General features: G+C 70.5%; 34 protein-coding genes. 10 read left to right on the forward strand and 24 right to left on the reverse strand.

Features of this window, described 5'->3' with window-relative positions:
• Nucleotides 1-410 precede the first annotated feature (410 nt).
• The 3 genes from SM450_RS23670 to SM450_RS23680 form a co-directional block, all read right to left on the reverse strand.
• Nucleotides 411-2,024: a tyrosine-type recombinase/integrase gene (locus SM450_RS23670; protein ID WP_474621962.1), complete on the reverse strand. Its 1,614-nt coding sequence runs from the start codon at nucleotides 2,022-2,024 to the stop codon at nucleotides 411-413.
• 196 nt (nucleotides 2,025-2,220) lie between these two features.
• A complete protein-coding gene (locus SM450_RS23675) occupies nucleotides 2,221-3,009 on the reverse strand; it encodes an ABC transporter permease subunit (protein ID WP_474621963.1) in 789 nt (262 codons plus the stop codon).
• Entirely contained in the window at nucleotides 3,002-3,916 is a 915-nt protein-coding gene (locus tag SM450_RS23680; RefSeq protein WP_474621964.1) for an ABC transporter ATP-binding protein, read from the reverse strand. The genes SM450_RS23675 and SM450_RS23680 overlap by 8 nt, the downstream gene beginning before the upstream one ends.
• Before the next feature lie 84 nt (nucleotides 3,917-4,000).
• Between SM450_RS23680 and SM450_RS23685 the strand changes: the two genes are divergently transcribed.
• The 3 genes from SM450_RS23685 (at nucleotide 4,001) to SM450_RS23695 (ending at nucleotide 7,108) form a co-directional block, all read left to right on the forward strand.
• On the forward strand, nucleotides 4,001-4,453 hold the full coding sequence (locus SM450_RS23685) for a GbsR/MarR family transcriptional regulator (RefSeq protein ID WP_474621965.1): 453 nt from the start codon (nucleotides 4,001-4,003) through the stop codon (nucleotides 4,451-4,453).
• Nucleotides 4,454-4,607: 154 nt separating this feature from the next.
• The gene (locus SM450_RS23690; protein ID WP_474621966.1) at nucleotides 4,608-6,680 is read left to right on the forward strand and encodes a GNAT family N-acetyltransferase; all 2,073 of its coding nucleotides are present in this window, start codon (nucleotides 4,608-4,610) and stop codon (nucleotides 6,678-6,680) included.
• Nucleotides 6,677-7,108: an ASCH domain-containing protein gene (locus SM450_RS23695; RefSeq protein WP_474621967.1), complete on the forward strand. Its 432-nt coding sequence runs from the start codon at nucleotides 6,677-6,679 to the stop codon at nucleotides 7,106-7,108. Before SM450_RS23690 ends, SM450_RS23695 begins: the two co-directional genes overlap by 4 nt.
• A 96-nt stretch (nucleotides 7,109-7,204) precedes the next feature.
• Here SM450_RS23695 and SM450_RS23700 read toward each other — a convergent pair whose 3' ends face one another.
• From SM450_RS23700 to SM450_RS23715, 4 genes are all read right to left on the reverse strand, one after another.
• Entirely contained in the window at nucleotides 7,205-7,636 is a 432-nt protein-coding gene (locus tag SM450_RS23700; RefSeq protein WP_474621968.1) for a hypothetical protein, read from the reverse strand.
• Nucleotides 7,637-8,156: 520 nt separating this feature from the next.
• Complete coding sequence (locus SM450_RS23705; RefSeq protein ID WP_474621969.1) at nucleotides 8,157-9,347, reverse strand: MFS transporter; 1,191 nt, start codon at nucleotides 9,345-9,347, stop codon at nucleotides 8,157-8,159.
• A 168-nt stretch (nucleotides 9,348-9,515) separates the two neighbouring features.
• Entirely contained in the window at nucleotides 9,516-11,021 is a 1,506-nt protein-coding gene (locus SM450_RS23710) for a DHA2 family efflux MFS transporter permease subunit (protein ID WP_474621970.1), read from the reverse strand.
• Between the two features lie 5 nt (nucleotides 11,022-11,026).
• Entirely contained in the window at nucleotides 11,027-11,659 is a 633-nt protein-coding gene (locus tag SM450_RS23715; RefSeq protein WP_474621971.1) for an NADPH-dependent FMN reductase, read from the reverse strand.
• Nucleotides 11,660-11,772: 113 nt separating this feature from the next.
• Between SM450_RS23715 and SM450_RS23720 the strand changes: the two genes are divergently transcribed.
• Complete coding sequence (locus SM450_RS23720; RefSeq protein ID WP_474621972.1) at nucleotides 11,773-12,453, forward strand: TetR/AcrR family transcriptional regulator C-terminal domain-containing protein; 681 nt, start codon at nucleotides 11,773-11,775, stop codon at nucleotides 12,451-12,453.
• Nucleotides 12,454-12,559: 106 nt separating this feature from the next.
• Entirely contained in the window at nucleotides 12,560-13,045 is a 486-nt protein-coding gene (locus tag SM450_RS23725; protein WP_474621973.1) for a MarR family winged helix-turn-helix transcriptional regulator, read from the forward strand.
• A 462-nt stretch (nucleotides 13,046-13,507) separates the two neighbouring features.
• On the opposite strand, the gene SM450_RS23730 is transcribed toward SM450_RS23725, so the two are convergent.
• Nucleotides 13,508-14,509, reverse strand: a complete 1,002-nt coding sequence (locus SM450_RS23730) for a hypothetical protein (RefSeq protein ID WP_474621974.1) — start codon at nucleotides 14,507-14,509, stop codon at nucleotides 13,508-13,510.
• A gap of 278 nt (nucleotides 14,510-14,787) precedes the next feature.
• Here SM450_RS23730 and SM450_RS23735 point away from each other — a divergent pair, with 278 nt between their 5' ends.
• Nucleotides 14,788-15,840: a polysaccharide deacetylase family protein gene (locus tag SM450_RS23735; RefSeq protein ID WP_474621975.1), complete on the forward strand. Its 1,053-nt coding sequence runs from the start codon at nucleotides 14,788-14,790 to the stop codon at nucleotides 15,838-15,840.
• 139 nt (nucleotides 15,841-15,979) lie between these two features.
• Here the strand turns inward: SM450_RS23735 and SM450_RS23740 are convergent, their stop codons facing one another.
• From SM450_RS23740 to SM450_RS23790, 11 genes are all read right to left on the reverse strand, one after another.
• The gene (locus SM450_RS23740; protein WP_474621976.1) at nucleotides 15,980-17,284 is read right to left on the reverse strand and encodes a sulfate adenylyltransferase subunit 1; all 1,305 of its coding nucleotides are present in this window, start codon (nucleotides 17,282-17,284) and stop codon (nucleotides 15,980-15,982) included.
• Nucleotides 17,284-18,198, reverse strand: coding sequence for a sulfate adenylyltransferase subunit CysD (gene cysD / locus SM450_RS23745; protein WP_474621977.1), 915 nt, complete (start codon nucleotides 18,196-18,198; stop codon nucleotides 17,284-17,286). The genes SM450_RS23740 and cysD overlap by 1 nt, the downstream gene beginning before the upstream one ends.
• 83 nt (nucleotides 18,199-18,281) lie before the next feature.
• A complete protein-coding gene (locus tag SM450_RS23750; protein ID WP_474621978.1) occupies nucleotides 18,282-19,115 on the reverse strand; it encodes an ABC transporter permease in 834 nt (277 codons plus the stop codon).
• Complete coding sequence (locus tag SM450_RS23755; RefSeq protein ID WP_474621979.1) at nucleotides 19,112-20,332, reverse strand: ABC transporter ATP-binding protein; 1,221 nt, start codon at nucleotides 20,330-20,332, stop codon at nucleotides 19,112-19,114. The genes SM450_RS23750 and SM450_RS23755 overlap by 4 nt, the downstream gene beginning before the upstream one ends.
• 58 nt (nucleotides 20,333-20,390) lie before the next feature.
• The gene (locus tag SM450_RS23760; RefSeq protein ID WP_474621980.1) at nucleotides 20,391-21,482 is read right to left on the reverse strand and encodes an extracellular catalytic domain type 1 short-chain-length polyhydroxyalkanoate depolymerase; all 1,092 of its coding nucleotides are present in this window, start codon (nucleotides 21,480-21,482) and stop codon (nucleotides 20,391-20,393) included.
• 115 nt (nucleotides 21,483-21,597) lie between these two features.
• Complete coding sequence (locus SM450_RS23765) at nucleotides 21,598-23,409, reverse strand: hypothetical protein (protein WP_474621981.1); 1,812 nt, start codon at nucleotides 23,407-23,409, stop codon at nucleotides 21,598-21,600.
• Between the two features lie 66 nt (nucleotides 23,410-23,475).
• On the reverse strand, nucleotides 23,476-24,438 hold the full coding sequence (locus tag SM450_RS23770) for a sulfotransferase domain-containing protein (RefSeq protein WP_474621982.1): 963 nt from the start codon (nucleotides 24,436-24,438) through the stop codon (nucleotides 23,476-23,478).
• 26 nt (nucleotides 24,439-24,464) lie between these two features.
• Nucleotides 24,465-25,286: an alpha/beta fold hydrolase gene (locus SM450_RS23775; protein WP_474622069.1), complete on the reverse strand. Its 822-nt coding sequence runs from the start codon at nucleotides 25,284-25,286 to the stop codon at nucleotides 24,465-24,467.
• 2 nt (nucleotides 25,287-25,288) lie between these two features.
• The gene (locus tag SM450_RS23780; protein WP_474621983.1) at nucleotides 25,289-25,597 is read right to left on the reverse strand and encodes an acyl carrier protein; all 309 of its coding nucleotides are present in this window, start codon (nucleotides 25,595-25,597) and stop codon (nucleotides 25,289-25,291) included.
• 57 nt (nucleotides 25,598-25,654) lie between these two features.
• On the reverse strand, nucleotides 25,655-30,493 hold the full coding sequence (locus SM450_RS23785) for a beta-ketoacyl synthase N-terminal-like domain-containing protein (protein ID WP_474621984.1): 4,839 nt from the start codon (nucleotides 30,491-30,493) through the stop codon (nucleotides 25,655-25,657).
• A complete protein-coding gene (locus tag SM450_RS23790; protein ID WP_474621985.1) occupies nucleotides 30,490-38,022 on the reverse strand; it encodes an SDR family NAD(P)-dependent oxidoreductase in 7,533 nt (2,510 codons plus the stop codon). The genes SM450_RS23785 and SM450_RS23790 overlap by 4 nt, the downstream gene beginning before the upstream one ends.
• Before the next feature lie 838 nt (nucleotides 38,023-38,860).
• Here SM450_RS23790 and SM450_RS23795 point away from each other — a divergent pair.
• On the forward strand, nucleotides 38,861-39,793 hold the full coding sequence (locus SM450_RS23795) for a sulfite exporter TauE/SafE family protein (protein WP_474621986.1): 933 nt from the start codon (nucleotides 38,861-38,863) through the stop codon (nucleotides 39,791-39,793).
• 46 nt (nucleotides 39,794-39,839) lie between these two features.
• On the opposite strand, the gene SM450_RS23800 is transcribed toward SM450_RS23795, so the two are convergent.
• On the reverse strand, nucleotides 39,840-40,127 hold the full coding sequence (locus SM450_RS23800; protein ID WP_474621987.1) for a winged helix-turn-helix transcriptional regulator: 288 nt from the start codon (nucleotides 40,125-40,127) through the stop codon (nucleotides 39,840-39,842).
• Between the two features lie 157 nt (nucleotides 40,128-40,284).
• Here SM450_RS23800 and SM450_RS23805 point away from each other — a divergent pair, with 157 nt between their 5' ends.
• Both SM450_RS23805 and SM450_RS23810 read left to right on the forward strand, forming a co-directional pair.
• On the forward strand, nucleotides 40,285-40,611 hold the full coding sequence (locus SM450_RS23805) for an EthD family reductase (RefSeq protein WP_474621988.1): 327 nt from the start codon (nucleotides 40,285-40,287) through the stop codon (nucleotides 40,609-40,611).
• 5 nt (nucleotides 40,612-40,616) lie between these two features.
• Nucleotides 40,617-41,672 carry an NAD(P)H-dependent flavin oxidoreductase gene (locus tag SM450_RS23810; protein ID WP_474621989.1) on the forward strand — a complete coding sequence of 352 codons (1,056 nt, stop codon included), beginning with the start codon at nucleotides 40,617-40,619 and terminating at the stop codon, nucleotides 41,670-41,672.
• Here SM450_RS23810 and SM450_RS23815 read toward each other — a convergent pair.
• From SM450_RS23815 to SM450_RS23830, 4 genes are all read right to left on the reverse strand, one after another.
• A complete protein-coding gene (locus SM450_RS23815) occupies nucleotides 41,669-43,420 on the reverse strand; it encodes a cellulose binding domain-containing protein (RefSeq protein ID WP_474621990.1) in 1,752 nt (583 codons plus the stop codon). The two genes, SM450_RS23810 and SM450_RS23815, sit on opposite strands and share 4 nt — an antisense overlap.
• Before the next feature lie 610 nt (nucleotides 43,421-44,030).
• The gene (locus tag SM450_RS23820) at nucleotides 44,031-44,846 is read right to left on the reverse strand and encodes a Rossmann-fold NAD(P)-binding domain-containing protein (protein ID WP_474621991.1); all 816 of its coding nucleotides are present in this window, start codon (nucleotides 44,844-44,846) and stop codon (nucleotides 44,031-44,033) included.
• Nucleotides 44,843-45,040: a nuclear transport factor 2 family protein gene (locus SM450_RS23825; protein ID WP_474621992.1), complete on the reverse strand. Its 198-nt coding sequence runs from the start codon at nucleotides 45,038-45,040 to the stop codon at nucleotides 44,843-44,845. The genes SM450_RS23820 and SM450_RS23825 overlap by 4 nt, the downstream gene beginning before the upstream one ends.
• Nucleotides 45,041-45,046: 6 nt before the next feature.
• Complete coding sequence (locus SM450_RS23830) at nucleotides 45,047-45,259, reverse strand: nuclear transport factor 2 family protein (protein WP_474621993.1); 213 nt, start codon at nucleotides 45,257-45,259, stop codon at nucleotides 45,047-45,049.
• Nucleotides 45,260-45,459: 200 nt separating this feature from the next.
• Here SM450_RS23830 and SM450_RS23835 point away from each other — a divergent pair.
• On the forward strand, nucleotides 45,460-45,663 hold a 204-nt coding region (locus tag SM450_RS23835), incomplete at its 3' end, for a TetR/AcrR family transcriptional regulator (RefSeq protein WP_474622070.1).

Consider the following 45,663-nt stretch of genomic DNA (forward strand, 5'->3'; position numbering starts at 1 on the left):
GTGAACGGTAAGATCCACTCCTGGCGGGCCGCCGAGATCACCTGCACCCCGACATGATCCACCATGGACCGGCTACCGAGTTACGAGACGTCCTTTAGGGCGGACCGTCTTGTCGTACCGCTTGCGGGTGGCGGGCAGAGCGCCGCGGTCCGCCATCAGCGCCCTCCCGCGTCGGAGGAGCGTGGCCCTAACGCCCGACCCGGATCGGCCCTGGTCGGATGGATCGGGGTGCTCCGTGGGTGCTCGGACGTCGGGGAACTAGGGGTCGCCAGGCTGGACTGCGCCGGATTTTTGACTCTATCTACCAGTGCTTATTCGATTGATGTTCATCGCGCTAATCCCGCACCAGCAAGAACGTGTTCGGATTGAGCTGGACGTGGCCGGACTGGGCTGGACTAATCACCTACGGATCAGAAGGTTAGGGGTTCGAGTCCCTTCGGGCGCACAAGATCAAGAGGGGCCTGACCTGCGGAAACGCGGATCAGGCCCTTTGTGCTGTCTGGCCTACCTGGACAGTGGGTGTCACGTGGGTGCGATGAGGGTGCAGCCCCGGAGACGGCCTTCTCGCGGGTTTGTCGGGACGTGACCTGCGGCTTTGTAGCCTGCTTGCGCTTCGGCCGGGCCGGAGCACCTGTTTTAGGTTTCGTCGGCACCGGGGTGGCGGCTTTGGGGCCGCGATCGGGCCGGTTCTTGCGGGCGCTGGCTTTGATCTTCTTCCGGGTGCGGCGGGCGGCGTTGAGCACGAGTTGGGCGGTGGCGTCGGCGCAGCGGCGTTGGATCTGCGGTAGGACGCTGGTATAGGTGTCGGCGGTGACCACGATGCTGGAGTGCCCGAGGAGATCCTGCAGGGTCTTCAGGTCGGCGCCGGCTTCGTGGGCCAGCGACGCGGCGCCGTGGCGCAGGTCGTGCAGCCGCACCGGGGGCAGCCCGGCTCGGCGGACGAGGATGCGGAACCGGGTCGTGGCGTAGTTCGGGTTGATCGGCTTGCCGTCTGAGCGGGTGAAGACGTATCCGCTGTCGGTCCAGGGCGTGCCGTTCTCTGCTGCCTCCGCCTTTCGGTCCTGCTCGTAGCGGCGATGCACGCGCAGGATCTGCATGCTGCGCTTGTCGAGGGCGACAGATCGCCGCCCGGCCGGGGTCTTGGGTGCGCCTTCGACGATCTGGTAGCCGGCGGTGGTGCGGTTGCGTTCGATGGTCAGCGTGCGGCGGTCGAGATCGATGTCGGACCACCGCAGCCCGCACAGCTCACCGCGGCGCAGTCCGCGCAGGCCGGCGAGCCACCAGAGGGCGAACAGGGGATCGTCGTTGACGGCGCTGAGGAACTCTGCGAGCTGGTCGGCGGTCCAGACCGCCACCGGCGGGCGGGCGCCGGTCTGTTCCCAGGACGCGACGCGGGCGTCGGTCCACACGGTGGCGTGGGGTTGCTGGTAGCCGGTGATCTCGATGTGTCGGGCCGGGTTGCGGTCCAGGATTCCTTCCTTGACGGCGAGGTTGAGGGCGGCCCGCAGAGTCGTGCGTAGGTGGTGCATCGCCGAGGCGGATTGGGGGCGGCCCTTGCTGTTCCTCGTCGCCGCGATCTCCGCGAACACGGTGCGTAAAAGGGGGGCGTCGAGGTCAGCCAGGCGGTAGCGGCCGAGGTGAGGGATCAGGGCGATGTCGACGTCGCGGGTGTAGTGGAAGCGGGTGGTCGGGCGGATCTTCGTGCGGTTGTCGAGCCAGTGCCGCAGCCACCGCTCGACTGTCCAGCCCTGCGCCGTCCGGTCCGCCTCGGTCGTGGTCAGCCATCCGTCGCGGGCACGGCGGGCGGCGGCCTGCGAGGGGTAGCCGCCGCGACGGACCCGTTCTTTGCGGCCGATGAGGTTGGTCGCCGAGCAGTGGAAGTACCAGGTGCCGTGGCCACGTTCGCCCAGTCGGGGGCAGGACTGCTCCATCGCCGCCGCTGGTCGTCGCGGCATCCGCACCGTTTGAAGATCACACCTGACGTCACCATGACCGCGTCCTTTCGATGGACTCACCTGTTCCACCGACGTCGACCCACCCGCAGGTACGGGCAGATTGACCGGGGCGCGCCACCTGCGCCTTCCGGCGGTCCACCCAGCAGTGGGGCGGTGGCCAACTCGAGGGCTGGGTGGTGACTCTCGTCGAAGGCCGGGTAGCGCGTGCCGTGGGGCAGCGGCACCGCCAGAGACACGCTCCGGCGATCTTGAGTGCAGCTGTGGGTCAGCTGGTCAGGTCGCGGCGGTTGAATGCCGCTACTGCGGTGGTCAGCAGGACCGCGGTGATGGCGGTCAGGATGGTCAGGTCGGCCCATTGGAAGCCGTTACGCAGGGGTTCTCCGCCGATGTAGTAGTGGAATGGGGAGGTGTAGCGGAGGCCGTCGGCGCCGATCTGGCTGGCGAGGGTGCTGGCGGCGTAGGTGAGGACGGCGATGCCTGCGGTAGCGGCCAAGGCGGCGGGTCGGCTGCCGGTTGCCGCGCCGACGGTCATCGCGATTGTCCCGAAGACGATGATCAGCAGGGCCAGGGCGAGACACTGGGCGGTGAACTGGCCGACGGTGATGCTGTCGAGTTGTGCGCCGGGCCGGACGGCCAGCATGGCCAGCAGAACCACCACCGCGATGAGCATGGCGCCGGCGGCGAGCGCGGCGAAGCGGTGCAGCAGTAGCCGGGTGCGGCTGACCGGGTGGGTGAGGAGCAGATCGAGGTAGCCGGCCTCCTCGTCGCCGGCGATGGCGCGGGTGCCGGTGGCGATGGCGAAGATGACGGCGACCAGGGGCACGATGATGCCGAACACGCTGGAGCCGAGGTAGCCGGCGGCAGAGGAGAGGTCCTCCATCCGCAGCGCCTCCCGCACCCCGGGGGAGAAACCTTGGACGGTTTGTCCCATCGCGCCGCCGGCGACCTGGGGGTAGAAGCCGGCATACATCGCCCCGAGCAGGGCGGTGCCGGCGGTGAAACCGGCCAGGCCGCGCCGGCCGTCCCACAGCGTTTTGGTCAGCAGGTTAGGCATGCGTGGTCTCCTTGCTCGCGGTGTCGGCCTGGTAGTAGGTGAGGAACAGCTGTTCCAGGTCGGGTTCGGTGGCGCGGAGGCTCGTGACCCGCTGCTGGGCGAGTACGCGGATGAGCCGGTCAGGGCTTCCGGCGAGGCGGAACCTTGCGGTTGTGCCGTCGATGGTCAGGCCGGTCACCTCCGGCAGGGCGGCGAGTGCGGTTTCATCGACCGGGCCGGCGAAGGTGACCTGGAATTCGTGCACGCTGCGGTCGCGGAGTCGAGCCACCGTGTCGAGTGCGACGAGGTGGCCGTCGCGGATGATGCCGACCCGGTCGGCGACCGCCTCGACCTCACTCATGATGTGCGAGGACATGAACACCGTCTGCCCGTCGGCTCTGGCTTCGCGGACCAGGTCGAGGAAGGTCTGCTGCACCAGGGGGTCCAGCCCGGACGTCGGCTCGTCGAGGATCAACAGCTCGGGGCGGTGCATGAATGCCTGCACCAGTCCGATCTTTTGCCGGTTGCCTTTGGACAGGGTCTTGATCCGTGCGGTCAGATCTAGCTCCAACCGCCCGGCCAGCTCGCCGATGCGGGCCTTCGGTACGCCTCCGCGCAGGTCGGCCAGGAACGTCAGGCACTCACCGACGCGCTGGCGGGGGTTGACCACGAACTCGCCGGCGAGATACCCGATCCGCCGGTGCAGCGCCACCGCGTCCCGGCGCGGGTCGTGCCCGAACACCAGCGCGCGTCCGCTGGTCGGTCGGATCAGGTCCAGCAGCACGCGGATGGTGGTCGACTTGCCGGCCCCGTTCGGGCCCAGGTAGCCGAACACCTCACCCTCGGCGACAGACAGGTCGAGGTCCCGCAGACCCCTGCGGCGGCCGTAGGTCTTCGTCAGCTTCTCCAGCTCGATCACATCAGCCATAGCTTGCAGAGTATCGAATGTTCAAAGATTTCTGAAGATTGCAAGATGTTAAGCTTCGGGTCGATGGAGCGAGGGAGGGTGCGAATGGCTTTGAGTGGTCCGGCGGAGAAACTGGCACTGACCCTCGCCGAGGGTGGGCTGCAACGGATGACGGCGCGAGTGCTGGCGGCGTTGCTGTTCACCGAGCAGGAGACGATGACCGCCGGCGAGATCGCGGACACCCTGGCCATCAGTTCCGGCAGCGTGTCCACCGCCATCAAGTCCCTCGGCACCGTCGGGTTGATCGAACGAGTGCCCGCCCCCGGCAGTCGCCGGGAGCACTTCCGGCTCCGTGATGGCGCGTGGGCGACCCTGATGTCCGGCCAGAACGCGATGATCGGAAGCATGCGGGAAGCCGCCGAAGAAGGCATCACGGTGGCCGGCGAGGGCAGCCTCGCCGGAACTCGCCTCACCGAGATGCGCGACTTCTACGACTACCTCTGGCGCGAACTGCCGACATTGATCGAACGGTGGCGTAAGGGAGAGCGTGGCCACTGAGACGTCTCGACGGATCAGTGCGCAGGCCGGTGTCAAAGCCGGACTTGAGTCAGGACATCAGGGCCGCAGCCCTCCGGCGGCCCGCGATACGCACCGCGTAACGACGTAGCGCGAGGGCCTTCACACATCACAGTGGATCGTGCACACTGCGTACATGCTGGCAAAGGGGGATGCCGACAGTTCGCCGTCAATTCGTCTGGTCACACCTGGTCCGGGTGATCGGGAGGCCATCAAGGCCGCCATCCAGCTCGGCAACGCCGCCCGGGCCACCCTCGGTCACATGCCTTTCTCGGCCTACGACGATGCGGCGGCCACAGGCACCCTGCTCATGGCCTACGCCGACGACCACGTCGTGGGTTACGCCCTCTATGCACTGGCGCGTCGACGGGTACGGCTCAGCCACCTCTGCGTCGACCCCGACTGGCGCGGTAAGGGAATCGCCCGGCTCCTCGTCGAGCACGTCAGCAGTCTTCACCACGACCACCTCGGCATCGCCGCACGCTGTCGGCGCGACTACCGACTCGGCGAGATGTGGATACGCCTCGGCTTCGCCCAGCGCGGGGAACGCCCAGGCCGCGGCAGCAGTAAAGAGCCGTTGATCGACTGGTGGCGCGACCACGACCACCCCAACCTGCTCTCCGCGGACGCCGACACCGTCCTGGTCCGAGCTGCCATCGACATGAACGTGGTGCGCGATCTGACCGAAGCCGGCCGCACCAATGGCGACGAGTCGAATGCCCTGCTTGCACCGCACCTCGTAGGGCTCCTGGAAATCGTCCGCACCGCGGCCCTGAACACCGAGATCGACCGGCTGGACAGCGATCTTCGCGCCCGATGCACCGACCGGGTACAGGCGTTCCCCTCCGTGCGCTCCGATCCCCCCGCCCGCGCCCGAATCATCGAACAACTGCAGCGACACATGCGCCCGCTGGATCCCGCGAACCCGGAAGACACCCAAGACCTGCTGGACCTGCAGCACGTCGGCGATGCCCTTGCCGCCCACCTGAACGTCCTCGTTACCAACGACCAGAACCTCACCAGGATCTACGGCGAAGTCGCCGAGCGGCACGGCCTTCGCATCATGCGACCCGCTGACGTGGTCATCCACATCGACGAACTGGCACACGCCGAGTCCTACCGGCCCGCCAGCCTCCTCGACACCGGCTACGTCGAGCGACGCCTGCGCAGCGGCGAAAATCAGGCGATCGAAGCGCTGCGCAACCACCCTTCAGGGGAACGGCCACGCCAACTCCAAGCCGCCTTGAATAAGCTCGCCGTCAGCGGCGCCCAACGGCTGGGCATCTTCCAACCCACGGGTGAACTCGTCGCCGCCTACGCCACCACCGAGTCGTCCGGCGTCCTGCGAGTGCCGCTGCTGCGCGTGGCGAACCAGCCGCTCGCCGACACCCTCGCCCGGCAGCTGCTGTTCCGCCTACGGCAGTCAGCACGAGACGCCGCGCTCCCCATGATCCAGATAACTGATCCGCACATGTCACCCCAGGCGCGACTTGCTGCGGTCGACGACGGTTTCCAGGAAACCGACGGCACCCTCTATGGCTACGCCATCGCCGCAGTGGGTCTCGCCGCAGAGGTCGAACCGGCCGCGATTTCCGCTGCGAAGATGGCCGGACTACCCGCACCCGCACCGCTACGATCTGGTATGCCCGCCGTCGCCGCCGCCGAACTCGAACGCATCTGGTGGCCGGCCAAGATCGTTGACAGTGAGCTGCCGACCTACCTCATCCCCATCCAGCAGCCCTTCTCAAGCCAGTTGCTCGGCGTGCCCGCCAGCATCTTCCCCCGACACGACGCCCTAGGCATCAGCCGGGAACACGTCTACTACCGCAGCCCTGGCGGCACCAGGCCGCAGGCTCCCGCACGGCTGCTCTGGTACATGAGCAAGGGCGGCACCACCACCCAACAACCAGCGGCCATCATCGCTTGCTCCCAACTCGACGCCGTCGTCACCGCCCCACCGGACGACCTCTACGACCGCTTTCAGCACCTCGGCGTCTGGGGCAGAAACACCGTGCACCGAGCCGCCCGCAACGGCCACGCACAGGCCCTACGGTTCACCAACACCGAGATCTTCCCGCGGCCGATCTCCCGGCAAACCTTCCGCCGACTCGCCGCCATACACGGCGGCCCGGCCACCGCGCCGCAACAACCAACGCGGATCACCGCCGCGCTGTTCGCCGCCCTCTACCAGGAAGGCCGAGCCCGATGAGCCATCAGCGCACCCTGCTGCTCTCGCTTCGCCCCCGCTTCGCCACCGCCATCCTGAACGGCACCAAAAACATCGAGATCCGACGACGCCCGGTGAACGCCGCCCCAGGTACACCGATCATCCTCTACGCCAGTTCCCCACAGATGGCCGTCGTCGGCACCGCCCGACTCGGCGCCACCACCGTCTGTGCCCCCGACGACGGATGGCGACGCTTCCACCAGCAGTTCGGCCTCAACCGCGATGAATACGACACCTACCTCGACGGCGCCCCGAACGCGCATCTCCTGCACCTCACCACCGTCAACCGCCTCAACGAGCCGCTACCGCTGCACCACCTACGCGAGCAGGCACCCTTCCGCCCTCCACAGAGCTTCCGCTACATCGCGGCAGGCGACCCCGCCGGCCTACGGGACCTCGTCACCACCTGACCACAACGGCCGACGTATGCGTCCGCCCTTCCGGGAGGCCAGCCGCTACTTGCCAGCGGCGACATCGACAGCGAGCGCGACGAGGGCCGTGACCGCCTAGAGCACGCCGAAGCCCAAAGCCCACAACGCGATACGGGCTTCGAGCGCCATGCGCCTGCCAGGCATCTGGGTCACCACTGGTGACGCGACGCCCTGGACGGCTGGCGGTGTCGGAGGCGACGGCACAGGCGCGAACGACGGCGGAACGATGTGCAACCGGTGAAGCCAAGGATCCAGCCAACTAGCAGCGCCGAGATGGCGAACCCAGGCCACCATCTTCTGCCGCTTGTGCTTTGGGCAGCCCAGGAGAACCTTGCCGTCCTTCATGCAGGGCTTGCGGGTGGTCTTGGTGAGGACGAGACACTTGGCGTCGATCCGGAAGCCGAAGTAGTAGCAGACGTACAGCACGCCTATCGACGAGAAGAACAGAATGCAGACGACGTTCTCCCAGAACGTGGGCTGCGCGACGGGCTCCGGATTCGCTGCCACGAGAAGCACGACACTGCAATCTACAGCAGGCGACCGACTAGCCTCGGAACGTGAGCGTCTCACGGAGGCTCATCGACCGGCTGCTGTCCGGCGCTCGGTGCGCGCTCGCAGCGACGACCAGCAAGGGTCCTCTGCGCCCGTGGTTACCAGCCGTGGTGGTGCTCCGTTGGTGCTCGGATGTTCGGAACCTGACCAGCACGCTCGGAACAGGACCAGCACAGCACGTCCTGCGCGGCCGACCGCCGCCTGCGGAAGGTCGGAACCCCGCTCCCGTCATCGCCCTGACCAGCAGACACGCGGTCGTCCGTTTCAGCATGTACAAGCACGCAGCAGCACACATGCTGCTCCGCTTACGCAGAGTGCGGAGCATCTGACGGGTTCGGACTACGGATCAGAAGGTTAGGGGTTCGAGTCCCTTCGGGCGCACAAGAGCATCAGGGGTCTGACCTGCCGGTATGGCGGTCAGACCCCTGATGCGTTGTCCCTTGTGGTCGGCTGGGTGCTCGATAGTTCTCGGGTGTCAGCGAAGCCGTTGAGTAGCAGTGGTATCTAGACGAATGTCGTTGGGCTGCTTGCCGGATCCCAGGCGTTCGCAGGCGGCGAAGGCGACGGCGGCGACGGCCGCCAGAGCGGTCGCCGCCGCCCACACCCAGGCAAGGCTGGCTGCGGCGACGACGGCGCCCGCGGAGGCGGCTCCCACACCTGCGGCGAGCCCCATACTGATCTCTCCCCGGGATTCTCCGGTGGGTCCGGCTTGCGATGCGACGAGTAGGGCGCTCGCGGCGACGACGCCGAGGTTCCAGCCGAGGCCGAGGAGCACCAGGGCTGGTGCGGCCGTGGTGGCGCGGTCGAGGTCGAGCAGCACGGCGAGAAGTCCTGCGGCGGCGGTCACGCCCATCCCGAGGAGGAACGTACGACGGGGACCGGTCAGGATGATCAGCCGGCCCGAAAGAGGTGAGGGTCCGAACATCGCGGCCACGTGTGCGGCGACGACCAGTCCGATCGTGGTCGCTCCGGCGCCATGGTGTGCGAGGTGGACCGGTGCGACGGTCATGATCGCGACCATCAAGAAGTTGACCAACCCGAGTTGCATCAGGGCTGTGCGCTGGGCGGAACGGGATCTGGACGAGCGGGCCGCGGTGGTGTCAGGCGGGTCGCCGCCGGCAGGGGTGAGTCGGTGTTCACCGTTCTGCATCGCGGCAGCCGTGAGGTAGACGACGCAGGCGGCGAGGTACAGACCCGTGTATTCGGGCAGGCCGAAGGAGCCCGCGACGTGATCCAGCGGCCCGATCAGCAGCGGGCTGACGACGGCGCCCAGTGCGGTGGCGGTGAGCACGGTGGCGATGGAGCGGGCCTGGTGCCCGGCGTTCAGTTCTGCTGCCGCGGCGTAGCGGGACATGAAGATCGCGGTGTTGCCGGCGCCCAGCAGCAGTGACCCCGCGAGGAACGGGGCTGGACTGCTCCCCATCGCGGCGAGCACGACCGCCGCCGCGCCGAGGGCGCCGGTGGCGTAGCCCGCGGCGAGGGCTCGCCGTCGCCCGCGACGTCGAGCGATCCAGCCCATCGCCGGCGCGGCCGTCGCCGAGCCGATCACCAGCAGCGTCACCGGAAGCCCTACCAGGCTCGGGTCGAGCAGGCGCCCGGCGAGCAGCGGACCGGCGGTACCACCGGCGGCCAGGCCGAGTGCGGCGACGGCCGTGGACCACCACACCGGCAGGGTAGGCCTCCGGGACGGTGAACCATGTTCAACCGGAACCGCGCGGCGCGCGGGCGCCGTCTTCGACCTCGGCCGATGACGGCCCGTCTGGGGACGAGGGTTCCGCGGAGCGGGTGTGGGCATGGTGAATCCCCTTGTATCCGAAGGTCGGCGGCTGCCAGGTCAGTCGGAATCGGTGGGCGGGGTGGAGGCTGGTGGTGTGCCCCCTCGCCGCCGTGGCAGCAGCGTCGCGGGTAGCGCCGCCAGGGCCAGCAGTGCCACCGCCCACCAGTAGGTGTGCTGGAACGCCGGTGCGGACCGGGTGCCGTCCCCGGTGTGCGCCACGTTCGAGGCCAGCACCACCGACAGCATCGCCGTCCCGATCGAGACGCCCACCTGGGAGCAGATGTGCAGCAGGGTGCTGCCCGACGGGACGTCCTCCGCGGCCAGTCCCCGGGTTGCTGTCGCGTTCACCGGCATCGACACCATGCCGACGCCCACCCCCGTCACCACCAGCGCCGCCGCCAGCCGCCAGTACGGCGTCTCGGGCCCGACCTGTGCGGCGAACAGTGAGAGGCCGGCCGCGGCGATCAAGATGCCGGAGAGGATCATCGGTCGCGGCGGCGTCCGGTCTATCCGGCGGGTGGCGATCTGCATCGAGACGCCGACGGCGACGGCGAGAGGGACGCCCAGCAGGCCCGACGCGGTGGCGTCGAGCCCTCGCGTCGTCTGGTAGTACATCGGGGCCAACATCATGGCGCCGAAATATCCGGCGGGGAACAGCACCATGGTGGCGACGCCGGCGGCAAAAGTCCGGTCGCGCAGCAGGCGCAGTCGCAACAGTGGGGCGCGGGCGGTCAGGCCACGGACGACGAACCCGATGCTCAGCAGCAGCCCGGCGACGGTGGGTAGTAGCACCGAGGGCGTGGCCAACTCGCCGCGTCCGCCGCCGGTGGACAGTCCGTAGATCAGCAGGGCCAGTCCCGGGGACAGCATGAACAGGCCCGGCAGGTCCAACCGGCGTGCCGGCTGCCGCGCCTCGCGTCGTAGCAGGCGGGCCGCGAGCGCCAGCGCCAGCGCGCCGATGGGCAGGTTGACCAGGAAGATCCAGCGCCAGGACGCGGCGTCGATCAGCCAGCCACCAAGGATGGGCCCGCTCGCCGGGCCGATCAGCACCGGAAGGCCGAGCACGGCCATCGCCCGGCCCATTCGTTCTCGGTCGGCGGTGCGGATGACCATCGCCATGCCGACCGGCACCAGCAGGCCGCCGCCGAGCCCCTGCACGATCCGGAACAGCACCAGTGTCTCGATGTTCCAGGACGCCGCTGCCAGAGCGGATCCGGTGGTGAACAGGATGATTGCCGCGAGGTAGGTCCGCTTCGCACCGAACCGCGCCATGGCCCAGGCGGCTGTCGGGATCACCGCGGCAAGGGCGAGGGTGTAGCCGGTGACCACCCACTGGACGGCGGTGACCGGCGCGTCGAACGCCACGGCCAGGGGACGCAGGGCGACGTTGACGATCGTGACGTCCAGGACGGCCATGATCGAGGCGATCACGACGACGGTGAGCACACCGGCCAGTCCTCGGGACGCTTCGGTGTCCGGGCCCCCGGTGGGACCGCCGGCCCGAGGCGAGGGATCGTGCTCGGTGACGCCCTTCATCCCGGCCCGGACGGAGGAGCCGCGCACGGCCGTCACCTCCCGTACGGGCGCTCGGAGCGGGCCGTGCGTAGCGTGCGGCCCCACCACACCAGCTGATCGATCATGTTCTTGGTGGCTCTCTCGCACACCGCCGCGTCGCGGGGCGCACCGTCCTCACCAAGTCCCGACCAGGGGCCGTGCAGGCTGACGGAGTCACGCACGGTCATGGCATGCAACTCGGCGAATACCAGCCGGAGGTGCTCGACCGCCCGCAGCCCGCCGCCCAGCCCGCCGTACGAGACGAAGCCGATCGGCTTGGCCTGCCACTGGACGTAGTGCCAGTCGATGAGGTTCTTCAGGGCGGCCGGGAAACTGTGGTTGTACTCGGGGGTGACGACGACGAACGCCTCGGCGGCGGCCAGCCGGGGGCTGACGCCGTCGAGGGCGGCCCGGGTCGCGGGCGCGGGCTGCGGTTGGCCGTCCCAGCCGGGCATGGCGACCGGGAGTTCCAGGTCGGCGACGTCGACGACATCGAGGGCGATGTCGGTGCGGCTGCCGGCGTGGCGGGTGAACCATTCGACGACGGACGGGCCGACGCGGCCACCGCGGGCGCTGCCGACGATGACCACTACCTGGATCGCATCCTCGGCGGTTGCCGGGTCGGGGGTGCGGGTGGTGCCGGACATGACGGTGCTCCTCACTTCGTCGCTGTGTGCGCCGATGCCGGCGCATGCGCTAAGCTACAACGGTCGTTGTAAAAACTACAACCAACGTTGTACGGCATGCGGGAGAGGTGACAATGGCCGGTACGCGCTCAGCGGAGGAGGTCGCCCGAGATTGGCCGGGACGAAGCAGCAAGGCGGCGGCGATCGCGCACGCCGCATGCGAGGTCTTCGGGCGGGACGGCTATGCCCGGGCCGGCGTCGACGCGATCGCCGCGGCTGCCGGTGCCTCCACCCGCACGCTCTACAACCACTTTCCGGGCGGGAAGGCGGAGCTGTTCCGTGCGGTCATGCTGTGGAGTGCGAGTGAGGTCAAGGACGAGCAACTCGCCCGGTTGCGGCAGTATCTGGATCCGCGGCGCCCACCGCGGCCCGAGGACTTCGAGCGCGATCTGCTGGCCCTGGCGCGCTCCTGGGTCGCCCTGCTGACGGACTTCCGGAACCACTTCTCCCTGGTCCGGCACATCCAAGGAGAGGCTGGTCACGTCCCGGCCGAGGTGCTGGACGCCTGGCAGGAGGGCGGACCGCGGGCGGCCGCCCGCGAGTTGACCCGGGTCATGGCCGGGCTCGCCGATCACGGTCTGCTCGACACGCACGGCGAACCGGCCCGGGCGGCGGCCCACTTCACGGCCCTGACCTCGGCGGAGATCGTGCAGCGGTCGTACTGGGGCGTCATTCCCCTGCCGGCGGAGGAGACCGAGCGGATCACCGCCGCCGGTGTCCGGGCCTTCCTGCGGGCGTACGGGACTGTCCATTGAGACACCGCCGTTCTCCCCGTCCCCATGGTCCGGCTTCGACCACCGCGCCCGCCGGGCCGCCCCGCCGACGTTTCATCCCTCAGCGCCGCCATCGGAGGTAGAGAACATGACGACGCAGCACTTGTCCGACGCCGAACTTGCTGCTCAACCAGCCGCATACTGGACGGGAGTCGCCTACGAGTCCCTCATTGCCTGCACTCGCGACTGGCACGCCGAACACGGCTTCACCCAGCCCCAGTTCTGGTTGCTGCGCAATCTTTCCCGGAACGACCTTCGGCCGGACGGCGGCGGGATGACCGTCCCGGAACTCCGGCAAGCGATGGGGTCGTACCTCAGGGCAGAGGACGACCTGACCGCCGAGGCGGAGGTTCTGCTGGAGCGCGGTTGGTTGACCCGGGACGACGAAGGCAGGCTGTCGATCACGGAAGCAGGGGAAGGTGCTCGCAGCGGCCTCGCGCAACGTACGCCGGAGATCCGCGCCCGCATACATCAAGGCATCGATGACGCGGACTACGCCGCGGCCCTCAGGGTTCTCCGACAGCTGATCCGGAACTCCGGTGGCGCCGACCCCCAGGTCTCGGCAAAGTCGTGATCCCTGCCGAGGCCACGACCGGCGCCGGTCACACGCCGGCCAGCGTCGATGGTTACCAGCCAAGGTGGTGCTCTGTTGGTGCTCGGACGTTCGGCGCTTGTTCAGCACGTTCCGTTCAGGACCAGCACAGGACGTCGCGCATGGTCGATGACTTCGCGGCAGACGTTCGGTTTCGACGTACTGTCTCGCCCCGACCAGCAGATACTCAGCATTGCGTTTCAGCACGCATCAGCACCCAGCGATACGCGCGAAGCTGGGGCTACCCAGCGTAGGGAGCATCCGACGGGTTCGGACTACGGATCAGAAGGTTAGGGGTTCGAGTCCCTTCGGGCGCACATCACGATCAAGGCCATGACCAGCCAAAACGCTGGTCATGGCCTTGATCGCTTCTGTGGGCTTGGGACGGATCGTATCGGCGAAGCGCCGGTGGAGGCTGATTGACCCGGCGCCGCCCGCCCATAGTCAGAACCCGGGGTCGGAGAGACCTGGCGGGTGTGGCAATTCGCGTCCGTTGCGTTCCGCGACCGTCCACAAGTACCCTCCGACGTCGTCGTTCTCCCTGTTGATGTAGTTCTCAAGCAGGGCGCCGTCGGGGTCCAGGGCGTCGTACCGCTCCCACTGCTCGGTGCAGAAGAGAAAGGCCGGCAACAGGTACGGCGAGTCCGGCTCCTGGCCGCTGTCCGCGACGGCAGTCAGCGCCTCGAAGTAACCACTGATGACGAGCGCGCACAGTTGCTCGCGGCCCGGGCCGGGACCCAGGGCACGTAACCACCGGCGGTACCCCTCGGTCGCCGGTGCCGGGAAATCCCGGTGGCTGAGGCCCACCAACTCAAACACCATGGACGCCTGGTCGTAGCTGTCGAGCAGGTCGAACCGCCTCTTCAGGACCGCCACGACGGCGAGCCCCGTGCGCTCTCTGCCGACCGGCGCGGGCTGGCACAGATGGGTGTTGGTAAGCGCGAGATCAAGCACCGCGCGGGTCTCCAGCTTCACGTCCCGGGGACTGTGCGGCATCGGCCAGCTTCTCAGCGCGTACTCGAAGTCACCGAGAAGGACCGGGTGGTTGGTGACGCGTAGGAGGTCGGCCATCGTCCGGCGTAACTCGGGATCGGTGGAATTGAGGGCCGCCCCAAGCACCCGTCTGCCGTCCGGTGGTGCGGTGACAAGTCGTACCCGTGGTTCGTGCGGGCAGTCCGGCGCGGGCGCGAGCAGGAACCGCAACGCCGGCCCCGGCGTGGCGATCAGGCCGTCCCAGGCGCCGTTGGTCACCTCCTGGTTGCTGTCCCAGGCCAGGGCCAGGGCCTCCTCGGCCATCGCCGCGACCCGCTCGTCCCGCGCACCTGTCATCAATCGGGTCACCGCAGCGGCGTAGCCGGCATAGGGGTTCCTCAGTCGTCTACAGAGAACTCGGGCGGCGAGCCGCGCAATCGGGCCGGTGCCGCTGACCGCGATCTGCTCCAGCATCCCTCCATCATCGGGTTCCCCTGAAGCCCGTGGGGTCCTACGGAAAGTCAGGAGTCGATGGCTTTTAGTGCTGGGCGTTCGCTGTCGGGATCAACCGTGCGAGCCCCCCGACCCGTCCGGCGCTGTTACGGTCGATCGGCCGGTCTGTTCCGGAAAACTTCCGGAAAGTCATTGACGTGTTCGAAACACCGCTGCAATACTCCGATCGCGGTGACATTAATCCCTGTCGATTAATCCAGGCGTCGACAGGTGTCACCCGTCCCAAGGAGGACCTGCGCATGTACGTCAGCATCGGCGGCTCCCGCCGCCCGTCCGCTCCTCGAACATCGCGTCTCACCATCCGGTTGGCGGTGCTCGCCTCCGCCGTGGCGCTGAGCGCCGCCGGTATCGCGGTTGCGGCCACTCCGTCCAGCGCCGCCACCTGCAACGGGTACGTCGGCCTCACCTTCGATGACGGGCCGACCGGCAACACCAGCGCACTGCTGTCCGTGCTGCGCGCGAACAACGTACGGGCGACCATGTTCAACATCGGGCAGAACGCGCAGGGCAACCAGTCCGCCGCGCGGGCCCAGGTCGACGCCGGCATGTGGGTGGCCAACCACAGTTGGAACCACGCGCACATGACCTCGATGAGCCAGAGCCAGATGCAGTCGGACCTCTCCCAGACCAACTCGGCGATCCAGTCGGCGACCGGTGTACGGCCGCAGTTGTTCCGCCCGCCCTACGGGGAGACCAACTCGACCCTCCAGTCGGTCGCCACGTCGCTTGGCCTGCGCCAGGTGATCTGGGACGTCGACTCCCAGGACTGGAACGGCGCCAGCGTCAGCCAGATCGTCTCCAACGCCAGCCGCCTCCAGGCCGGCCAGGTGATCCTGATGCACGACGGCATCCAGAACACCCGCGACGCGATTCCGCAGATCGTGGCCAACCTGAACAGCCGTAACCTCTGTCCGGGCATGATTTCACCGAGCACCGGCCGAGCGGTGGCCCCGGACGGCACTCCGCCGCCGACCACCGCGCCGCCGACCGGCACGCCCACCACCCCACCGCCCAGCGGCGGGTGCACGGCGACGGCGACGACCCCCAACGTCTGGGGTGACCGGTACAACACCTCGGTGACGGTTCAGGGGGCCAGCAACTGGACCGTGGTCGTGGCGGTGACCGCTCCGCAGCGGATCGTCACCACCTGGAACGGCACCCCCAGTTGGGACAGCACCGGTTACGTGATGACGATGCGGTCCAACGGCAGCGGCAACACCTTCGGCTTCACCACGATGATGAACGGCAACAGCGGCGCCAGAGCCCAGGTCCGTTCCTGCACCACGGGCTGATCCCGGCGGCCCCGCCTACGGTGAACCCCAACTTCCAGGTCGAGGTCGAGGGGCCCGGTTTCACGCAAAGAGTGGCTATCCACGCTCGGATAGCCACTCTTTGCGTGAATCTGGCGCGTGTCGGGGACGGGGGTGGGGCTCAGGTGCCTTCGACGATCATGCCGGCGGCGACGGTGCGGTTGGTGGTTTCGTCGATGATGACGAAGCCGCCTGTGGTGCGGTTGCGTCGGTATTCGTCGGCGAGGAGTGGGATGGTGGTGCGGAGTCGGATGCGGCCGATTTCGTTGAGTTTGAGGTTGTCGGCGGTGTCGTCGCGGTGCAGGGTGTTGATGTCGAGGCGGTAGTGCAGGTCGCGGACGATCGCGCGGGCGGTGCGGGTGGTGTGTTTGATGGTGTATCTGCCGCCGACGTGGAGGGGGCGGGCTTCGTCCATCCAGCAGATCATGGCTTCGATGTCCTGGGCGACCATGGGGGCGTTGTTCGGTCGGCAGATCAGGTCGCCGCGGGAGATGTCGATTTCGTCGGTGAGGCGGACGGTGACCGACATCGGGGGGAACGCCTCGTCGACGGGGCCGTCGGCTGTTTCGACGGCGGCGATGCGGCTGGTGAATCCGGACGGCAGGACCATGACTTCGTCGCCGGGTTTGAGGACGCCGGAGGCGACCTGGCCGGCGTAGCCGCGGTAGTCGGTGACGGTGGTGGACTGGGGGCGGATCACGTACTGCACCGGGAAGCGGACGTCGACGAGGTTGCGGTCGGAGGCGATGTGGACGTGTTCCAGGTGGTGTAGCAGTGACGGCCCTTCGTACCAGGGCATGTTGTCGGAGCGGGTGGCGACGTTGTCGCCTTGCAGCGCCGACACCGGGATCACCGCGAGGTCGGGGGCGTCGAGTTTCGCGGCGAACGCGGTGAACTCGTCGGCGATCCGCTCGAACACCTCCTGGGAGAAGTCGACCAGGTCCATCTTGTTGACACACAACACCAGGTGCGGCACTCGCAGCAGCGAACACAGGAACGCATGCCGTCGGGACTGCTCGACCAGACCCTTACGGGCGTCTACCAGGATCAACGCCAAATCGGCGGTGGACGCCCCGGTGACCATGTTCCGGGTGTACTGGATGTGCCCGGGGGTGTCGGCGATGATGAACTTACGCCGCGGCGTGGCGAAGTACCGGTACGCCACGTCGATGGTGATGCCCTGCTCCCGCTCCGCCCGCAGCCCGTCGGTCAGCAACGCCAAATTCGTGTACTCGTCGCCCCGCGCGGCGCTGACCGCCTCCACCGCCGCCAACTGGTCACTGAACAACGACTTCGTGTCATACAACAATCGGCCGATCAGCGTCGACTTACCGTCATCCACACTCCCGGCGGTCGCGAACCGCAACAGGTCCATCGGCCGCGCCTCAGGCAACGACTCAGCCGGCGCCAGCATCTCGGTACCCATCAGAAGTAGCCCTCCCGCTTACGGTCCTCCATCGCGGCCTCACTGACCCGATCATCACCCCGAGTCGCCCCCCGCTCCGTGACCCGGGTCGCGGCGACCTCCTCGATCACCTTCTCCACCGAGTCCGCATCCGAACGCACCGCCGCGGTGCAGGAGGCGTCACCCACCGTCCGATACCGCACCACCGCGGTGAACGGCTGCTCACCCGCACGCGCCCGGAAGAACTCGTTCACCGCGTAGAACATGCCATCCCGCTCCACCACCTCCCGCTCATGCGCGAAGTAGATCGACGGCAACGGAATCCCCTCTCGCGCGATATAATGCCAAATGTCCAACTCGGTCCAGTTCGACAACGGAAACACCCGAATCGACTCCCCCGGATGATGCCGCCCGTTATACAACGACCACAACTCCGGACGCTGGTTCTTCGGATCCCACTGCCCGAACTCATCCCGGAAACTGAACACCCGCTCCTTCGCCCGCGCCTTCTCCTCATCCCGCCGCGCCCCACCGAACAACGCATCAAACCGATGCTTCTCCACCGCGTCCAACAACACCGGCGTCTGGATCCGGTTCCGCGTCCCGTCCGCCGCCTCCCGCACCAGACCCTTGTTCATGGCCTCCGGCACACTCGCCACGATGAGTTGCAGGCCCAGCTCGGACACCCGCCGGTCGCGGTAGTCCAACACCTCCGGGAAGTTGTGCCCCGTGTCCACATGCATCACCGGGAACGGGATGTTGGCCGGCGCGAACGCCTTCTGCGCCAACCGCAACATCACGATCGAGTCCTTACCACCGGAGAAGAGCAGCACCGGCCGCTCCATCTCGGCCACCACCTCACGCATCACAAAGATGCTCTCCGCCTCCAACTCGTCGAGCTGTGACACCTGGTACGCGGTCGAGCCGCTGCTCATAGCGGGTCCTCGGGCGGGCGTCGCGTCGGATTCGGCGGGGGTGGGGTCTGTCATGGCAACTCCTCGGTGCGGGGTGGACGTGGTCACTGGATCGCCCGACGGCCGAAGCAGCGGACGCTGACCCAGGTCAGCACGACGGCCATCCCGGTCAGCACGGTCAGGCACACCCAGGCCGGCAGGTGTGGTACGCCGGGAAGCAGGGCCCCGCGTACCCCCTCCGAGACGTAGGTCATCGGGTTGAGCGCGGTGACCGCCTGGTACCACGGCACCGACGACAGCCGGGGCCACGGGTAGTGGATGCAGCCGGTCCAGATGATCGGGGTGAGGATCACCGCGAAGGTGACGTTGATCCGCTGCACCGGCAGGGTGGTGGCCAGGCTCATCCCGAGCGCCCCGCCGATCCACGCGCCGAGCAGCGCCACCACGAACGCCAGCGGCAGCCCCGCCGGCCGCCACGGCGCGGAGCCGACCATCAGCGCTCCGAGCGGGTAGATCAGCACGGCCGCGAGCAACCCCCGGATGGTGGCGATCACCAGCTTGCCGATCGCGACGTACCCGGTCGGCAACGGCGCCATCAGCCGGTCCTCGATCTCCATGGTGAAGCCGAACTCCTTCACCAGCGGCAGGGCCACGCTCTGCAACGCGGTGGTGAGGGCGGCCAGCGCGATGATGCCGGGCAGGAACACGTCGGCGAAACCCCGCCCGACCAGGCCCTGGCTGCCCAGGACGGTGTTGAAGACGAAGAGCATGAACAGCGGGGTCATCCCGACCTGCACCAGGATGACCCAGAGTTCCCGGCCGGTGACCATCAGGTCGCGGCGCAGCACGGCGGCGAACACCCGTCCGGTCCCGGGGCGGGGGCGCGGTCGGGAGGTCGGGCGCAGCGAGGTCGGGGTCGGGGTGTCGAGAGCGGTCACCGCGGTTGCCTTCCGGTGAGTTCGATGAACACGTCCTCCAGGCTGGGTTCGCCGATGTCGACCGCGTTGATCGCCGCCGACCTGGTGGTGAGCACGGTCACCGCCGGCCCGAGCAGCGCGGCGGGGTCGGTGGCCAGGTGCAGGCGGATGCGCAACCGCCCGCGACCGCCGTTGCCCGCCGCGTCACCGCCGGGACCGCCGTTGCCCGCCGCGCCACCGCTGCGCCCGAGGAGGCCCGCGTCGGCCAGGGCGGCAAGCCGCCCGCCACCCGGCCGCCCACCACCGCTCCTGGCGGCAAGCGCGGCCAACACCCCGGCCCCGCCCGCCCCGGCTCCGGCCAGCCCCGCCCCGGCCAGCCCCGCCCCGCCGGCACCGGGCCGCCATCCGGCCGGCGCGGCCGGGGCCGCCAAGCGTTCCGCCTTGCGTACGCCGGTCAGCTCGCCGAGGGCGGCGCAGAGCGCGTCGGGGTCGTCGCCGCCGGCCGGGGTGACCGTCAGGTCGAGCAGCGCGTCACCGGCCAGGCCCCGGACCAGGTTGGTCGGGGTGTCGAGGGTGAGCAGCCGGCCGTGGTCGACGATGCCGACCCGGTCGACCACCCGGGCCGCCTCGTTCATCGCGTGGGTGGTCAGCACGATGGCCACCCCGCGTTCGCGCAGTTGCCGGAGCTGAGCCCAGATCAGCAGGCGGGTCTGCGGGTCGAGGGCGTTTGTCGGCTCGTCGAGGAAGAGCACCGCCGGCTCATGGGCCAGCGCACGGGCGATCATCAACCGCTGCGCCATCCCGCCGGAGTACGCCTCGATCCTCCGGTCGGCCCGCTCGGCCAGGCCGAACCGGTCCAGCAACTCCTCGGCGCGGGCCTGCGCGTCGCGTCGCCGTACCCCGTGGTAGGTGGCGTGGTAGACCAGGTTCTGCCGGGGAGTCAGCGCCCGGTCCAGGTTGTTGTGCTGGGGCACCACGGCCAGTTGGGCGCGGGCGGCGGCCGGGTCCCGGCCCACGTCGATCCCGCCGACGAGGGCCCGGCCGCCGGTGGCCCGCAGCCGGGTGGTCAGGATGCCGACGGTGGTGGACTTGCCGGCCCCGTTCGGCCCGAACAACCCGAAGATCTCGCCCGGCGCGACGGTGAACGACAGCCCGTCCACCGCGTTGGTGTCGGTGCGGGGGTAACGCTTGACGAGATCGTCGACCTCGACCACGGCCGGCCCGTCTCTGCTGGGCATCTCAACTCCTGTTCTGCGGGTGCGGAATGCCGGCATGCCATCGGCGCCGGCAAGCAGGTCAGCCGCCGGTGGGCTTGGGGTGCGCGGCGAAGAACCGCCAGATGGTGTCGGTGGCGTTCAGCGCCGTGGAGGGGGGATCGAGGTTGAGGAGTTTCTCCGCGCGGGGCGGGTTGGGGCGACCGCCGGGCCACTGGTGGCCGGCGTCGGCGATGGTGATCAGTTCGACGGCGCGGCCCTGGGCGCAGGTCGCCGTCGACCTGGTGACCGGCCCGTCGGTGGTCGCCTTCGGCGCGGCGCAGTCGTCGACGGCCCGCCAGCGGGCGGCCAGTTCGGGGGTGGGCGGTCCGTCGATCTTCACCGGGTTGCGGCCGGTGCCGTCGTTGTCCCGGCGGCCGGGGCCACCGCCGTACGGCATGGTCTGGTCCTCCCGGCCGTGGATGTGCAGCACCGAAACCGGTTTCGGGTCGGGGCACTGCCCGGTGAGCGTGCTCGCCACCGCCCCGATCGCGGCGAAGGTGGTGGTGTCGCAGACGAGCCGGTACGCCAGCAGCCCGCCGTTGGAGATCCCGGTGACGTAGCGGCGGGCCGGATCGACCGGCAGGTCCCGTCCGACGCTTGCGACCAGCTCGGTGATGAAGGCGACGTCGTCGACGCCCTCACGGGCGGGTGCGCCGCAGCACTGCGGGCCGACGGCCCAGGCCCGGTTCAGCCCGTCGGGGAACAGCACCAGGAAGCCGTCCCGGTCGGCCTGTCCGGTCCAGCCGTACGCCTGCTCGGCCTGCTCGCCGGTGCCGGCCGCGCCGTGCAGCATCACCACAAGCGGGACCGGCGTGGCGAGATCGGCCGAGGCGGGCCGGTACAGCCGGTAGCTGCGTTCCCGCCCGTCCACCGTGATGGTGTGCGTGGAGCTGCCGACGGGGAAATCAGGTGCCGGGCGTGCCGCGCCGGAGGAGGGGGCGCCTGCCGCCGGGCGGGACCCGCCGCCGGTGGGTCCGTCGTCCTGCCGGCCGAGGCTGCACCCGGTGACGGTGCTCAGGCTGACGAGCAGCGCGAGCGTTCCGGCGAGGCGGGCCGTGGAACCGAAGGCCGCCGGCCGGCGGGACGGGTGAGGTTCCGCCTCGACGTCAGACCGAATAACGGTAAAAGGCATCATATGAATACTTTCGCCCGCGAATGTTCGAGCCAGGTAAGGGATGCGCCAGGATTCGGCCAGCGAGCGGGTGCCGGCCCGGCGACGGCGCTGTCACCGGACCGGCCCCCGGCCCTCAGTGACCCCGGAGCCGGATCAGTTCCCAACCGCCCTCGGGGACGTCGTCGCCCGGATCGGTCCGCAGGTTCATCGGGTTCGCCATCCCCAGGTAGACGGTCGGACCGTCGGAAACCATGTTGCGGATGCCGTAGTTCAGGTAGTTGCCCAACCCGGTCTTGTCGACGGCTGTCGCCGGTTTCGTCGGCGACGTGAACGCGTACAGGTCACCGCCGTAGACCGCCTCGGGCAGGGCGCTGGCCCGCATCCCGGCCGCCTCCATCGGCGCCTCGGCCAGATCGTCCGCCAGCTCCGGCGACAGGCCCAGCTCGGCGGCCGCCTCCTTGCCCAGCTCCTTGGCCAGGTAGCTCCAGTCCATCGTGCCGACGTACAACTTCCCGCCGGCCACCACCATCTTCCAGGTGTAGTTGTTGTACGGGTTACCGAAACCGGCCGGGCCGAACTTCGGCGTCTGGTGCGTCGACTGCAACGCCCACGCCCCCGCCCCACCATTGGCCGCCGGGTCGTACGCGGGCAGCTCCGTCGAGCCGTACAACAGGTCGATCTTCTGGAAGTGGGTGCCGAAGTTGCGACCCCGGTAGATGCTTATCGACCGCTGGGTGTTCTGGATGGTGGCCTGGGCCGCCGCCTCGTCCGCCGGCGGATACGTCGCCATGTGCACAGTGGTCGCCTTCATCGGCACGTGCATCGTGCCCCAGTAGAGGAAGCCGCCGTAGGAGGCCAGGCCGCCCAGGGCGTACGCGCGGGCCACCACCGGGTCCGGCTCGTAGGCGGACACGTTCCACACCTGCTGCCAGCCGTCGGCGTCCTCCGGGTTGAGTCCCGGGGCGCCCGAGGCCAGCGGCGGGCTCATCCAGACCGCGGCGATGCTCGCCGGCGGGGCGGCGGCGCCTGCGGTCGGCCCGGCCAGCTCGTCGTCCGAGCCCGGCCAGGTGGTGACGAAGACCCGACCCTGGTGCACGGTGAGGTCGGCGGCCTGCGCCGGCAGGTTCGCCACCACCGTGAACGCGAACGGGTCGGACTTGCTGCCCGACCACCGCAGCACGTTGCCGCGCTCGCCGCCGTTCGCGCCGACGCCCACCCCGGCGTACAGCGCGTCACCGGCGACCGTGAAGTGCCGGATGTTGCCGTACATCGGGAAGTTGCGGGAGCCCAGGTACGCGCCGGTGTCGGTGTCGAACGCGAACAGGTTGACGCTCGTGCCCAACGCCGGGCCGCCGAGCAGCGCCACCCCGCCGAAGTTGCCGGCCGCCCGGATGCCCGCCGTGGTCTGCAACCGGTTGGCGTCCTCGGTGGAGGCCGCCTTCACCAGGTCGGTCTTCTCGGTCAGCTTGTTGGTCCGGGTGTCGTAGGTGTAGAGGCGCGGCTGCCGGTGATCGCCGAGGATGGGCGGCAACTGCGGGTTGCGCTTGGCGACCTGGCTCTCGCCGTACTCGCAGACCCAGTCGTCGTTCACCGTCGGCTTGGTGTTGCGCAGGGCCCGCCCACTGGTCAGGCAGTTGACGTTCGCCCCGGTGCCGAACCACAGCGTCCTGCCGGCCCGGGTCATCCCCCACAGGTACGCCTGGTTGACCTTCGCCTGCCCGGTGGCGCACGGCGGGCCGGCCGGGTACGCCAGCCCGATCCCGGCGAAGCACTCGTCCGGCTGGGCCTTGGCGAGCAACTGCGGGCTGCTCTGGTGCGAGCCGGCCGCGCCGGCGGCGTCGAGCGGCGCGCTGAGCGCCGCCGAGGGAGCCACAAGCACGGGCCCGAGTCCGAGTACGGCGACGACGGCCATCAACCGTCGCGCGGAGATCCGGAGTGGATTCAACTGTCTCTCTTTCTACGGAAGGGGGACACCCGCCGGTTTCGGGCGGGTGGGACGGACAGGGACCGGTCAGACGGCGGCGGGCTGCCTGCGGGGCGCCGGGACGACGACCCGCGACGCCATCCGCTCGGCCCAGCCCGACGGGTCGGGGAAGTCCAGGAACCGACCGAGGCCGGTCAGCTCCCCGACCGGTTCGGCGACCAGGTCCTCGTAGGACATCCGCAGCAGGTGCTCCGGGGGCACGTCGCGCAGCGCCTGATCGGCCTGGCTGCTCATGAAGGCGCACAGGCCCAGGTAGCGGCGCAGGTCCGCGCCGCGCTCCCGCAGCGCGTCGGCGGTCAGCCGGTCCGGCAGGTACCGCTGGAGATCGTCCGGCACCGACTGGTCCGCACCGACCCGGAACGGGTCCAGGCCGCACCGGCCGAGGAACTCCACCCGCAGTTGGATGAGCTGGAACGACGAGTGCCGGCTCATCGACCGGGCGGTGTCCTCCCAGTTGCGGGTCAGGTAGACGACCTTGCAGTCCGGGAAACCCCGCAGCAGGTACGGCGCCACGTGGCTGGAGCCGCCGGAGCGTTCCACCCACCGGGTCTTGCCGGTGAGCGTGGCGAGAAGGTCCAGGAAGTCGTGGTGGTGCTGGGCCACCGTCTGGGTGCGGAACCCCGGCACCCGCTCGGCGAGCCCGTCGAACAGCGCGTCCGGGTCGGCGGTGAGCTTCGACAGGGTGATGGCCAGGATGCGGGGCAGCTCGGTCAGCCGGTCGGCCCACCGGCCCGTGGCCGGGTAGCGGACCTCCTTCGGCGGCAACCCGATCCGGAACAGGGTGGACAGCTCCGCCTTGGGGCTGGCCAGCACCGCCCAGTATTCGGCGCCGGTGAGCACCTCGGCGCTGCGCGCCCACGGCGCCACCGACATGAAGAACTCCTGGGCCGACAGGGTGTCCGGCTCCTCGTGGATCAGGTCGGACAGCAGTGTGGAGCCGCACCGACCATTGCTGATGATGATCGACCGGCCGGTGATCGGGGTGTCCATCGGAAGACCTCCTGCGTGTCGTGCCGTCATGCGGTGGTGGGTTGGGCCAGGTCGAGTGCGCAGTCCTCGGCCAGCCAGGCGAGGACGAGCCGGCGGACCTCCTCCGGCCGGTCGATCAGCACCGTGTGCTTCTGGTCGGGCAGCACCACGACCCGGGTCTGCGGCAGCAGCCCGCGTACCGTCGGGGCCAGCTCCACCACCGCCGAGTCGCCGCCGTAGAGGCAGAGCACCGGGCAGCCGATGGCGGCCAGCGCCTCGGTCGTCGGCAGCGGACTCGCCGGCAGCTCCCGCCCCAGGCTGGTGTCGGCGAGCATCCGCTGCGTCTCCGCGGCCCGCTGGGCGGCCACCCGGCCCCGCCGGGCCCCGATCTCGGTGACCGCCCCGCCGCGGGGCAGCCGGGCGGCGACCCGGGCGAGTCGCTCGCGGACCCGGCGCATCCACTCGGGGACCGGCGGGGCCGACTCCACGGCCACGATGCCGGCCACCCGTCCCGGATGCCGGGCGGCGTATCCGAAGGCGATGGTCCCGCCGAACGAGTTGCCGAGCAGCAGCAGCGGACCTGTCACGTCGAGGCCGGTGAGCAATGCGGCCAGATCGTCGACGAAGTCGTCCAGGGCGTACCCGGTGGCGGGGCGCTCGCTGCGCCCGTGGCCGCGCAGGTCGTACAGGACGGTCGGGACACCGGCCCGGGACAACGGCTCGGCCAGGGTGAAGTACCAGCTCGCCATGGTGTCCGAGGCCATCCCGTGGATCAGCACGGCGGTCGGCGGGCCGGTCCGGCCGGCGGCGGCCGGACCGGGGGGATCGAGCCGCTGCGTGTGCAGGGTGATCCCGTTCGCCCGGACCATGGTCACCGGGTGCCCGCCCCGACCTCGCCGGCCTTCGCCAACGAATCGGCGATGTGCGTGACGAGCTGCCCGACCTTCAGCTCACGGACGGTCTCCAGATCCAGCTTGGCGACGAAGTGGGCGAAGTTCACCGTGTCGCCGTAGCGGGCCTGGAGCCGGCCGGCGAGCGCGACGACGTCGATGCTCTCCATCCCCAGGTCGTCGGAGAACGTGGTGTCCATGGTGATCACCTGGTCGTCCGCGAAGTCACCGAGGACGGCGTCGATCATCTCGGTGAGTTCGGCGAGGATGGTGTCCTGGGCCGCGGGCATGGCGGTACTCCTTCTGCTTGTCGGTCGGATGGGCGGTGCTGCGTGCCGGATCGTGGATCACGGCCCGGACACCCCGGGCGGGGTCGCCGGCGCCGGTTCCGGGCCCCAGGTCCAGGCGACGACGTACCGGCGGGGCGGCAGGTCCTCCGGGTTGGCCACGTCCCGGTGGCCGACCCGGTACGCCCGCCCGCCGATCTCGACGGTCAGTCCCGAGTCGGTGGCCGAGTACACCCGGAACCGACGTGGTGAGCCGTCGAGCCCGGTGCCCTCGGCCTTCGCGACCGCCTCCTTCGCGGCCCAGAACCGGGTGAACCACAGCCGTCGGGCCCCGGCGTCCGTGCCTGCCAGGGAGGACAGCAGGCTCAGCTCGGCGGGGGTGAGGGCGAAGGTGAAGGTGCTCTCCGGGTGGTCGGTGACCTCCGCGACGTCGATGCCGACGCCCGGACCGCCGGCCGCCGCGCCAGGCGCCCGGCGACGGGCGATCGCCACCCCGATCTCCGCGCAGTGCGCCAGGGACACGTCGCAGTCGCCGAGGTCGCGGCCGGGCCGACCACGGACCCAGGGCCGGCCGTCCGGGTCGTTGCCGACGGTCAGCTCGATCGGGTAGATGTCGGTGTGACCGTCCTCCCACAGCCGGGCCCGCACCGCGTCCTTCGCCGCGATCCGGCCCAGCATCCACTGCTTGCGGGTCTTCGCCGGCTGCCGCTCGTACTCGGCGTAACCGGCGCCGCCGAGGATGCCCCGGGCCGCCATCCCCCGGGTGACCAGGTCGGTCCAGCAGTCGAAGGCCATCGTCCAACCCTCGGGCTGCAACAGCGACATCGGGTGCCGCTCGGGGAACCGCTCCGCGACCCGGGCCTGCGGGTGGCTGTCGAACCGGCGGTCCACCGCCCCCTCGATCTCCGACCAGACCCGCCCCTGGTAGCTGAGCTGGGTGTCGGCGACGAGCTTGCCGTCGTCGATGACGCGGACCCGGGCGACGCACTCGAAAGCCCGGCCGGCCGGCGGGGGTGGCCCGTAGAACCGCACCTGCCCGAGCCCCACCGGCAGCGCGACGGTCCGGAACGGCTGGGTGGTGATCAGCCAGTTGCCGATGAGCTGGAGCGCGTTGTCCAGCAGCGCCCCGGGTGGCTCCGGCGCGGTGACCACGCCCCGCACGTGCATGTCGCCGAGCGCGTGCACCTCGGTCACGCCCTGGAACTGCGGGCCGTGGAACATCAGCCGCTCCGCGTACATCTCGGCGGCGCCGAGGGTCGGCGGTCGTTCGGTGGCCGGGTCGTGGGTCCAGACCGGCGGCGGCGGCGGGTACGCGGGGCCGACCTCGATTGTCGCGCGCGCATATCCGGCGAAGGCGACCGCGTACCGGTTCGGGCCGGCGGCCCGGACCACGATCTCGACGTCGGTGGCCGGTTCGGCGATCAGCCACTTGTGGAACTTGGCGTCGTGCACCGCCACCACCGGGACGCCTGGTACGAGCTGCTCCACCGCCTCCATCATGTGCGCGACCAGGGCGGTCGCCGGCACCACCGGCCACCGGTCCTCCGGGTCCGGCCAGTCGTCGGGCTGCACGAAGAAGCAGTGGTCCAGCAGGTACGGCATGGTCTCCAGGGAGATCCGCCTGGTGATTCGACCGATCTCGGCACCGGCCCCGGCGGTCACCGGACGCAGCGGGCCGTTGGTGGTCACCGGTGGCCGCGCGGGCGGAGTGCCGACCCGTGCCGTCGGGGTCACCGGCGGGGCGGGGCGGGTCGGTGTCGCCGTGCCACCGCCGCCGGTGGCCGTCCGGCCCGATGTGTTCTCCCGCAGCAGGGCGGCGAGTTCGGCCGCCGCGCTTGATCCGCCCGCGAGCCGGTGCAGCGCGTCGAGCGCGGCGGTCGACCGGGCGGCGGGCGTCTGCGCGACCGCCGGTCGGGCCACCGGCGTCGGCGCGGCGGCCGGGAGTGGCGCGGCGGCCGGGAGTGGCGCGGCGGCCGGCGTCGGTGCGCCGCCCTGGCCGGCGGCGGCGTGGCTGGTCGCGGCGGCGTGGCTGGTCGCGGCGACGACGGGCCGGGCCGCGCCGTTGCCGTTGCCCGGCGTCGGCGGCGCCGAGTCGGGCGACGCGGTCACCCCGAGCAGACCGGCGGCGTCCGCGCCGAGGCGGACCAGCGGCCCGCCGAGGTCGAGCTTCATCCGCGGGCCACGCCGGACGGCACCGCCCGGTGGCTTCGTCGGACCGCCGTCGACGCCCGCAGCCGGCACCCGGCCGGTGCCGGCCGCCGGCGTACGGTCCACGGTGTCAAGCGCCCGCAGGTCCGGTGCGGCCCCCTCCACCCACAGCGCGGTGGCGACCCGGCGTAGCTGGTTCAGCCCGCTGCGGTGCGCGGTGTTCACAGGCATCGCGAGGTGGTCGCGCCCGCGCAGGTTGTCACCGATCAGCGAGGCGAGCTGCCCCGCGCCGACCTGGAGGAACACCCGGAAACCGGCGTCGTACATCGCCTCGACGGTCTGCCGGAACCAGACCGGCTCCATCATGTGCCGGACGAAGATCCGGTTGACCTCGTCCTCGTCGGCGGGGAACGGTGCGTGCAGGGTCGCCGACCACACCGGCATCCGGGTCGGGTGCACCTCCCAGCGGCCCAGGGCGGCGCCGATCGAGGTGAGTCCGTCGGCGAAGGCGGGGGTGTGGAACGCCGACCGGAACGGCAGCTTCTGACACAAAATGTTACGGGTACGCAGCGCCTCGACGAGCCGGTCGACCTGCGGCTCGGGGCCGTTGACCACCGACTGTGCCGGGGCGTTGTCGTGCGACAGGACCACCCCGGGATAGTCGCCGAGCAGCGGGGTGACCTGGTCCGCGCCGGCCCCGACGGCGGCGAAGACGTAGCCGGAGACCTCCACCGAGTCGGCGTTGAACAGGTCGAGGAACTCGTCCATCGCGGCGGTGCTGATCTGGCCGCTGACCGCGGCGGCGGTCCACTCGCCGATGCTGTGCCCGGCGACGGCGTCGGGTCGTACCCGGATCCGGGCCAGTGCGTCGTCGAGCAGCTTGCCCACCTCGATCAGCCCGGCGCCGTGCCGGCCCAGGTCGGCGGCGGACCAGTCCCGGTCCGGCAGGCCGAAATGGGCGGCCAGGTCGGCGGTCCGTGGAGCGAACTCCGCCTCCAGACCGGGGAAGACGAAGGCGAGCTTGCCCGACCCGGCGCCGAGCAGCGGCCGAGGGCTGAACCAGATGTCCCGCCCGCCCCGCCACGCCTGGCCCCGGGCGACCGTCTTGCGGGCCACCGCGAGCAGCTTGTCCGTCGGGTTGACGACGCCCAGCCGGGTCTGCGCCGGGGCGTCCCCGCCCGAGCGGGCCGCCAGCTCGACGCCGCGCCGGCGTACCTCGTGGTCGTCGTGGGCCAACAGCTCGGCGAGCCCGGCCGGGTCCGGCGCGGCCAGCCAGAGCACCTGGTCCGGCTCGTCGACCACGGCCCGGCCGGCGGCCGGGGCGGTCGGCGCGACCACCGGCTCGCCCACCGACACCGGCGGCTGCTCGATGATCAGGTGGGCGTTGATCCCGCCGAAGCCGAACGCGTTGATCCCGGCCCGGCGCGGCCCGTCGCTCTCCCACGGCCGGGCGGTGTCGATCGGCGCGAACCGGGTCGCCGCCATCTCCGTGCGCGGCGTCTCGCAGTGCAGGGTCGGTGGCAGCACCCCCCGGTGCACCGCGAGCGCGGCCTTGATCAGACCGGCCACCCCGGCGGCCGGCATGGTGTGCCCGATCATCGACTTCACCGAGCCGATCACCGGCCGGGGACCCCCGGTGTACGGGCCGAACACCTGTGCCACAGTGGTCAGCTCGGCGGCGTCCCCGGTCGGGGTGCCGGTGCCGTGCGCCTCCAGCAGCCCCAGCGCGTCCGGGGCGGTCGGGTCGAGCCCGGCCGACTCCCAGGCCCGTCTGATCGCCAGCACCTGACCGGAGACCGCCGGGTTGAACATGCTCGCCGACTTGCCGTCGCTCGACACCCCGCTGCCCCGGATCACCGCGTAGACCCGGTCACCGTCGCGCACCGCGTCGGCGTACCGCTTGAGCACCACCACGCCGGTGCCCTCGCCGATCAGCAACCCGTCGGCGGCGGCGTCGAACGGCCGGATCTCGCCCTGCCGCGACAGCGCGCGAAGCTGGTTGAACACCGACCAGAAGCTGATGTCGTGCACGTGGTGCACACCACCGGCGAGTACCGCGTCCAACCGGCCGTTGACCAGCTCGGTGATGCCCTGGTCCACGGCGATCAGCGACGAAGCGCAGGCCGCGTCGATGGTGTACGCCGGGCCGCGCAGGTCGAGCCGGTTGGCCACCCGGGAGGCGGCCAGGTTCGGCACCAGGCCGATGGTCCCCTCCGGCTGGTACGGCCCGAGCCGCTCGTCGAACTTCTTGCGCAGCAGCTCCAACCGGGCCGGGTCGACGTCCGGAATCAGCTCCCGCAGGATGCTCACCACCTGGCTGGACATCCGCACCCGCTGGGCGTAGCGGGCCTGGGCGGGGCTGAGGATGCCGCCCCGGCCGAGGATCACCCCGATCCGGTCGCGGGCCGGCAACCTGTCGTCGCCCCCCGCGTCGTCGATGGCCGCGGCGGCCACCTCCAACGTGATGAGCTGGTCCGGCTCGATGTCCCCGACGGAGGCGGGCATGACCCCGAAACGCAGCGGCTCGAAGGTGGCGTACTCGTCGACGAAGCCGCCCCGCCGGCAGTACATCCGGTCGGCCCGGTGGGCCTGCTCCGGGTCGTAGAACTCCTCGTCCCAGCGGTGGACGGGGACGTCGGTGATCGCGTCGACCCCGTTGATCAGGTTGCGCCAGTAGCTTTCCAGGTCACCGGCCGAGGGCATCAGGGCGGCCATCCCGACGATCGCGATCCGGCACATCGGCGTCGTCACCACCCGGATGCGGTGTAGACGACCGAGGTGACCGACGCGTCGGCCCAGGCCAGCTCGCGCAGCAGGGCCAGCGCGCCCTCCTCCGGGTCGATCAGGCCGATGCCGCGCCGGGCGTACTCCCGGCTCAGCTCGGCGGTGACCATGCCGCCGTGACCGACGCCCGGGGCCCACGGTCCCCAGTGCACGGTCAGGCAGCGCACCCCGGTCCGGGCCGCGTACCGGGCGCCGATGGAGTCCAGGGCGTCGTTTGCCGCCGCGTAGTCGGCCTGGCCCCGGTTGCCGTAGGCGGCGGCGATGCTGCCGAAGAAGACCACGAAGCGCGGCGCGATCCGTAGCGCGTCGAGGCCGGCCAGCAGCCCCCGCGCCCCGTCGACCTTGGTGTCGAAGACCCGGGTGAACGACGCCGGGTCCTTCTCGGCGATCAGCTTGTCCTCGATGATCCCGGCGGCGTAGACGACACCGTCGAGGCGGCCGTGCTCGGCGTGGATCTCGGCCAGCAGTCGCCGGGTGGCGGCTGCGTCCCGTACGTCCAGGGCGTGGTAGCGGACCTCCCCGCCCAGCTCGGTCAGCTCGGCGATGGTCGCGGTCACCTCCCGGGCCGCCAGGATGCCCTGCGCGGTCCGGGCGATCTCGGCCGGTGTGGACGCCCCGCGCCGGGCCAGCACCCCGACCAACGCGGCCCGGTCCCCGGCGCTCGCCAGCTCCGGGTCCTCCGGGCCGGACGGCAGTGGGGTCCGACCGACAAGCTCGATGCGGCAGCCGGTGGCCGAGGCGAGCGCCCGGGCGAACCACGGGGTGATGCCCCGTGCCCCACCGACCAGCACCACCACCGAGTCGCGTTCCAGGCCGATCGCGGCGGCCTCGGACACCCCGTCGCCGGCCGGTCCGGCACCCCCGGCGGCCAGCGCGCCCAGCTCGACCGGGACCAGGTCGGCGACGTACCGGTCGGCACCGCGCCGGGCGACCACCGGGGCGTCGGGGACGGTGAGCAGTTCGTCGATGAGCTGCCGGGCGAGGGTTTCCGGCGTCGCCGCCGGGTCCACCGCCACGAAGCGGGCGGCCAGTCCGGGGTATTCGCGGGCGATCGTGCGGAACAGTCCGGGCATGCCGTCGGCCGCGCCTGTGACGTCCTGCGCCCCGGCGGCGAGCAGCCAGCTCGGTCCGGCGGTCAGGACCCGCTGCAACAGCGGGAACACGTCGGGCAGCAGCGGCTCGTCGAGGTTGGTCAGCCCGTCGAGCACCAGCACCCCGTCGAAACCCTGACCGGCCTGCGCGCTGTCGAGCACGCCCAGTTGGCCACCGGCGCCGTACGCGCCGAGCAGTTCCGCCAGGTACGCCCCGACCGGTCCACCGCCGGTGATCAGGAAGCGCATTCCGGTGAGGGCGGTCGCCGGGTCGACGCTCTGCCCGGGCTGGACGTTCTCCTGGGCGACCAGCCGCTTCGGCGCGATCCCCGCCCCCACACCGGCGCCGGCGGGAGTCGAAGCGGGTGCGGGGGTGGGTGCGGCGGTGACGGCGGCCGGCGTGGCGACGATCGCCGGCACGGTGGTGGCCGAGACGTGGATGGTGCCGCTCATCTTCTGGTCGAGCCAGGTGACCATGGCGTGGACGGTGCGGGCCTTGACGAGGTCTTCGAGTTCGCTTTCGTCGCCTTCGACGCTGAGGGAGAGGCGTTGGGCGACTTCACCTGCGACTTCGGCGCGTTTGATGGAGTCGATGGACAGGTCGGCTTCGAGGTCGAGGTCGGGCTCGATGAGGTCGACCGGGTAGCCGGTGCGTTCGCTGATCACGGTGAGGATGGCCTGCTGGAACTCGGCGAGGGAGACACCGGCGGGGGCGGCGGGCGGTCCGACCGGGGCGGCGGGGAGCGACCCGGCGGGGGCCACCGCAAGCGGGCCGGTCGTGGTGGCCGAGACGTGGATGGTGCCGCTCATCTTCTGGTCGAGCCAGGTGACCATGGCGTGGACGGTGCGGGCCTTGACGAGGTCTTCGAGTTCGCTTTCGTCGCCTTCGACGCTGAGGGAGAGGCGTTGGGCGACCTCGCCTGCGACTTCGGCGCGTTTGATGGAGTCGATGGACAGGTCGGCTTCGAGGTCGAGGTCGGGCTCGATGAGGTCGACCGGGTAGCCGGTGCGTTCGCTGATCACCGCCAGGATCGCCTGCTGGAACTCGGCGAGGCTCGGACCGGCCGGCGCGGGGGCCGCCACCAGGCCGGTCGGGGTTCCGGTGGCCACCGCGGCGGGGGCGACGACGCCGCCGATCGCGGGAGAGACGGGCCTGACGTCCGGGGTGACCGGAACGGGCCGGCTGATCGCCGGTGCCGGCGCCGTGGCCAGCGCGGTGCCGCCGTTCGACGCCGACACGGTGGGCAGCGCGGCGGGGGTGGCCGCGGGTCGGGCGACAGGCGCGGGTGTCGTGGCCGGGACCACTGCCGGTCGGGGATCCGGGGCGGGTGTCGGTCCGGCGGGCAGCGCCGGGTACTCCTGCGCATAGGTCTCGGTGGGCAGCCGGGTCGGCCCGGTGCCCGCGTCCGGGGGTTCGCCGAGGAAGGCGAGCATCACGTCCCGCTGGGTGGCGATCATCTCCCGGTTGGTGCGCAGGTACTCCCGCAGCAACTCGCCCCGGATGTCTCGGACGGCCGCCGGCTCGGGGCCGCTGACGGTCCGGACGTTCCGGACGGTCGCGGGTTCGGGGCCGTTGCGGGTGCCGGTGGCGGCGCCGGGGGTGGTGGCGGTGCCGTTGGCAGGGGTCATCGACAACTCCTTGATCCGTCGGGGAGGGGTCATGCCACCGGGAAGACAGTTGCCGTGCTGGTCCCGGACGAGTTGGCCGTCGACCGTCCAGAGCGGACGACGGGGCGGTGCGGTGGTGCTGCCGTCGGCGACCCGCCCGTGGAAGAGCCAGTCGGGGCGGACCGGTGCGCCGGCGCAGGCGAGTTCGGCGACCGAGACGAGGAATCCGCGCAGCCCGTCGGAGGGGCCGCGTTCGCAGGCGACCGTCTGGTGCGGCCGGTCGCCGAGCACCGCCTGCACCAGCCGGGTGAGCACCTGGCCGGGGCCGACCTCGACGAAGAGGCGGGCGCCCGCGGCGTACATCGCCTCGATCTGCTCGACGAAGCGGACCGGTGCGCCGATCTGTTCGGCGAGGTGGTGGCGGACCTGGCCGGCGTCGCCGGAGTACGGTGCGGCGGTCAGGTTCGACCAGACCGGGATGCGCGGCTCGGCGATCGAGCGGGCGGCGAGCACGTCGGCGAAGGTCTCCACCGCGCCGGCCACCACCGGGCTGTGGAAGGCGCAGGCCACCGGGATGGTCCGGGCGGACAGGCCGGCGTTCTTGAACGCGACCACCGCCTCCCGTACCTTCGCCGTCGGCCCGGAGACCACCACCTGCTGCGGGGCGTTCCGATTGGCCAGCACCACCTCGCTGGCCAGGCCGGCTCCGGCGAGCGCCTGGGCGACCTGGTCGGCGGTGGCGTTGACCGCCGCCATGGTGCCCGGGTCCTCACCGCACGCCCCGAGGATGGCCGCCGCCCGTTCCCGGCTCAGGTCGAGCAGGGTGGCCGCGTCGAACGCCCCGGCGACGCAGAGTCCGACGAGTTCGCCGTAGCTGTGGCCGGCGGTCATGTCGGGTCGGACCCCGAGCCGGCGCAGCAGGTGGTCCATGGCGAGGCCGCCGATGCCCAGCACCGGTTGGGCGACCCGGGTGTCGCGTACCCGTTCCTCCTGGGCGCGTCGGGCCTCCTTGTCGAACGCGGCCGGTGGGAAGAGCAGCTCCGCCGCCGGCCGGTCGAGTTCGAGGTAGTGCCGCAGCTCGGGGAAGGCGACGAAGAGTTCACCGAGGGCGCCGGGGCGCTGGCTGCCCTGCCCCGGAAAGAGGAACGCCACCTGACCGGGCCCGACCGGGTCGGTCCCGGTCGGCTGGACCAGGCCCCGGGCCGGTTCATGCTCGCCGGCCAGGGCCCGGTGCAGCAGGGTCTCCAGTTCGGCCAGGTCCCGGGCGACCACCGCGACCTGGGTCGTGCCGGACCGGTTGGCCGCCTTGGTGGCGACCGACGCGGCCAGCTCGGCGAGCCGCCCCGGCCGGTCCCGTCCCCCGTCGTCGGCCAGGCTCTCCAACAGTTGCCGGATCGCCTGGTGGGCGGCGGCGCGGTCCGTGCCCCGGAAGCAGAACAGCTCCGCCGGCCAGATCCGGTGCGCGTGCCGGGGTTCCGGCGCGTTCGGGTACGCGCTGAGCACCACGTGGAAGTTGGTGCCGCCGAAGCCGAACGCGCTGACCCCGGCGATCCGTTCGGCGGCCGGCACCGGCCACGGGCGGGCCTCGGTGAAGAACACGAACGGGCTCTGCCGCGGGTGCCAGGCCGGGTTGGGGCGTTCCAGGTGGATGGTGGGGGGCCGGATGCCGTGGTGGAGGGCGAGCGTCGCCTTGATCAGGCCGGCCAGCCCGGCGGCGCACTTGGTGTGCCCGATCTGGGACTTCACCGAGCCGAGCGCGCAGCCGCCGGGTGCGGCCCCGGCCTCGACGAACATCCGGGTCAACGTCTCCAGCTCGGTGCGGTCGCCGACCACGGTGCCGGTGCCGTGCGCCTCCACCAGCCCGACCTCGCGGGGGGAGATGCCGGTGCGGTGGTACGCCCGGTCCAGGGCCCGCCGCTGCCCGTCGGGGCGCGGCGCGGTCAGGCCGAGGGCCCGGCCGTCGCTGGCCCCGCCGAGCCCCTTGATCACGCCGTAGATCCGGTCGCCGTCGCGTTCGGCGTCGGCAAGCCGCTTGAGTACGACACACGCGACGCCCTCGCCGAGGGCGATCCCGTCGCCGGTGCTGTCGAAGGGGCGGGACCGGCCGGTGGGGGACAGCGCGTGGGCCGAGGTGAACATGAGGTAGTCGTTTACGCCGTTGTGCAGGTCGGCGCCGCCGCAGATCATCAGGTCACTGTCGCCGCCGACCAGCTCCTTGCAGGCGGCGTCCATCGCGGCCAGCGACGAGGCACAGGCCGCGTCGATGGTGTAGTTCGGGCCGCCCAGGTCGAGCCGGTTGGCGACCCGACCGGCGATCACGTTGGCCAGCACGCCGGGGAAACTGTCCTCGGTGACCGTGGGCAGCAGCTCCTGCATCTGCTCGGGCACCTCACCCAGGTACGCCGGCAGCATGGTGCGCAGGGTCTGTGCGTGCCCCATGTCGCTGCCGGCCTCCGCGCCGAACACCACACCGGTGCGGGCGTGGTCCACCCCCGGGGCGTCGTACGGGTAACCGGCGTCGACAAGCGCCCGGTGGGAGACCTCAAGGGCGAGCAACTGGGTCGGGTCGATGCTGCTCAGCGCGGCCGGCGGGATGCCGTAGCCGATGGCGTCGAAGGGCACCGGCTCGATGAACCCGCCCCACTTGGAGACGCTGATCCGGCCGGTCTGCCCCGGCCCGACGGCGGGGGCGTAGTAGTGGTCGGTGTCCCAGCGGTCGGCCGGAACCTCGGTGACGGTGTCGGCGCCGCTGAGCACGGTGCGCCAGAAGCTGTCCAGGTCGGGGGAGCCGGGCAGCATGCAGGCCATCCCGACGATGGCGATGTCGAGCGGTGCGGGCGGCTGGTCGGTCTCGGCGGCCGGCGGCGCGAGCCGGGCCCGCAGCGCGTCGAGCCGGTCGGCGTGCAGGCCCCGTACCCCGGTGGTGACGGCGTCGTGCAGCGCGGCGACGGTGGTGGCGCGGTCGCGCAGCACGGCGACCTGGCCGGCCATGAACAGACCGTCGCTGGCCTGGACGCTCTCGTCGACGGCCTCGACGACGTCGCCGGAGCGGCGCAGGCCCTTGCTGGCAATCCGCAGCCGGCCGACGTTCAGCAGCTCCAACTGCTCCCACACCTCGCGGTTCTCCACCCCGGCACCCTCCAGCTGGGTACGCAGCTGGTGGAAGTCGTCGACGAACGGGGTGTGCAGGCAGCGGGTGGCGTGCCCGGGGGCGGTCTCCAGCAACGCGGTGTGCTCGGCGGTGAGCGCCGCACGTTGGAACAACGGCTGGACCGCGCCGTGGCTCACGGCCTCGGCGGTGAACAGGTAGGCGGTGCCCATCAGTACGCCGATCCGGGCGCCCCGGCGGGCCAGCGGCGCGGCCATCGTGGCCACCATCGCCGCCGAGCGGGCGTCGTGCACCCCACCGGCGAAGAAGATCTGTAGTTGCGCACCGGCGGCCGGGTCGGTGTCCAGGTAGTCGTCGAGCACCGCCAGTTGGGCCTCCCACAGCGGGAAGCTCGCCCGGGGACCCACATGCCCGCCGCACTCGGCGCCCTCGAAGATGAACTTGCGGGCGCCGGAGCGCAGGAACTGGCGAAGCAGGCCGGGGGAGGGCACGTGCAGGAAGGTGTTGATCCCCTGCTCCTCCAGGGCGCGGGCCTGCGGTGGCCGGCCACCGGCGATGATGGCGCAGGCGGGCCGGATCTCACGGATGACGTCCAGTTGCGCGGCGCGCAGTTCCTCGGGCGCGAAGCCGAGCACCCCGACGCCCCAGGGGCGGTCGCCGAGCCGTGCGGCGGTCTCGGCGAGCATCCGGCGGCACTGGTCGGCCGAGTTCAGGGCGAGCGCGATGAACGGCAGCGCGCCGCCGTCGGCGACCGCCGCGGCGAAGGACGCCTCGTCGCTGACCCGGGTCATCGGGCCCTGGGCGACGGGCACCCGGACCCCGAGGGCCGCGGCGAGGGGAGCGCCGGGCTGGAGCAGGTCGGCGGCGTCGGGGCCGTCGACGGCGTCGAGCATCGCCGCGCGCATCCCCCGGACGGCGGCGGAGGTGTCCGGCCAGCGGTCGGCGAAGGTGGCCGCCAGCCAACCGTCCTGTCCGACGGGCAGCAGTTCGGTGTCGGCCCCGTGCGGGCCGCCCCGGCGGACACCCCGTACCCCGTCACGCAGGACGGTCTCCGAGCCGTCCATCCGCCGGATCACGGCCTGGACGTCGGCCGGCAGGTCCGACTCGGGCATCAGGGCGAGCTGGGTGTCCAGGACCACGCCGGCCGCGCCGCCGATCAGGCAGGCGCCCGCGGTGCGCGGGCCGATCCCGCCGGCCACCCAGATCGGCAGGTCGACGGTGTCGTCGGCGACGAGCTGCTGGAGCAGGACGAACGAGCTGAGTTCGCCGATCCGGCCGCCGGCTTCCATGCCCCGGGCGATAAGTCCGTGTGCCCCCGCCGCCGCCGCGGCGCGTGCCTCGGCCCGGCTGGTCACCTCCACGAGCACCCGGTGGTGCGGGGTGATCTCGGCCAGCGGCCAGGGGCTCGCCGGCTCGACCACGACCAGGTCCACCCGGTCGTTCGCGGCCCGCGCCACCTGGGCGGGGGTGGCCCGGCAGCCCGCCGGCACCCGGACGCCGATCGGTGTGGCGGACCAGCTCGCGGCGCGGGCGAGCGCCCGCAGCGACCAGTCGTCGCCGGTGGCCAGGTCGATGATGCCCTGCCCACCTCCGGCGGCGGTGGCGGCCGTGATCCGTGGGCCGGGTTCCAGGACGCCGACGGGGCTGACGACCAGGATCAGGTCACGCGTGTACGGTGCGCTACTCATCGGGCTCCCACTTCGGTCGCGAAGGATCGCGTGGTGACGGGGGGATTGCCGGCCCGAACACCGGCGAGCGCGTATCGAATTTGCGGCGTTCGATCTCGCGTTGAGTCACAGCCTAGCTTCGCCCAGTTACATCTCGGTTAAATCCAACCACCAGGGCCGCCGGGGTGAAGATTTCCTACCTGGGCTGGGGGATATGTCGTCGGGTTAAGCAGGCGAAATGATCGCCGATACGCCGACGTTGTCACCGAATCATGTCGCAGTTGGTTGCCCGTTCATTTTCTAACTTATTTCCAGGCTGTTTTACGTGGCTCGGGAAGTTCCTGGTGACCGGAGATCAACTCATCGAATGTCCCACCATGTGGAACGGCTCTTGCCACTGATTGCATCGACCGTTAAAGATCCGTATCGGCGTCCACGCCTTGATTATCCGACGATTAGCTGTGGCATTCGTGAGGCGAGGTGGGATTGAATTCGATCATCAGATCCCCTGGTGGTAAGGGGTCTTCCTGCGCTTGGTGTCGTGGCTCCGACCGTCGCCGCTGACCTCGTCGACGGTCACCCCGCCGAGACGAGGGCACTCGAAGCGCACCGCCGCCCCCGGTATCGGCTGGTCACACGCCGGCCTTTGGCGACTGCCGATGTACTCACTTAACGAGCGTTTCATGGGCTATCTGTCGGGCGGTCAGCCGATCCCCCGCCGGATATGCCGCCCCCGATTTTCCGGCAGTACCACAGCCCCACCCGGGCTCGCGACCAGGCGAGACGCTCAACACCGCTCCGGTGGTCCGCCCTGCCTGGGGCCGTCCTCCCCCATTCACCTTTCGGATCGGCGGTAATTGTGCGTAGCCTGCTTCTCCTCGCCCTCGTCGGCCTCGGCGCCCAACTCGTCGACGGCAGTCTCGGGATGGCCTACGGTGTGACCTCCACAACATTGTTGTTGGCCCTCAACACCGGGGCGGCGAGCGCTTCGGCGACCGTCCACCTGGCCGAGATCGGCACCACCCTGGTCTCCGGCGCCGCGCACTGGCGGTTCGGCAACGTCGACTGGACGGTGGTCCGCCGGGTCGGCGTCCCGGGCGCCCTCGGCGCGTTCGCCGGCGCGACCTTCCTCTCCCGCCTCTCCACCGAGACCGCGGCCCCGATCATGTCGCTGATCCTGTTCACCCTCGGCCTGTACGTCCTGATCCGGTTCACCGTCTCCGGGTTGCCCCGGGAACGCGTCGGACTGCCCCTGCGCAAGCGCTTCCTCGGCCCGCTGGGACTCGTCGCGGGCTTCGTGGACGCCACCGGCGGTGGCGGCTGGGGGCCGGTCGGCACCCCCGCCATCCTGGCCAGCGGCCGGATGGAACCCCGCCGGGTGATCGGGTCGATCGACACAAGCGAGTTCTTGGTCGCGGTCGCCGCCAGCGTGGGATTCCTGGTCGGCATCGGCTCGGCGAACATCAACTTCGGCTGGGTGGCCGCGCTGCTGCTCGGCGGCATGATCGCCGCGCCGATCGCCGCCTGGCTGGTACGGCTGGTCCCGCCCCGGGTCCTCGGCTCGGCCGTCGGCGGGGTCATCGTCCTGACCAACACCAGAACCCTGCTGCTCAGCGACTGGATCTCCGCCCCGGACGTCGTCCGGTACGCCTGCTACCTGCTCGCCGCGCTGCTCTGGGCGGCGGCGGTGGGCTGGTCACTGCGCCGGCACCTGGCCGACCGGCAGGTGGCCGCGCCGGTCACCGCAGGACAGGAGGGAGGCGCCGGGGAGCCGGCCACCACGTCGAGTTGATCGGACGGCGGCCGGCACCCACCGACCAGCAGGGCGGGTGACGGCGCTACGCCTCGCCGTCCTCGGACATGGCGCGAGCCCACTGGTCGGACCAGCGGACGAGTGGGCGCAGCGCCAGACAGGCGCCGTGGCCGAGTTCGGTGAGACCGTAGGTCGTGTCCGGCTGCTGGGTGACGAGGTGTGCGTCGAGCAGTTCGGTCAGCCGCTGCCGCAGCACGCTTGAGGACATGTTGTCGCAACGCTGTCGCAGCGCGCGGAAGCCAACCGGCCCGTGCTGCAACTCCCAGATGATGCGCAGGTTCCAGCGGCGCCCGAACAGGTCGAGGGCGGCCATCAGCGGACGGCCGGTACTCGACCCCCGTACCGGCTGCCCTGGCCGAGGCGTCGTCATCGCGTCATCCCGCCCGCTTGATGTTTCGGCATCCGACACAGTAACCTCCGGATCGACTGATTCGATTTTCGAATCACCGCGCCGCTGAGCGGAGGTTGGCATGCACAAGCTGGTGGTCCTGTATCCCGAGCCCGCCGATCCCGACCACTTCCGCGACTACTACGTGACAAACCATCTCCCGCTTGTCACGCGCCTGCCCGGCCTGCTCGCGTGGCGCTACAGCTTCGACGTGGCAGCGACACAGGGACAGACCCCGTACTTCGCGGTCTTCGAAGCCGAGTTCACCGACGCGGCGGCAATGACCGCAGCGAGGGCGTCGCCGCACGGTCAGCGGGTGACCGCCGATGTCACCAACTACGCCACAGGCGGTGCGGTCGTCATCCACTATCCGGTCCAGGGCGGCACTGACCGGCCGGGGGCTCCGTGAGGCGATTGCGTACCGCCCTGTGCGAACGACTGGGCATCCCGCTGCCGATCATCCAGGCGCCGGTGGGATCGGCAGCGGGGCCGGAACTGGTGGCGGCCGTGTCCGAGGCCGGTGGCCTCGGCATGCTGGCGTTGACCTGGCAGACACCCGATCAGGCACGCCGAACCATTCGCCGGACGCGGGAGCTCACGGCGCGACCGTTCGGCGCGAACCTGGTTCTCGACTTTCCGGTGGAGGACCTGCTGACGGTGTGCCTGGACGAGGAAATCCCGATCATCTCCACGTTCTGGGGAAACCCGTCGCAGGTGAACGCCCGGATCCGCGAGGCGGGAGCGCTGCATCTGCACACCGTCGGCGAGATCGCCGAAGGCGTCCGCGCTGTCGCGGCCGGCGTGGACGTCGTCGTGGCACAGGGCTGGGAGGCCGGCGGTCACGTCCGCGGCGGCACGTCGACGATGGCGCTGGTACCGGCCGTGGTCGACGCGGTCGGCGCCGTACCGGTAGTGGCGGCCGGCGGGATCGCGGACGGCCGAGGCGTTGCTGCCGTGCTGGCGCTCGGCGCCCAGGGCGCCATGCTGGGCACCCGCTTCCTGGCCACCGCCGAGGCCGCCACGCATGCGGTGTACCGCCGCCACCTGGTCGCCGCCACCGGCGCCGACGCCGTGCACACCCGCTGCTTCGACGGCGGCTGGCCGGACGCGCCACACCGCGCGTTGCGCAACGCGACCCTCCGACGGTGGGAAGCCGCCGGCTCGCCTCCGGCACCACACCGGCCCGGCGAAGGCGATGTCGTCGCCGTCGACACGAGCGGCAAGAATCACCATCGGTACGAGGACCTGATGCCCATGCCCGGGATGACCGGCGAGCTGGCCGACATGGCCCTGTACGCGGGCCAGTCGGTGAACCTCGTCCACGAGGTTGTCCCCGCCGCACGGCTGATCCACGACATGGCCGGGCAGGCTGCCACCACGATCGGCGTTCTGCACGACATCGGCGCGCAGCCGGTGGAACCGGGCCCTGTCCCGGGCGCGGTCCCACCGGCTGCGTCGAGGTGTCGTTAGGAGAGGGCGCAGCTGACGCCGTTGAGGGTGAAGGAACCAGGCTTGCCGGTGTTGCCGGTATGGGTGGCCTGGAAGCCGATGTCGGTGGACCCGCCTGCTGCCAGCGTCCCGTTGTACGAGACGTTCCGGGCGGAGATCTGACCGCTGGAGCCCGTGAAGGTGGCGTTCCAGCCGTTGGTCACGGTCTGTCCGCTGGGCAGGGTGAACGCCAGGGTCCAACCGTCAATCGTCGATGCGCTGCGATTGGTGATGTGGATGCTGGCGGTGAATCCGTCGTTCCATGCGTTCATCGTGTAGCCCACCTCGCAGGCGCCGGACTGGCTCGGCGGGGGTGAGGTGGTCGGCGGCGGCGTGGTCGGCGGCGGCGTGGTGGGCGGGGGCGTGGTCGGCGGCGTGGTGGAGAAGGTGATGTTCGAGACGTAGGAGTTGATGTTCCAGCTCGCGTCCGGGTCGGTTTGGCTGGTGACCGGCTTGCCCTGGACGGTGAAGTTGCTGAAGTGCACGCCGCTGATGTTGATGCTCGACGATCGTCCGTGCAGGTTGACGACCTTCTTCACGTCCGAGGAGACGTTCGTGAAGTAGGCGTTGCGGATCGTCGAGGTGTTCTTCACCGTGCGCCAGGACGGTGGGCGATCCTCCTCCAGGTCGATCAGGCTGTCGGTCTGTTCCACCCTGACGTCTTCCCATCGGGTGTTCGAGACGACGGCGGTGTCGACCGCGTCGATCACCATCGAGCGTCCCGCCTTCACCACGTCGATGTCGCGGAAGACGACCCCGTCCATGGACGTTCCTTCGGTCTTGGTGCCGATCTTCGCGCAGGCGGAGTTGCTGTAGCAGACGATGTGCTCGTGGATGACGTTCTTGGTATTGACCGTGCCGCTGGCGGACTCGTTCTTGGTCGCCATGTTGTCGTCGCCGGTGTAGAGGAACGCGTTCGACAGCAGGCTGTTTGTCGACTCGTCGAAGTCCACGCCGTCGGTGTTGTTGTACCCCGTCGTGGGCCGGCAGTTGATCAATTTGTAGTTCTTGATGGTGACCTTGTCGCTGCGGTAGACGAGCGTGTTCCAGTAGCTGGAGTCGCGGACGGTGACGCCGTCGACCAGGATGTCGGAACTCTCCTCGATCTTCACCACGGCCAGGTTGATGCCCTGGGCCCGCAGGTACTTCCCATTCCCGTCGATGACACCGCGACCCAGCAGCTTGGCGTTTCTCACCTGGAACATCCGGAGGGACGCGTGCTGCATGCCCTCGATGTTCACCCCACCGCTGCCGGTGTTGAAGTCCGCCTTCTGGTTCGAGCCGTAGAGGACCGCACCGGTCGTCAGGTAAAGGGTCATGTTGCTCCTCATCCACAGCTCGCCGACCAGGTATCGGCCCGGAGGCACGTACAGGACGTTGCGGGTGGCGCCGGACGCGGCGTTGATGGCGCTCTGGATCTTTGCCGTGACCAGGGTCGCCCCGGTGTTGTCGACGCCGTAGTCGGCGAGGTTCGTGACGTTGGCGTCCCCCAACTGGGGCGCGTTCGTCTCGGGCGCGTCGATCAGGATGAACAGCAGTTCTTTCGAGTCGAATTGGACGACCAGATAGTTCGGGCCGCTGTTGAAGGTGATGGTGTTGCCGCTGCGGGAAACGGCGAGTTTCCGGCTCTTGGGGCTGACGGTGTACGAGTTGAAGCTCTCGGCGACGGTGACCGAGAACTCGGCCGTGCCCGCTCCCGCCATGGAGCAGTGCGCATAGTGCACCTGCATCTCAGGGAATACTTCGTCATTTTCTCGACGAACAGCGGCGTGCCGCCCGTCGTGACGGTGTAGAGCGGACTCTTCGTGGCGCCGCGCAGGGCGGGATCGGCGACGCAGCCGGCGGCGGCCACGCCGGGCGGGCTGCCCCCAGCCGCGGTGGTCGCACCGTAGACCGGCGCCACCAGGGTGCCCGTCCCGATGCCACCGAGGGCGAGGAGAGCGGTGGCTGCCCAGATCGCGAGACGTTTGTTTTTCATCGGGACCTTTCTCGGGATTGACGACGTTTGTCGGTGGCGACGTGGTCAGGCGGCAGCCTGAGGGTGCCCCCGGTGACGGTCCGGAGCCGGACTTTATGTATCGCTCTTTTCATCGCGCTGTTTCCTTGGCCATGGTGGACTCGGAGCCGGGGGAGCGGCTTCGACGAGAAACTTTCATGGCGGACGCTACGCTCTGACGTCGACGTTCGTCAATGACGGAGTCGCTGAACCTCGGAAACTATCGGGCCGGAACATGAAAGTTTCCGTGCCGTCGACGAGGGGTTTGTTGTGGGTCGGGCTGGCGAGCAGCGCTGACTCCGAGGGCGGCTGAGTAGGTGGTGGGCGTGGAACTCGTCCGCCGATCAGATCAGCCGGCTGCGGCAGAACTCCCGGAACGACCGGGGCGGGCGGCCGGTCACATCCGCGACGGTGGTGGTGACGCGGTCCTCCGCGCCTGCGGCGATGGCCGTGTCCAGGCTGGCGAGGAAGCGGGCGAAGTCGGGCGGGACGCCGTGCCTCTCGTGGTACGCCGCGAGGGCGTCCTCGTCGACGGCGCGGTGTCGCACCGGCCGGGCGCCGATGTCGGTGAGGGTGGCGGCGACGTCGGCGTAGCTCAGCCGCTCGGGGCCGGTGATGACGTGTTCGGTGTCGTGGGGCGTCGGGTCGGTGAGGGTACGGACGGCCACCTCGGCGATGTCTGCCGGATCGACGAACCCCACCCGGGCGTCGCCGGTGGCGCTGACGATCTCGCCTCGTTCCCGCACGCTTGTCGCGTGCGGGTTGTCCCCCACGAAGTTCTCCATGAACCAGGACGGTCGCAACACCGCCCACTCCGGGATCATCGCGCCGAGCTGGGCCTGCACCTCGCCCAGGCCGGGAGCGCCGGCGTCGATCGCCGAGGAGCTGAGCAGGACGGCCCGCCGCACCCCGACCCGCCGGGCCAGGTCGAGGAAGGACAGCATGGTCGGCGCCGGGTCGGTGTCGCCGATGGGCGGAATCAGGTAGAGGCCCGTGACGCCGTCAAGCGCCGTGGCGTGGGTGCTGCGGTCGTACCAGTCGAACCGGACGTCTCCTGCGGCTGGCCGGCGGCTGGCGACGCGGGCCGGGTGGGCGCCGGCGGCGAGTTTCGCGGTGACGAGCCGGCCGGTCGTTCCGGTGCCTCCGATGACGAGGATCATGAGGAGACCGGTCCCGTGCCGAGCAGTTCCTGCGCGGCCTGCGGGTTCCAGTAGTCGCGGTAGTGCACGAGGTGCCCGTCGCGAACGGTCAGGACGGCGACGTACGGCATGCGGTACGGCTTCCCGGTGGCGACGACGACGCCGGAGGCGGTGAACTCGGCGACGATCACCGTCGGATCGGCGGTCTCGTGCACGGTGACCTACACGATTTCGCAGATGTCGAGCATCTCCGGATAGCCGATCAGATAGTCGTGCAGCGCGGCGCGGCCGGACACTCGGGCCGGCTGCCACGGTGGGGCGAACGGGAACTCCATCACCCCGTCCTCGGCGAACAACCCAATGAATCCCGCCATGTCCTTGGCGAGCAGAAGGTCCAGGGCCTGGTGGAACAGGTCGGTGGCGGCGTTCGGCACGGTCGTTCCCTCCTTGTCCGTGGCCGTCCCGTCGTGCTCTAGGATAAGCGGACGGGCGGTCCGTTTGAAGCTTAGCGGACCGACGGTCCGCTTTTGGGAGGGGGGTGTCTGTGCGCGCCGACGCGGTACGTAACCGAGAGGCGGTGCTCGCCGCGGCGGATCGGCTGTTCGAGGCCGCTACCGACCCTGAGCAGGTCTCCATGGACGACGTCGCGGTCGCCGCCGGAGTGGGCAAGGGCACGCTGTTCCGCCACTTCGGCGATCGAGTCGGGCTGATCCGCGCCCTCTACGGCAGGCGCAGCGAGCACCTACGGGCGGCCCTGTCGGCGGGCCCCCCCGGCCGGCCCCCCCCCCCCCCCCCCGCCCCCCGCCGCCGCGGCCACCCCGGGGGGGCCGGGGCCCAG

It is taken from the genome of Micromonospora marincola (assembly GCF_056150385.1).

Coding starts and splice junctions, on each gene's coding strand:
- SM450_RS23815 (WP_474621990.1), bottom strand. CDS start 43,420: ATGCAGGTGCACTATGCGCACTGCTCCATGGCGGGAGCGGGCACGGCC.
- SM450_RS23730 (WP_474621974.1), bottom strand. CDS start 14,509: ATGCTGGAGCAGATCGCGGTCAGCGGCACCGGCCCGATTGCGCGGCTC.
- SM450_RS23780 (WP_474621983.1), bottom strand. CDS start 25,597: ATGCCCGCGGCCCAGGACACCATCCTCGCCGAACTCACCGAGATGATC.
- SM450_RS23760 (WP_474621980.1), bottom strand. CDS start 21,482: ATGCCTTTTACCGTTATTCGGTCTGACGTCGAGGCGGAACCTCACCCG.
- SM450_RS23735 (WP_474621975.1), top strand. CDS start 14,788: ATGTACGTCAGCATCGGCGGCTCCCGCCGCCCGTCCGCTCCTCGAACA.
- SM450_RS23740 (WP_474621976.1), bottom strand. CDS start 17,284: ATGGGTACCGAGATGCTGGCGCCGGCTGAGTCGTTGCCTGAGGCGCGG.
- SM450_RS23775 (WP_474622069.1), bottom strand. CDS start 25,286: ATGGTCCGGGCGAACGGGATCACCCTGCACACGCAGCGGCTCGATCCC.
- SM450_RS23675 (WP_474621963.1), bottom strand. CDS start 3,009: ATGCCTAACCTGCTGACCAAAACGCTGTGGGACGGCCGGCGCGGCCTG.
- SM450_RS23755 (WP_474621979.1), bottom strand. CDS start 20,332: ATGCCCAGCAGAGACGGGCCGGCCGTGGTCGAGGTCGACGATCTCGTC.
- SM450_RS23800 (WP_474621987.1), bottom strand. CDS start 40,127: ATGGCCGCCCTCGACCTGTTCGGGCGCCGCTGGAACCTGCGCATCATC.
- SM450_RS23805 (WP_474621988.1), top strand. CDS start 40,285: ATGCACAAGCTGGTGGTCCTGTATCCCGAGCCCGCCGATCCCGACCAC.
- SM450_RS23715 (WP_474621971.1), bottom strand. CDS start 11,659: ATGTCCGGCACCACCCGCACCCCCGACCCGGCAACCGCCGAGGATGCG.
- SM450_RS23690 (WP_474621966.1), top strand. CDS start 4,608: ATGCTGGCAAAGGGGGATGCCGACAGTTCGCCGTCAATTCGTCTGGTC.
- SM450_RS23695 (WP_474621967.1), top strand. CDS start 6,677: ATGAGCCATCAGCGCACCCTGCTGCTCTCGCTTCGCCCCCGCTTCGCC.
- SM450_RS23725 (WP_474621973.1), top strand. CDS start 12,560: ATGACGACGCAGCACTTGTCCGACGCCGAACTTGCTGCTCAACCAGCC.
- cysD (WP_474621977.1), bottom strand. CDS start 18,198: ATGAGCAGCGGCTCGACCGCGTACCAGGTGTCACAGCTCGACGAGTTG.
- SM450_RS23720 (WP_474621972.1), top strand. CDS start 11,773: ATGGCCGGTACGCGCTCAGCGGAGGAGGTCGCCCGAGATTGGCCGGGA.
- SM450_RS23790 (WP_474621985.1), bottom strand. CDS start 38,022: ATGAGTAGCGCACCGTACACGCGTGACCTGATCCTGGTCGTCAGCCCC.
- SM450_RS23685 (WP_474621965.1), top strand. CDS start 4,001: ATGGCTTTGAGTGGTCCGGCGGAGAAACTGGCACTGACCCTCGCCGAG.
- SM450_RS23680 (WP_474621964.1), bottom strand. CDS start 3,916: ATGGCTGATGTGATCGAGCTGGAGAAGCTGACGAAGACCTACGGCCGC.
- SM450_RS23770 (WP_474621982.1), bottom strand. CDS start 24,438: ATGGACACCCCGATCACCGGCCGGTCGATCATCATCAGCAATGGTCGG.
- SM450_RS23820 (WP_474621991.1), bottom strand. CDS start 44,846: ATGATCCTCGTCATCGGAGGCACCGGAACGACCGGCCGGCTCGTCACC.